The following is a 57,671-nucleotide window of genomic DNA, read 5'->3' on the forward strand; positions in this document are numbered from 1 at the left end:
TCGGTATCAATGCAGCAGCGCATACCTATTTCAATACCACGCCCGATCAGCTAACACCCGACCAGGCAGCTTTACTGGTCGGTATGCTGAACGCGCCGGGAGCCAACTCGCCTATTAACCATCCCGAAAATGCAATTAACCGCCGTAACCTGGTTTTACACCGCATGGCACAGGCCGGCTTTCTGAGCGACGGGCAGGCAGCCGATTTCCAGAAAAAACCGCTGGGGCTCAATTTCAATATCACTGCTCACAACGAGGGTTTGGCAACTTACTTCCGCCAGGTGCTTAAAAGCGATGTGCAAAAGATACTGGAAGAATCGAACACCACCAAAAACGGCGTTCCGTATGATCTGGACCGCGATGGCTTAAAAGTTTATACCACCGTCAACGCCAGCATGCAGCAATATGCCGAAGAAGCGCAGCGCGAGTATATGCAGCAACTACAGGTACAGTTTAACAATCACTGGAAAGGTTTTAACCTGGCTAAAAGCATCAAAAACTATAAGCTGCTGATGAGCGAGGGCGTGCACCGGTCGGACAGGTACAACGATATGAAAGCCGACGGCAAATCTGACGAGGAGATCAACGAAGCATTTAATACCCCGGTTAAGATGAACATCTTTAGCTGGCACGGCAATATCGATACGGTAATGAAACCTATCGACTCGGTACTATACAGCAAAATGCTTTTACAGAACGCTGTAATGAGCATGGACCCTACAACCGGCTATGTTAAAGCCTGGGTTGGCGGTATCAACTACGAACACTTTCAGTACGATCATGTTAAGATAGGTACCCGCCAGGTTGGCTCGACGGCCAAATCGTTTACATTTGCCGTAGCAATAGAGGATGGCTACTCGCCTTGTATGGAGGTGCCAAACGTACCGATTACGATTAAATACGATGGGCAGGAATGGTCGCCGGCATCGCAGGATACCAAAGACCCGGTAATGACTTTGCGTGGTGCGCTGGCCTGGTCGCAAAACTGGATCACTGCTTACGTAATGAACGAAGTTAAACCCGAACCGGTGGTGGAGCTTATCAAAAAAATGGGGGTTACCAATACCGATATTACTCCTGTACCTTCAATTTGCCTGGGCTCGTTCAATGCGTCGTTGTTCGAAATGACCGGGGCCTACAGCGTATTTGCAAACCACGGTATCTGGAAAGAGCCTACCTATATTTTGCGCATCGAAGATAAAAACGGCAACGTGTTGTACAACCACACGCCAAAAACCGTACAGGCCATGAACGAGCAAACCGCTTACGTGATGACTTACATGTTAAAAGGCGTTATTGAAGACGGTACCGGCAGCCGGTTACGTGGCCGTTATGGGCTCACCAACCCGATTGCCGGTAAAACAGGCACCCCGCAGGATAACTCCGACGGCTGGTTTATCGGCATGACACCACAACTGGTTACCGGCGTTTGGACAGGCTGCGAGGACCGCGATTTTCACTTCCGGTCAACATCGCTGGGCGAAGGCGCCAACACAGCACTGCCGATATTTGCTTTATACATGAAAAAGGTTTATGCCGATACCAAACTGGGCATTAAAAAGAATGTGGACTTTGACCCGCCAAAGGCGCCTTTAACTATTACTATTGATTGCAACGCTTATAAGCAACAAAACCAGCAAACCCCGGCAAAAGAAGAGGATAAAAAGTTGAGTTTTTAATATTCTTGTACTAAGACATCTGTTGGGATACTCAATGCAGTGTGCAGTTTCCGGATCATGGTGATGCTAAGCTTGCGCTTTTTATTGAGTATCTCACTAACCCGGCTTTTTAAACCGATTATTTGCTCCAGATCGTGGTTACTGTAATTAAGTTGTTCCATCCGAAACTTGATAGCTTCGATAGGGTCTGGCATATCTATGGGGAAATATGCTTTTTCATAATTATCAATCAAAACTCCCAGTATTTCTAACTCATCTCCTTCAGTAGTACCTGGCAAAGCATCAAAAATTACTTCGAGTCTTTGCAACGCTTGTTGGTAATCAAGGTCTGTTTTTATGGGTTTAATATTCATAATCTCTTAAATTGTTGTTGCATCAATTTTATCGTATTCGGCATGTGTACCAACAAACCGAATCCAACACATTTGATACGCATAATTTATTTTAACGATCAATCTGTATGAATTGCCTTTTATATTAAATACAACCCGGTTATCTGGCAGAATGCTTGCACTTGGATATTCAACTTTAATATCATTCGGATGTTTCCAATTGCTTTTGTCTGTTTCTAAATACCATGCTTTTAAAGCCTGCTCACAATCGGCATGTTTTAGCCAAAATTCGCGTAATGTACTCTTAGCAATAACTCGCATTAAAAACAAAGATAGCGAAAAGTTCCCAAAATGGGAATATTGATTTTACTTAACTGTTGCTCACAGTTCCTGCTTAATATCTTCCAGCCCCTTAACGCTTACTTTGGCGCTGATTCCGGCTGCAATAACTGAAATCAACATCACTGTAAAGAACACCAGGATAAAGTCGGTTAGTTTTAATGCGATAGGATACGCATCGGTAGCCGTATAACCACCGCCCATTTTAATAAAGCCCAGGTGTTCCTGTAACAAGCAAAATATCAGTGCAAGCACCATGCCGCCTATGCAGCCGATCAGCGTGATCAGCATACCCTCGCAAAAAAATATGCCTTGTATCAATTTAGGTCCGGCGCCCAGGCTTGACAGTATGGCAATATCCTTACGCTTATCCATCACCAGCATGGTTAACGAGCCTACGATGTTAAACGTGGCGATAATAACCACAAAAGTAAGAATGAGGTAAACCGCCCATTTCTCGGAATGAAGAATTTTATACAATAGAGCATTTTGCTCGGCACGGTTACGTACATTAAAATCTGTGCCGATCTTATCTTTAACAGCTTGCTGCAGGTCGTCGGCACTGGCGCCATTTACCATATTGATCTCGATAGCAGATACTTCCACCGGCTGATCGAGCAACTCGCGGGTAAAAGTTAAGGGAGCAACGATGATGTTGTCAAAATCCTGCTGTATGCTGAACACGCCAGACGAGTAAATGTATTTCACCACGAAATCGCTGGTCGGGTCGATAGCGTTGACAGCCGCCGTACGCCGCGGCGAAAATATCTCGAGCGGAACAAATTTATCTTCGATATTAACACCCAGGCTGCCTTGCACCATCGAACCAATAACAACCGTCGGTTTGCCATTGGCATCCTGTAAAACAAACCTCCCCATCTGGATAGTACTGTCGAGGTTTTTGTTTTTTAAAAAGTCGTCGCTTACACCTTTAATGGTGGTAGGCACCTGTTTATCGCCATAGCGCACCAAAGCTTTCTCCTCCAGCACTTCGCTAAATGAAAATATCGCCGGATTTTTGCGCAGTTGATTAAAGTAAACTGTATTAGGGTTAAAAGTTTTACCTTTTTTGGCTTCGATCTTCAGTTCGGGCGTGAAGTTGTTGTATAACGACAGGATTACTTTTTCCAGTCCGTTAAATACCGATAATATAATGATCAGCGCTGCACTGCCCACAAATACACCCAACATCGAGATGCCCGAGATGATGTTGATAGCATGCGTTGTTTTCCTTGAGAAAAGGTAACGCTTAGCGATATATACCGAAGTGTTCAAACCGCCTTAAGTTAAAAAAGGATTAGTCTGCTTTTCAAAACCGATAGTGGTTTCAGGACCGTGACCGGGATAAACCACGCAATCATCGGGCAGGGTAAACAGCTTGGTTTCGATATTGGTGATGAGCTGTCTGAAATTACCGCCAGGTAAGTCAGTTCTGCCTATACTGCCCAGGAATAACACATCGCCGCCGATCAAAAAATTCCCTTTGGGCGCATAAAAGCACAGGTGCGCTGGTGAATGGCCGGGGGCGAATATCAACTCGAGTTTGCTGCTGCCCAGGGCTAACTCTCCCGTTTCGGGCAGATAGTTATCCGGTATCGGCGATACCTCGTACCTGAAACCCATTTGCGGGGCATAGCCTGGCACGGCCATCAATATCTCCAGCTCGCCTTTGTGGAACTGTGGTTTTAAACCATACTGATCAAAGATAAACTTGTTACCCAGCACATGGTCGATATGGCAATGTGTGTTAAGCAGCATTACCGGCGTGAGTTTACGATCGCGGATGAAGTTGACCACTGCATTTTGTTCGCTCGCGGTATACATTCCCGGGTCGATGATGGCGCACTGGCCGCCTTCTTCATAAACGAGGTAAGTATTTTCCTGGTAAGGGTTGTTATCGAATGCTTTTACTTGCAACATGGAGCAAAAGTAAGGTTTTTATGGTGAGTTGTCAGTAATGAATGATGACTGGTGAGTAGCGAATAAGTAATGTCAAAAACCACTTACTACTGACAACTCACCACTCACTATCCTATTTCTTCCACCTGAAACTGCCGATCATCACATTCATATCCTTTTTAATAAAGTTAAGGACAGGCTGTATCGAGTCGATGCGCGGTTCGTTATAAAAGTATAATGCGGCACGCAGGTAGTTCTTGGTGCTGTCGGTAAAGTAAAACTGGGCCGATGACGCTGCGTTGCCATCGATAGTGTAATAAATCCCGTACAATTTACGGTCGGGGTAATAAATAGCGCCTTCATCGATCGATGTAGCCTTGATGGTATTTTTAAAGGCGTATTTATGTGCATGCTCCGTAAGGGTATCCAGTCTTACTGCTGGCGACAGATGCTCGTAAGTTAAATGTAATGTGCCGTTAAACTGCGGGAATTTTACATTCAGCCAGCAGGGTTTCGCGCCTTTATGGTGATCTGGTTCGATATGCGCGTATTTGGGGTACAAAAAAGTAAACGGGCAGCCGGCAGTATCAAAAGTTTGATAAGCCTTGGGCGGAAATGGTATCCGGAAATACCCCCTCGGTTTAGGCGAATAGTCGTGATTACCACCGCACGCTGATAACAGAAATATCCATGAAACGATAAAAACCAAGTTCCTCATGGGTGTTTGGTTTTTGAGTTCCATATCTCCCAGGAGCGGTCGGCCTGCAGTTCGAGCATCTGGTAACCGTTTTTGATAGCCGCTCCCCTTTCCGAGCCTTTTCGTAAAAATAAGGTTTGATCGGGGTTATAGATCAGGTCGTACAGTAAATGATCATCGGTAATGCCTTCGTAAGGTATGGGCGGACATTCGTCTACGTTGGGGTAAGTTCCCAAAGGCGTTGTATTGACGATCAGTTTATGATCTTCGACTATCCCGGCTGTCAGATCACTAAACAAAATGCTTGTTTCGGATGAGCGACGGGTTACAACCCGGTATTCGATGCCGTATTCGCCCAGTACGTATTTAACCGCGCAGGCCGCGCCGCCGTCGCCTAAAACCAGCGCTTTTTTATGGTGATGGTTGAGCAATGGTTTTAACGAGGTTTCGAAACCATAGATATCGGTATTATAACCTTCCAGTCTGAAATTATGCCCTTCGATACCCACCTCGCCGGTAAAGGCTGCCATTACCGGGCTTTCGGCATGGATATGGATGCAGTTTACCGCACCTACTTCGCGGGCGTCATGGCTGATCCAGTCGAGATAATGCATTACATTTTTTTTGTGCGGAACGGTCACGTTCAGGCCGCACAGGTTTGGGTTTGCTTGTAACAGGGCCGGAAGATCTTTAATATGCTCCAGCGGAAAAAGTTCGTACTTATGACCTTCGATATGCTCGCGCTCAAACATATCACTGAAGTATTTTTTTGAAAAAGAGTGCGAAAGCGGATAGCCGATTAGTCCGTATAGCTTCATTATTGTTTTTAGTGATTACACCGATTAAAGTTGATTGCACCGATTATTGCCGGATTACGCCGATTTGATTTTGATTGCACCGATATCCAGGCAATAAACGAAATCAAAGCTACATTAGTTTAGATGATATTAAAATCAGAAAGCCGTAATAAAGCAAATCGGTGTAATCAGCCTTAAAAATCGGTGTAATCACAAACTTAAGAAATGATCGAACGTATCGCTCCGTAAACCAAGTCGCAAAGTCTCCAGCGGGATGATGTCCGCAGGTGCGATGTTGCCCAGGTTAACGTTGGGTCCAAGCAATTTAATGAACCAGGTTTGCTGCGCTTTTTGCGGGGCCTCCCAAATGATCGTCTCCTGCGGTATCTGGGTTAATATCTCATCCACCAAACCCTGCCTTACCTCGCCCGAATCGCGGTAGATGCCCACATTCCCGCTTTCGCGGGCTTCGGCAATTACCTTCCATGCGCCGGCCTCAATCTCGGCATTCATGAGTTTGATCCATTTATACGGCGCGAATATTTTCTGTACATCTTTCGATCCTACTTCGGATATCACGGTGATCTGCTTGCTCAGTTTGCGGATATATTCGCATTTTACATCGTGCTCGATGGTAATCGAACCATCGGAGACCTCGGCATACTCCATTTTGTACCTATCGAGTATACGGCGGTAATCGTCAAACTGGTTACGAACTATAAAAGCCTCAAAGAGCGTTCCGCCAAAATAGGTTGGCAAACCGGCATCTTTATATATTTTAAGTTTTTCATCGAGCTTTGGCGTAACAAACGAAGTTGCCCAGCCAAGTTTTATGATATCAGAATGCGGTAGTGCAACCTCGATGAAGTCCTCTGCCTGCCGGCAGCTCAAGCCTTTATCCATTACCATCGTCAGTCCGTTGGTACGTGGTTTTGAGGTACGGTCGGGCAGGTTATTCAGTTCGTAATTCATTTATTATATCAATTTGTTATAGTCTATAACCAGAAGTTTTAACCGATGCAAATTTCATAAAAAATCCGAAGCTTTAAAAGCTCCGGATGTAATTAATTTGTTAAATATGGTTACTTGGTATAGCGGTTGATGATCTCGATAATCACTTTGTTTTCCTGCAATTGGGGCAGGTAGTCAAACAGAATAAAATGTTTATCCGGGTCGGTGATCAGTGCTTTCTCTAAAAAAGCAATCGCTTCGTTATAATCGCCTTTGGCAAACAGGTAAGCCACCATGCGATAGTAAAGCTCAGCCGAATCGGGATTATTCTTTATCGCCTGCGAAATGATCTCGATAGCGCCTTCCAGGTTTTTTTGCTCGTATAAAATGGACGAGTAATCCAGCCAGGCATCGGCATCTAATGGGTTCAGTTCAACAACTTTTTCGTAAGCGTGTTCGGCTTCTACCAAATGGCCAAGCTTATAATGCGCATCGGCAATGGCAAACCAGTAATCGGCATTGGCTATGTCCAGGTCGAGCGCTTTTTTATAGAAATGCAGCGCTTCGAAATAACGTTCTTCAAAATCGAGCGTTACGCCTACCCCGAACCAGGCATCAGCCAGCTTAGGGTCCATTTTTACCGACTTTTTATAAAAGGCGCGGGCATCGTCCATCTGCTCGAGCTTTTCGTAGCACTCGCCTATCGCACAATAGGTATCGGCATTAGGCTGTTCGTACTCGAATGTCTGGCGGTAAACCTCTATCGCTTCGGCAAATTTATCGAGGTTGACCAGGGCATTGCCTTTATTAAAGTAAGCCGAGGCAAAACTGTCCTTGATCAGGATGGCGTAATCGTAAGCGTCGATCGCTTTCTCAAATAAACCCAGCTTGGTATAGGCATTGCCCAGGTTATACCAGGCTGCATAGCTGTAAGGTTCGTTATCGATGTATTGCTGGTAAAACTGTACGCTTTCGGCCTGATTATCCATCACATCATAACAAAAAGCCAGTTCGTATAAAGCGTCCTGGTTTTCCATGTTTTGTTCGAGGCAAAGTTTCAGGTAAGTGATGGCTTCTTCATAGTCGCCCATGTTTTGGTTAACGTAGGCAATGTGCAGTAAGATCTCATCGGTCTCCTCGGCCATGTTGAGGGCCTTATGATAATTTTCGAGTGCCTCGGGATAGCGTTCGATACTTTCGTACAGGTTGCCGCGTATGATATAGATATCTGCCTCTGACGCTTCCAGGGTTTCGGCCAGTTCGAGCGACGCAAAAGCATCGCCTATTCGGTTGGTCACGACAAACAGCTGCGCTTGCTTGATGAGGAAAACAGAAGCAAAAGGGTGTTGGGCGCGGGCATATTCAACTACTTGCAGGGCCTTAACCGGATCGTTCTTTTCGATGTAGTAATCGATGATGTTCTCAAACGCCTGTGCATCAAAAAAGTACTGATCGTGGTTACGGATCATCTCTTCGTATCGCTCTACCGAAAATTGGGGGTCTTCGGTAAAACCAAATTCAAATTCTTCTTCCATTCAGTTTTTGTTGCAGAACTTCTGCTTAGCTTGTTAATTCAATAGTTGTGCCAAGACTTTTTGTTACAGTTAAATTACCGATAAAAACCCCGCGTATTAAATTTACTTTTCCACATTTCCCCATTTTAAACAAAACCAGCTGTAACTGATTGATTGTAAAGATGAATTTTTTCGGGAGAAATGCAAAGGCTTAAAGCGCGGACAATAAATTTTTTACCTTTGACAAACCACTGTTTACTATGAATAACGATAAGCATCAAATTCTACTTAATTTAAATATAAACGCTGTAAACCATGCTTTTAGTACCGGGCAAATTTGGGGCAGCAGCGATGGGGCCGAGGTGCGAACCATTTATTCGCCGGTTGATGGCTTAGCTATAGCCGATGCAACGATGGCTACCAACGATAACTATAACCAAACCGTGGCCAAAGCTGCCGATGCATTTAAAACCTGGCGTAACGCACCCGCACCAAAACGCGGAGAGATTGTACGACAGATTGGCGAGGCATTGCGCAGGCATAAGGATGACCTGGGCTGGCTGGTATCGTACGAAATGGGTAAAAGCCTGCAGGAAGGTAAAGGCGAGGTACAGGAGATGATCGATATTTGCGATTTTGCCGTTGGTTTAAGCCGGCAGCTTTACGGGCTGACCATGAACAGCGAGCGCCCGCGCCACCGCATGTACGAGCAATATCACCCGCTGGGCATTGTAGGGATCATATCTGCATTTAACTTCCCGGTAGCGGTTTGGAGCTGGAATGCCGCACTGGCCTGGGTTTGTGGCGACGTGTGTGTATGGAAGCCTTCCGAAAAAACACCATTGACGGCTATCGCCTGCCAGCATATCGCGCAAAGCGTATTTAAACAAAATAATGTTCCCGAAGGTGTATCGTGCCTGGTTATCGGCGATCGCGAGATAGGCGAGCTGATGGCTAACGACCACCGCATACCTTTAGTCTCGGCTACGGGCAGCACCCGCATGGGTAAAGCGGTAAGCGTGGCTGTAGCCGCACGTTTGGGCCGCAGTTTGCTGGAACTTGGCGGCAACAACGCCATCATCATCAGCGAAAATGCTGACCTGAACATTGCGCTCACCGGCGCAGTTTTTGGCGCAGTGGGCACAGCCGGGCAGCGCTGTACCACAACCCGCAGGTTAATCATCCACGAAAGTATATACGATGCCTTTAAACAAAAGCTGGTTAGCGCCTACAAACAGTTACGCATTGGTAACCCGCTGGATGAACACAACCACGTAGGCCCGCTTATCGATAAAGCTGCGGTGAGCCTTTATTTAAAATCGATTGAAGACTGCAAAGCACAAGGCGGCAGCTTTATTGTTGAAGGCGGTGTTTTAGAAGGCGCCGGTTACGAATCGGGCTGCTACGTTAAGCCATGCATCGCCGAGGTTGAGAACCACTACCCTGTTGTGCAGCACGAAACATTTGCCCCCATCTTATATCTAATTAAATATAAAACTATCGAACAGGCCATTGAGCTGCAAAATGGCGTGCCGCAGGGCCTGTCATCTGCCATAATGACAAACAATTTACGCGAGGCCGAAGCGTTCTTATCAGGCGCCGGGTCTGACTGCGGTATTGCGAATGTGAACATCGGCACTTCGGGCGCCGAGATCGGCGGCGCATTTGGCGGCGAAAAAGAAACGGGCGGCGGGCGCGAGTCGGGCTCGGATGCCTGGAAGGTTTACATGCGGAGGCAAACCAATACCATAAACTACTCGAGCGAGCTGCCATTGGCACAAGGAATTAAATTTGATCTATAATATATCTTAATGTCTGAATTTTCTAAAAAACTATTGGGCTTTACATTGTGTGGAGCCTTGTTATTCAATATCGAAGTTAAGGCTCAGGTAAGCGTTACCGTAGGCGAGCCCGCACCACCAAAAAACTGGCACCAGCTCGATTTAAAAACCGATGGCTACTATGGCATCAGTCTCATCAAAGCTTATCAGTTGCTCAAAGGGAAAAAAAGTAAAACCGTGCTGGTTGCAACGATAGACAGCGGCGTAGACACGCTTCAAAAAGACCTGCAGGGTATTTTATGGACCAACCCCAAAGAAATACCCGGAAACGGCATCGACGATGATCACGACGGTTATGTTGACGATGTGCACGGCTGGAACTTTTTGGGCGGGCCGAACGGTAAGTGCGATTTTAACGAAACTACCGAAGAGGTGCGCGAGTATGCCCGCCTGAAAGGCAAATACGAGAACGTGACCTATGCTACGGCTACCGATAAAAAAGAGTACGAGTACTGGAAAAAGGTAAAAGCAACCCGCGACTCGACCGTGGCGGCATCGCAAAATGATTACAGGCAGCTTGTGCCATTGGTGAATGCCCTGATGGCTACCAGCGGTTTGATCAAAAAAGGCCTGCACCTGCCGGCCGATGGCGCGTTTACTTTAGCCGACCTGGATAAACTGCCTGTCGCTAATGATACGCTGAAGCAAAGTGTGGAGTTCTGGAAGATCGTGATGCAGCAGGACCCGGCGAGTAACAGCAGCAAGATCATCAGGGACTGTACCGAGGAAATGACCAAGGCCAATAATGATATTAACCCCGACCTGGATACCCGTAAAAATATTATCGGGGATGACCCGAACGATAACAGCAACCCGCATTACGGTAATAACATCGTAAAATATGAAGACGCTTCGCATGGCACCGGGGTTGCGGGTTTAATAGGCGCTAAACGCGGTAACGGTTACGGTATCGACGGTGTTGCCGATAACGTACGGATAATGGCCATCAAAGCCGTGCCCAACGGCGATGAATACGATAAGGACATTGCAAACGCGATTATGTTCGCGGTTAATCATGGCGCGCAGGTCATCAACATGAGCTTTGGCAAACGCATATCGCCGCATAAGGATTGGGTTGACGCGGCTTTTAAATATGCCGCATCGAAAAACGTTTTGCTGGTACAGGCCGCAGGCAACGAAAACCAGGATATGGATACCAACCCCGAATACCCTAACGATATTTTTGCCGATGGCTCGGGAACGGATGCAGCCAATGTAATTTCGGTAGGGGCTTCGGCTGCTAAAAACACCGACGAAAAACTGGCCGGTACTTTTAGCAACTATGGCAAAAAAAATGTGGATGTATTCGCGCCGGGTGTAAAAGTAACCTCGATTGATATGGACGCGGAGTTCAATACTGCCGATGGTACGAGCTTTGCCTCGCCGATAACCGCAGGGCTGGCCGCTCTGATACTCGAATATTATCCGCACCTGAGCGCACGCCAGGTTAAACAGATCATCCTGGCATCGGCTAAGCCGCTCACCGGCACCATGGTGTATAAACCGGGGAGCACCAGCGAAAAGGTTGATTTTTCGACGCTTTCGAAAACCGGCGGGATTATCAATGCGTACCAGGCGTTGTTGATCGCGGCGAAGACCAAGGGAGAGTTGAAGTAGGGTGATTAGCCCGGAAGATAGGGAATAGCAGATTTGACAACTTTTAAAAAGTTGTCAAATCTTAGCTGCACGTTAATTCAGTCCGTTGCAATTCTGGCAAAAAATGCGTATATTGAACGAAGTCGCGAGGTTTATGTGAATGCAAATTTGTTGACGGAAACTGTAGCGGTCGTAAAAATTTCTTACTATTTCCCCCCTGTTTTAGTGTGGTGATTGCGAGATTAGCAATCAAAGCGCCTTTGTTCGTGAGCGGGGACGCTTGAATGGACATAGAGTTGAAATAGTTCCTAACATCAACAGGCTGTAATGAATAAAGTTAAAAGAATATTTTCTAAAATAGGCTTGGTGGTCTTTTTGGCAGTAGTGCACTATGTAGTAATTAGTGCATTGTTAAAAAATGAAAGTAGCCTTACTAAGATAAGTGGCATAGTAAGCGGCCAGGATTCATATCATCGCGGAGGCAGAATTCCATTTTATGCTATTATTATAGCTATAGATCACAGCAACATGAGATTTGGGGTGAAGGATAACAAAGTGGCGGCGTTTGACTATTTATCTCATCACACAGTTGTTGGCAAACGCATTACCATATTGTATGATAAAGATGGGGATTACGAGTTGGACGACTTAACCTACAATGTTTACAGCGTTACAGTTGACGGGAATGAAATAATGACTATTTCGCAAGGCAAACTTTTTTATAAATGGCTTTTACTATGGGCAATAGTAGCCGACATTGCCACGATATTCGTATTTTCCAAGTCAAGGAAAAGCAAGCGTTAAAAAATAGCAGCCTCTTTTAATTCACCAACAGTTTATACCCCTTGCCGTGCACGTTGATGATCTCGACTTTCGAATCGTCCTTGAGGTATTTGCGTATCTTGCTTAAAAACACATCCATACTGCGGCCGTTAAAATAGTTATCATCGTGCCAGATGTTGAGCAGGGCTTCTTCGCGGGTGAGCACTTCGTTTTGCTTCAGGCAAAGCAAGCGCAGCAATTCGGCTTCCTTGGTCGACAGCTTTTGTTTCTGGTCGCCGTCGAAGATCATCTGGGTGGTATAATCAAACTCGTATTTGCCGATCTTAAAATGTGTTTGTTTCTCGGCATTATCCTTCCCGCTATCGTTTACGCGTTTTAGCAGGGCGTTGATGCGCAATAAGAGTTCCTCAATACGGAAAGGCTTGGTAATATAGTCATCGCCGCCAAGGTTGAAGGCCTGGGTTTTATCCTCAATCATACTTTTGGCCGTAGCAAAAATGATAGGCACGGTTGGGTTGATCTTCCTGATCTCCTTACCCAGGGTAAAACCGTCCTTTTTTGGCATCATCACATCCAGTATCAGCAGATCGAACTGTTGTTTGGTGAAAGCTTTAAGGCCCTCATCGCCGTCTTTACAAAGTACAACTTCAAACTTGCCCTTCAGCTGCAGGTAGTCCTGCAAAAGCAGGCCCAGGTTCGGATCATCTTCAACGAGTAATATTTTCATCATCTATTATTTTCAGGGGTCGACCAGATCGAACTTTAATTCGAACTCCGAGCCTTTTTCTTTTTCAGATCGTACACCAATTGTGCCATTCAGCCTTTTTACGATGGTGTTCACATAACTTAGCCCCAGTCCAAAGCCTTTAACATCGTGCAGGTTACCGGTAGGTATACGATAAAACTGCTCAAATATTTTACTTTGCTGATCGCTGCTCATGCCAATGCCTTTGTCGGCCACTTTTATTACCGCCTGGTTATGGCGGTTAACGGTCGTAGTAATCGTGATCTCAGGCGCTTCGCGGCTGTATTTGATCGCATTATCAATCAGGTTGTAAATCACGTTCGAAAAATGCAGTTCATCGGCTTTAATAAACAACTCTTCATCGCTCAGGTTAAGATCGAGCTTAGCGCTATGCTTCTGCAGTTTTAAAGCCATACTATCCAAAACGGCGGCTATCAGTTCGTTAATCTCTATCTTTTTGATATCGAGCTTAAAGTCGTTTTTTTCGATACGGGCGATGTTCAATACCCGTTCGATATGGCTGCCCAAACGTACATTTTCTTCGTAAATAATATTGGCAAGTTTAGATACCCGGTTTTTATCTTCGGCTATCTCGGCATCGCGCAGGGCCTCGCTGGCTATCATAATGGTCGACACCGGGGTTTTAAACTCGTGGGTCATGTTATTGATGAAATCGGTTTTCATCTCCGATATCTTTTTCTGCCGCAATATCGAGTAAATAATAAAACCGAAGCAAAAGATAAAGAAAAGCAACAAGCCGCCTGTAGTGGCCATGGCACCGCCCATCTGGCTTAATATCAACGAATTTTTTTGCGGGAAATACACCTTCAGCTCGCCGGGATCATTGATCACATCCTTACCGAATATGGAAGTATGATACGTATTGGCGGGGATAAAGGTCGGTTTCTGGCCGTCGATATCAAGCGCTTTCGAAAAGATCACCGAATCGTTGTGCGCCTCGGTTACTTCGTAGCTAAAAGGTAAAGATATACCATGGTCGTTCAGCTCGGACCGCAGCAAGGTATCTATCCATAATTGGTTAATGCGATCTTTCAAAGGTTCATCTTTACGCGAATATTCCAGCGCCAGTTTTTCAATCACATTCTGCTGGCTCTTTTGCATTTTGGGCATATCAACGGCACTTTCCTGCTGTAATAATCTGCGGAGCTGTTTAATATGCTGCTCGTTTTCTTTTCGGCGCTGCTCCTGTACCCATAACGGATTCAGCCTGGGTACCGATACCACCTGGGGGCCGAACTGAGGATCGATATAAGTATAGCGCGTGGTATCGAGATATTTGATCTCTTTGGCCTTTTGCAGCATTTTGGCGCGTTTGGCCATCATACTGTAATTACTTTGCGGAGTAATAGTAAGGTATTGCTCCACCTGGCCATACTCATTTTCTTCGATATGGCTTTGTATACTGATGGCTTTGCTTACATCTTCAACTTCCTGCTCCAGTTTGCTTCGTGCCAGCATATGGCTAACGCTATCGCGTAGTTTGGCTATACGTGCGCTATGTGCAGGATCGGTTTTAGGCGTAGGCATGTGCACCAAACCATCATCTGTCAATTCGTTAGAACCGATTTTATTTATTGTGACGGCTCTGAGATAGACATCCTTTTTCCTATGCACAGAACCGGCGGTATCCTTTTTGCTTGTAAGCCTGGCTTTCTGAATCAGAAAGTTATTGGCATCCTGTTTGGTTACAGTGGTCACTACATCGTTAAGCGCAGCCTTAACGTCGCGGTCGAAAAGATCGGATTGTAAACGGTACGATTGCCGCAGGAAATAAAACTGCATAGCTATCACCCCAAGCAGGGCCAAGGCCATCAACCCGGTTATGATAATTATGCTTTTACGTTTCATACAGCTACAAAAATATTGAACAATAGGCTAATACAAATTTGCTTTAACATTATTTAACATATCGTTTAACAAAAACCAATGAGTAAATCTATTAACTTAGTTTTTAGTTTTCAACTCCATCAAACCCAATATGTCATGAAAAAAAACAATATTCCGCCAATTTTAGAACTAACATTCGCCGCTGGCGTAATGATAATTCTGTCGTTGCCATTATTCGTAAAAGCACAGGATCATAAAGAATTCAGTGTCAGCATCAATAACAAAGACACTATTGTAAACGGTAAAAACATTAAAGACCTTTCGGCAGCAGACAGAACAGATGCCCTTAAGAAACTAAACGAACTTAACGACCGCATCAGCTTTACCACAAAAGATAGCGGCGATAATATGATTACACTAAAACAAAAAGACGGCACCAGTAAGGTTTATGTATATGGTAATGGCATAACCGTTGGCGATATCCCCCCAATGCCACCTATGACAGCATACAACCTTTCTATTGACACAGCCGACAGGGGAATGATCATAGCCGATAATGTTATAAAAAGCGACTTTAAAACCCTCGCCGGATCAAAGTTACGCACTTCGGTACTGGCCAACGGGCGCGGCTTAAGCTCTGTTTTTCTATCCGGCGGCCGCAAAAATTCGCAATCGTTCAGCTACTCAAATACTGATAACGATGGCATCAATACACATATCAACTTTAATGTAAGCGATGCAAGCGCCGAGAAAATTAAAAAGATAAGCGGAGCAGAAAAAGCCGATCTGAATATCCAGGATCTGAGCATTGTGCCATCGTTTTCGACAGGTAAAACCACACTGATCTTTAACCTGCCTGCCAAAGGTGCCGAAGTACAATTTAAAGATAGCGAAGGTAATGTATTATGGACAGAAAAGATAACCGGAAACGAGTTTAGCAAAAGCTTTGCCTTACCCAAAAATGGCGTTTACTATCTGCAGGTTAAACAAGCCGGAAAAGTAGCCCTGCGCAGGATAGCCAAAGAAGAGTAAGTATATCCAATCTCCTTGATTATAAAAAAGGCTCGCGGAAAATCGTGAGCCTTTTTTGTTTTTATTTCAGGTTCATCAAATAGTTGTGCATATTATCACTCAACTTTTCAACGTCCCATTCATCGTTCAGCTTTTTGGTATAGAAGGTTTTAACATCTTCCCATTTATAATACGGGAAGTTATTTGTTTTTAACCCTTCTATAGCCACTTCTTTCTCGTTCAACAAAAACTTTATCAGATAGTCGCGCTGGTTATCGGGGGTCTGGCCTTTATATAAGATAAATTGAATGTTGGCGCTCAACGGTATAACTTCTTCTGACTTCCAAATCTTCTCGAATTTGAAGATATCTGCGCTTTCTTTACTCGCTCCTTTTATACCTAACAAGGCCGCAAATGAGGTAAGCGTTTCGGCATTGGTTATCCTGATATCGGCAGCAACGTTAGGGCTTATCAGGTATGCATCGGTAGTATTGATAAAATTAACCAGCAGGGGTACAGTGGCACGTACCTGGATGCCCGAATGATCGCCACCGGGGCCGGCCTTGTAATATTCTTCGGCCGAGTTAAGGGTATTGAACAGGGCGAGTTCGGAGCAGGTAAAAAACGAGCGGATATCCAGCTGCTCGAGCGTAAAACCCGCATTAATAATTTCGCGGTGGATAGAGTTGATCACCGTACTCGCTTTATACAAATCGGTAATAAAGCGGTTTTGATCAGCTTCCTCTATCTTATCAAAAAAACTTTGTTCAAAAAACCTGGTTAAAAACCTGATGTTAAAGTTTTCGGGCTTTTTCTGATCGCGGATGTTATCCACGTTGTCTTTCCAATCGCCTGTTTTCATCATTTCGACCAATGATGGTGCCGTGGCAAAAGGGTTCAGGTTATCATCATCGTTATAACTTGGCTTATCGCAGTTCGGCTCGTCAAGGGTATGCCTTAAGCCACCTAATAAAGCTTCAGCGCTTTGCTTCATCCGGTCCTCATTGATTGCCGCGACTTCAACACATTTTTTTTGTGCAAATACGTTTCCGTAAAGCGCCAGCATGCGGGTACCTATACCTTTCTCTTCGATAGCACCCGAAAGGGAGATCCTGTCGAGCTTATCTTTTTCGATCGTTTGCAAAGTAAGCAGCATTTTACGCAGCTTGCGGCCATCAACTTTTAATGCATGTGCGCTATCGGCTTTTTGCAGTAACGCAAATACAAATGTTGTTGAAATGTCTTTTACCAGGTGTTCTGCACCATTGCGACCGATAAAATTGATAAATACCGGTTTGTAATCGGGGGGTGTCGAAGTGACAGTAAAGTTTTGAGGTAAATACTGTGTATGGCTGCCCCAGTATTCGAGTGAGCAGTCGGTTTCCTGGGCCATGGTAACATTGGCGAAGATCAGTAAAGAAAACAAGGAAAGATAAAGCTGTTTCTTATTCATTTAATGTGGTGTGGTTGTTGACTGATAACGGTTTTAATATACATATTGGTATATACTTTATTACCCGTGTAAAGGTTTGCTCACCAAAAATAAATAATTAGTCTTTATCTCCTTATAAGCTGCGATTAAATAAGTGTTATCCCGATTACCATCTTTTGCTGCTTATATCGGGCAATTAGCCGATGGATGCAGCCCTTCCTTATCTTTTATCAGTTGCGGCAGGCCATTTTTAAAAGTAACAATCCAGATACTATCGTAATCATCATCGGGCCAGTTAAGTGTTTCGGCAATTCCCAATGCTTTCACAATACCTGGTATGGCTTTATGCTCCCAGGTAATGATAATGGTACCCTTGTGTGCTTTCAGGTCAGCAGCTATCTGGTCAAAGTCTTTTTCCTTGTGTGTTGTCGCTATCGCCAAGTTATATTGTATAGCCAGGGGCGCAATGGTTTGAAACATGCGCGAATGTTTGGTGGTATCGCCCAGGCCCAGTTGCGGAACCATCAGGTAATCGGGTACACCAAATTTTTTGACCAGTACAGCCGGTAGCTGCAGCGAGCGGTTTAAACCCTGGCAGGTTAAATTGCTGCCTTTCAGCGGTTTTTCGGCATGGCGGATAAAAACAAGTTTTAAATTTTCGGATTGGGCAAAAGTTGTATGTGCTGTTATAAAACAAACAACTAAGCAAAGTACATACAAGAGCGCTTTTTTCATTTTTATAGGATTAAAGATACATCTTTCGGAAGCATATATAATCATCAATACTGGATTGATTTGGGTTTATTGGGATCGCCTGTACAGCAAACTAAAAAATGCACCGCCTTAAAAGCGATGCATTTGAAAACATTAGTATTAAGATTGGTAATTAGTGCTGGTTACCTATGCCACTTAACTGGTAACAACCCAGGTCGGCGCCCGGAGGCGTTGCATCCGACAAACCGTAGATAGGATCTTTAGGCACAACGATCAGCGGCTGGAAATCAGTTTTGCCTTTGCCAATCAGCGGCGAAGAAGCTTTCAGCCTGAAGTTAAATGTACCTACCGCACTGTATGCCGACATGGAAATGCCTGCAGGCACCGGCAACGTGAAGTTTAAGAACTGCGGGTTGTTTTTTCCTACCACATCGGTACCGTCGTATATCTGGCCTAAAACATAACCCGAAGGCAGGTATTTTGATGTTGATGTGATCGACGGTATATCGGTAGTTTGCGGCTGAGTGATATAACCTACGGGATAAAACTGGTTGGTTACCGCAACCGAATCGCCATACTGAAAGTTATTGCCATAAAACATATTGGCCACATCCGCAACCGGGTTGCCCACCACACGGTAACCAAATTTGCAGTTAACAGCTACGTTGTTGTAGTACATACCTTTGGCGCCTTCTTCGTAATTGATACAGCCGCCGCGGCCACTTTGTGTTTGGCGGTAACCACCCGAAATAAAGGTGTTGTTGTACATCACGATATTGGTTTGCGGCGCGCCGGTTGCCTGGCCCTTGTTCGAAGCTTTTTGACCATTGGTGGCCGTACCGATAAACAGGTTATAAGCCATAGTGCCTACAGTACCACCTTTAACATTGATACAATCGCCGCCTACGGCGCCATTTTTTTCGAAAGTGTTACGGAAGAAAGCCACCTTACCTGCCGAGATACGGATAGGATCATCGACACCGCCATATAACCACGAATCTTCCATAATATAGCTACCGTTATAGTTGGCAAACAAAATGCTGTACTGATTACCCGCACCCGAACCGGCAATTTTTGAGGTAGCGGCACCTTCGGTACCGCCGGCAAATTCAACGTGTGTCCAGCGCAACACCATCAGGTTACAGGTCGGGCCGCCGATAATGCCTTTCCATTTACCTGAGTAAGCAGGATCGGCCGACGGCGAAACCGAGCCGGGGGCATCGCTCTTGGTAACAGTTGTTGCAGGGCCGATGTAATTCGGAAAATCTTTCGAACCGTTACTTACCAGGGTACCTAAAGCTATCAAACTTGTATTAGCGCCCATTTTAAGGGTAACACCAGGCTGCATCAACAAGGTGTCTGTTGCGTTGATCACCAGGTCGCAGCCATCTTCAACAGTATAGGTTTTGCCCGAAAGCATGGTACCCTTTACCGAAACCACCGTGCTGCCCGAACCACTGCACGACAGTGGTGCTTTATCGCTAACCGGGCTTGCGGCAGGCGGCGTATAAGTATAAACATCCGTATGCTCGGTGCTCCATTTTTTACAGCCTGTAACCGCTGCTATCGCTAAGGCAATAATGCTGAAATATATCTTTTTCATGTGTTTTTGATTTGATGTTTTTTTAGAATTTATACCTTAGACCGCCCAGGAAAGATGTTTTATAATAATCGGTTTGCACCAGCGTTTGCGCAGCAATATCCTGCTTGCCGATAAACTCGAGCAGTTGTGTACTCAGCTGGGCGTTAGGATATTTAAGGTATAATTTGGCTGCAGCATTGGTGATGTTGTTAACCTTGCCAAAGAATGATAATTTCTTACCGATCATCTTCTCGAACGAGAAATCTAACTGGCTGTACGCATGCTGGTAAAAATCGAGGTTGTAGTATGGCGATACCTGCGCCAAACGCTCACCTGTGTACACAAAGGCCAGTTGCATATCCAAACCTAATTTACCGCTCTTAAACAGTACCGAAGCATTGCCTACGTTATCAGCCTGACCTTGTAACGGACGGGTTTGGCTTACATAAGTTTGCTGCAAGCCTTTCACCGGATCGCTGAAATAAAGCAGCTTATCGGTAGTGATGCTCGAGTGGGTGTAGGTGTAGTTTACCGAGAAACCGATCACGCCAAAAAATTTGGTAGCCTGTGCCTCAAAACCGTAGTTGGTTGCATCGCCGTCGTCGTTCTGCGGTTTGATCACCTGGTTACTCGGGCCGCCATCGCGCACCACGAAGTACTCGATCGGGTTGTGGATCTTTTTCAGGAAAGCGCCAAGCAACAACTGATCGGCACCGCCCGGGAACAATTCATATCGTAAATCGAAGTTATCGGCAGTGATGTGGTGCAGGTATGGATTACCTTCTTCATCGTAGTATTCGCCCGACACTTTGTAAGGTACAATCTCGCCATAACCCGGGCGGCTTAACGATGCAAAGTAGGATGCGCGGATACTTTGTGCGCCACTGATCTCATACTTTAAATGCAGGCTTGGCAGCACATCTGTATAAGCCGAAGTACCGGCCCGCTGTGAAACGGTAACAGGCGATTGTGTTGTGTATTTTTGTAAGGTATTTTCAACCCTTACGCCACCTAACACCTGTAGTTTGGCAACAGGGTTAAATTTCAATTGCAGGTATTCAGCATTATCATCTTCTTTAACGGTGTAGTTGTCCTGCAGATCGGGGTTATTGGCGCCCACGCCATCCGAAGCCAGGTTGAACACAAATGGTATCGAATTGAAATTATTGGTATATACTGTCGATTTGTTGCCGCCGATCAGCGAGTAAGTGATATAATCGGCATCACGGTCTTTATGGCGTAATAAACCGCCGAGCGATATCTCTACATCGTGATTCAGGATTTTTGGAGCGAAGATAAAGTTGGCGTAGCCGGTCACATCCTGGTCCTTATTGTTTTCCCAGTGGTGGCTCAGCTTGGTATTGTTATCCAACTCCGATACAATAGCACCCGAGCTATTCAGTGTTTGGTTGGCATCGTAAGCAAAATCGGTACGATCGGGCTGGTGCCTGTTGGCATACGAGTATACCGCGCTCCAGTTAAATTTGATCTTGTCGGCCAACTGGTGATCGCCCTGCAGCGTGCTGTTATAGATATTTTGTTGTGTAAGCGTACTGCGGTTGCTGATGGTTACCTGCTTGTTATACAGGGTTGAGTTTAATCCTAAACCCAAAGTATCGGCAGTTTGCCTTGCCTGGTACTCGTTGGTGTGGATGTACAGGTTGTATAACGAAATCTTGTTGTTCTTGTTAAAACTATAATCGATTTTATTATGGATACCTAAACGCTGGGTTTGGGTCGAGTAGCTCCGGGTATAGGCATCAGAAAATTGCGGAACATTGGATGCGGCGGCTGTGGCCGTTGGCTGTGCGTTGGGCGTTAACTGGGTTGAGTTCGAACCGCGGTAAACATTTTGATAGCTGGCAGATACGATCACACCTAATTTACGATCCAAAAACCTGTCGCCGATGGTTAAACCTGCGGTTGAGCTCAACGGGTTATTCAGGCTCTGATCGCTGGTGAGGGCTTTGTTGTTAAAATCGGCATAAGTGGCTGCATAGCTGTTGCCGTGAACCATGGCGGGCGACTGCGTATTGGGCGAACCCTGGAAAGCGGTAAACAACCTGCCTTTCGAAAACAGGCTTGAAAAACCGGACGAGGCATTGGCGCTTACCACAAAGTGATCGGGAGCCGATTTCATCACCAGGTTCATGGTACCGCCGATGGCATCGCCTTCCATACTTGGCGTAAGAGCTTTAATTACCTCTAAGTGCTCCAGCATCTCCGAAGGGAAAACATCCATCGGCACAAAGCGGAACTTGTCGTCGGGGCTTGGTATTTTAATACCGTTAACCAGCGTATTGTTATACCGTTGGTCCATCCCCCGGATGATGGCGTAACGGCCCTCGCCGTTTGATGAACGCTGGATGGTTACACCGCTTACGCGCTGCAAGGCATTACCCACGGTAACATCGGGCAATAACTGGATGGTGTTAGCAGAAAGTATATTTTCGACCATCAAGGCATTTTTTTCGAGCGAACGAACGGCCCTGTCGCTTTCCTTGCCGGCTTGCTCGGTAATGGTCACTTCGTTCAGGCCGGTAGAGTTCTCAACCAAGGCAATGTTGAACACTTCAGTTTTACCGGTAACCGCTTCAACAGCGTACTCCTTGCTGGCTTTGTAGCCGATAAATTTCACGGTAAGTTTATAGGTACCGGCAGGCAGATTTTTAAAAGTGTACGAGCCGTTCAGGTTAACCGGCGCGTTAACTGTTGTTTTACCGTCGATATGCACGGTGGCGCCTGTTAACGGTTCGCCGGTACCGGCATCGGTTACCTTGCCCTTAATAATGCTTTGGGCGCCGGCAACTAAACCGAGGCAAACAAAAGCGAGCAAAAAAGCCCCGGTTTTAATTAGGTTTAATGTAGATGATTCCATCAATAGCGGTTGTTTTAAATGTGATCTGATGTTGTTTGAACTGTTTGCTTTTTTAAAAACGGCCATACTCACTGAACGGCCTGCCGATAATTATTGTGCTCACGGTTTATTATTGTTGTGTGCCGGCCGGGTTCGGTTCGACAACAGCAGAGAGAAGAGTTACACCCTGATAAATAGCACAATAACACAGACAGAGATCAGGCTAATGCCGTTTAACTGCGCGCAAAGTAGACGGCGAAATTTGGAGGAATTCTGAATTTTTTGGCCTCGAAAAATCAGATAACGCAATGGTAATACTGAGTTAATATACAGCCCGGTTCAGCGCCATATAGCAACCAATAATTAACATTATAGCCACATTTTAGTAACAACACAATAAAGATGAGAGACAGAGATTGCCAAAAGTTCGGCGCCGATTAAACAGATATGGATGCATATCATCGTTAAGGCCAAACATGCAGTTTGTTTACTTTTGCATATAGAAGGCATGCACGCTTAGCCAATAATAATACCGGAAGGTTTTAGTGGATAGTCCGGGCCCACATCTTTTTTCGTGAGATAAGCCGGATCCTGAAATTAATCGACAGAAACCGTGAGACCTTCCTGTTGTAATATCTTACGGTAAATCTCCATTTCGGTAAAAGAGCCTTCCAATACCGCGCATTTACCTTCGTTGTGTACCTTCCAGGCAATTTTTTCGGCTTGCGATTCGGTATAATCGAGGTATTTCATCATGCAATGGATCACATGATCAAAGGTATTGTAATCGTCGTTCCATAAGATTAACCGGTGCATTTCTTTCAGTCCGGCTAAAACTTCTTCGAGCGTGAGGGTCTGTTCTTCTACTTCGGTAGGCATGGTGCGAATTTACGCAATGATGCGCAGATGTGCGAATATGCAGATGTGCAAATTATATTATTTGACGGCCAAACAATTACCGCATGGTTAAGCACTTTCGCTTAACTATTGCTTTCGTATAAGTGTCCACATATTCGTTAGTGTGGACGCTTGGACAGGCGAAGAAGTAAACCACTCACCACTCTCTGTTCACCACTCACTGATCACTTTGCCGATCTCGTCATCTTTTCAATAGCGTCCCACATTTCGCCGGGGATCATTTCCAGGGCGCTAAACTGGCCTGCACCCTGCAGCCATTCGCCGCCGTCGATGGTGATCACTTCGCCATTGATATATCCCGAAAAATCGGAAACCAAAAATGCCGCCAGGTTGGCCAGTTCCTGGTGCTCGCCTACGCGTTTAAGGGGTACACGGTTCTTAAAATCAAACTTTGCCGCCATATCGCCGGGCAGTAAACGCTCCCAGGCTCCTTTAGTCGGGAACGGCCCCGGGGCGATAGCGTTGGTACGGATGCCGTGCCTGCCCCACTCTACCGCCAGCGAACGCGTCATGGCCAAAACACCGCCCTTGGCACAGGCCGAAGGCACTACATAGGCCGATCCTGTAAAGGCATATGTGGTCACAATATTCAGGATAGTGCCTTTTATTTGCTGATCGATCCAGTATTTGCCTAAAGCCAGTGAGCAATTTACCGAGCCTTTTAATACAATATCAATAATGGTTGAAAACGCGTTGGCCGAAAGGCGCTCGGTTGGCGATATAAAATTACCGGCGGCGTTGTTCAGCAAAGCATCAACCTGCCCAAACTTTTCAAGGGATTGTTTCAGCATGGCTTCAACTTCATCGTAGTTGCGAACATCGCATTGTACCGCCAGCACTTTGCCGCCGGTAGCAGTCTCCATTTCGGATGCTGTTTTTTGCAATACATCCAGTTTGCGGCTCGTGATTACCAGGTTGGCCCCCAACTGTAAAAAGTAAGTACCCATGGCTTTACCCAGGCCGGTACCGCCGCCCGTGATTATAATGGTTCTGCCTTTCAGGGCATCATCGCGTAACATTCCTTGTGTCATAAGCCCCTCCTAAATCCTCCCCGGCAGGGAGGACTTTTGATCATTATAATTCATAAGTTCCGTACTCAGCATAATATAATCCTTTATATTTAAAGTCCACACCCTTCAGGGGGAGATTTAGAGGGGGCTTGCTTTTTGTTTTAAGCTTTGAATGATCATTTGTAACGATTTCCGGGTTTCGGGCGCCCACCATTGTGCGTTCAACTGGTCCAGTGTTCCGGTTTGGTCGGCATTCGCATGTTCGATCAACTTTTTACGCATGTTAAGTTTGCTCTGCATCCAGGCTGCCTGGTTAAGCTGCATATATTTCCTGATCTGGCGCTCGGCCGTGCTGATCACGCTTTCCGGGTTACATATCTCATCTATCAAACCAATCTGTAAAGCTTCATCCACCGAAAACAACTTGCCCTCTGACAAACTCTGGTACGCCCGCCGCTGGCCGATCCAAAAAGCATATTGCTTAAAAATACCCTCGGGAACAACGATGCCAACCGGTATCTCGTTCAGCCCGATGATGAATTTCCCCTGGGCCATCACGCGGTAATCGCAGCAGGTAGCCAGTACACAACCTCCTGCCGGGCTATGCCCGCTTATCGCTGCAACCATTGGTTTTTTAAACGATACCATTATGGCCTGCAGGTTAATAAAGTCTGCCCAAAAAGCTTTCATCTGCTCCTGGTTATAATCGTAAAGTTCGATGAGATCGAGCCCGGCCGAGAAGAAGTTTTCTTTACCGGTAATGATCAGGCCGCCGATATTGTCATCGGTATCAACGCTCTTTATCAGCAAAGTCAGCTCCTTCACCATTTCGGCATTCATCGGGTTTGATTTGCCCCGATTGAGCTGGATAACAGCAAGCCGGTCTTTTACGGTAACCTGTAGTGTATTCATTAGCCCCTCCTGTCCCCTAAAGGGGATGCTTTAGTTTTTAATTGTATAAAGCCAAGGTCGGTTTAATTTTTTACAAATACAATGCATGCATAGTAATTATATTAGTGGGTTTTAGCTGGGTAAGATTTGACAACTTTTAAAAAGTTGTCAAATCTATGGGATTAATACAGTTTCTGATAAAAAGCCTTTAACATCGCTGCAGGGTCGTCGGCATTATTGATGGCGCCGGATACAGCGATACCCGCTATGCCGGTTTCCATCAAGGCGTCAACATCTTTTAGTTGAATACCACCAACCGCAATTACCGGCAGCGTTACCGGATGATCCTGCAGTTCGCGGAAGCCGGCAAGCCCCAAAAAAGGATAGTTATTGAATTTAGGATCGGTATGCGCAAAAGGGCCGAACCCGCAGTAGTCAACCATGCCCGCTTCCTGCAATTTTAACAGACGCCCGGTGGTGATCGCCGAGGCTCCGAGGGTCTTATCCGCACCAATAATCTGGCGCACATGGGCCAGATCGGTATTCACATTTTCGATGTGAACACCCTGCGCATCTACCCTATCCAGCAAATGGTAATGTTGGGTCAATATCAAGGTTGTTCCCCAATCATCGCAAATAGCCGCAATCTGGTTGATCTCGGAGATCAATTCATCATCAGTTTTAGTGTAACAGCGGTATTGTATCCAATTGGCGCCAGCCTGGCAGGCTATGTTAACCTGCTCAGTATGACTTCGCCCGGGCATATCCTGGGTGAGATAATGAAAACGGGAAACATACTTTTTCATTGTACGGGGAAAAAACAGCTGCCAATAGGTATGCAAGTTACCTAATTGCTGTAATACTTCCCAATACTCTCCCGCGGCTTACCGGTTAAACTATTTTAACACCTGTACCAACGGTACGCCGATATTCCCGTTGGGCGTTTGTATGTGTAATAAAGCAGCTACTGTAGGTGCAATATCCGTCATGTGCGTCGGCAGGTTAGTATGGCCATGTTGTACGCCCCAACCCATAAATACCAACGGAATATGGGTATCGTAAGGGTTCCAGGTACCGTGGGTAGTGCCTGTACCGCCATGCCCGTCGAACCAGCCCGGTTTCAGGATGATCTGGATCGCGCCGCTGCGCTCAATATTATAACCGTTAACAATGCGGGTACGTAAAGCTTCGGGCAGGTTTGCGCTTTGGGCATTCTGCATATCTACAGCAAAAGCAACACCGGCCTGTTTTTGCAAAAACGCAATACAATCCTGCTTAATGGCATACTCGCTTGCCTTTTTATCCGCAATAGCTGGATTATTCAGATTTACCTGATAGTTATCCAGGCTTATAACCATTTTTTTTATGCCGTATTTGCTCTCCAAAACGCTGTTCAGGTTGTTCATCACATCCCTTGCCTGCCATACCGAAGCGGGCACACCGTGATCGGCCAGGAAGGTTGGGTTGTGGGCCGCGCCGTGGTCGGCTGTTAAGAACACAGTATAGTTGCTTTTACCGATGTTTGTGTCGAGGTAAGCGAAGAACGCTGCCAGGTCGCGGTCAAGGCGCAGGTAAGTATCTTCGATCTCGACAGCATTGATACCGAACTGGTGGCCAACGTAGTCGGTAGATGATAAACTCACAGCCAGGAAATCGGTTACGGAATTTTTACCCAGTTTTTCGGCATAGATAGCTGCCTTGGCCAAATCCAGCGTAAGCGAGTTGCCATAAGGCGTACTGCGAATCAAACCCATGCCCCTGCTCATCATTTGTGATGTTTTTACCGGCATGGTCGGTGCATCGGCGCCCGGAAATTTGCCTTCGTATTTCGGGCTGTTGTCATCCGTGCTTTGCAGGTAGGTGCCGATCGGGTACAGGGTGTTCCAATCCTGCTTTAGATACTGCGCAGGTAACTTCTGATCGTTGAATTTTTTAACCCAGGCGGGCAGGTCGTTCATGTAATAGGTACTGGTGATCCAGTTGCCGCTGGCATCATCGAACCAGTAAGCCGCATTGGCAGTGTGGCCTGCAGGTAAGATGCCGCCCCTGTCTTTCAACGCAATGCCGATAACTTTTGAGCGAAAATTGGTAGCCAGGCGCAACTCATCGGTAACCGTAGTAACCAGCAAATTACGCGGCGACATTTCGCCGGCCCGCGAAGCGCTGCCTACCGTATGAACAGTAGTATCTTCGGTGCAATACATGGGTTTACCGGTTGCCTGAATGATAAAATCATTACCGGCAATGCCGTGTATGGCCGGAACCGAACCGGTATAGATACAAGAGTGGCCCGCTGCGGTAACCGTCGGGATATAATCGAGGTTGGTGTTATCGCAGCTAAAGCCTTCGTTCAGTAAACGCTTAAAGCCACCAGTTTGATAGCGGTCGTAATAGCGGTACAGGTAATCCCATCGCATCTGGTCGACTACGATGCCGACAACCAGTTTTGGACGAGGTACGGAAGATGTAGCAGTGGCAGTTTTCTTCTTTGTCTGGGCAAATGTGCTTATCGCGATAACAGATAACAGGACAACGGATAGGTATTTGAATTTCATAAAGCGTGTTGCTGAAAGTTCCAAATATCTTAAATGTCCGCTAAATCCAATGTGACATTATTGTTAAGAATTCAGCTTTCGAAAGTTAAGAGCGAGTGCTGGCTGGCGGTATGCAGATCGCGCCATACACGGCTGATCTCGGAGGAGGTGCTCGCCGCGATCAATCCGCAATAAGGGTATAAGTCGTCGACAGCCTGCCGCGCTACCCGGGCCAGCCTGCGGCTGGTTTGGCTCACGGCTTTCAGGCTATCATCCAAAATGTCGGTATCGTTATTGATAAAACAGGCCCAGGAGCGATCAGCCGCGCGATAAAATTCGTCGCGGGCATCATTCAGGCGAAATACCGAGCGGCTGTACACTTCATCAAGCTTATCCTGCTGGCTTTTGATGAACCCCTTAGCTTCACCCCTTTTGATAAAAATCGGCTTGCACAGATCAATAAAATGGATAGCCAGGCCTGACAGATTGATTGCCAAAGTACCTTCGGCCAACTGCCGGAAAGGATAGGTATATAAAGGTTTCTTGAGCACCGCAAAATTGGCATCGATAATAAATGCCCGGTTAGCCGGTACCTGCACATTTTTAACTTCAAAACTATGGCTGCCGGTAGCTACCATGCCGACATAGTTCCAGGCTGGCAATACGTTTACTTCATCCTTTTTAAATAAAAATGCCTTGATAGTCTTTTCGCCTTCGGCATTCAGTACCGGCCCGTTATCATCGCAGATAATGCAATTGGCCGTAAAATGCGTGGCATGCAAGGCGCCGCTGGCGTATTTCCAGCTGCCATCGACCAGGTAACCACCGGGAACGATCGTCGCCTCACCGCCCGGAGCGCCGCTGCCTGCCAGGCAAACCTGCGGATCGGCAAAAACATCCCGGCTAAGATCAGGATCTAAAAAACCACCAAACCAGCCTGCGCCGGTGCAAAGCGTTATAGCCCAGCCCATGCTGCCATCGGCCCAGGCAATTGCCTCGATCAAACGTAGTTCATCGGGCAGGCTAAGCTCTAAACCACCATACGCTGCCGGCACCAGCATTTTAAACCATTGCTGATCGTAAACTACGGCCAATTGTTCGGGTTGCAGCTTACCGTCTTTTTCGGCAGCGGGGGCATGTTCACGGATAGCGCTTATCCATTCAGACTGTAATTGTTGCCGTGGATGCGATGTGATCTTCATATCAGCTTTCGGGGATGAGTTCGGGCGGGGCAGCTTTTGCCTTGCGCGAACGGTTATAGATTTTTATCCAGTCGGAAAAGCCCCAGCACCCTATAACAAACAGGAAGATAGTTAATGCTCCAAAGAGAGGCAGTTTTTTATAAAACAGCAGAGGAACGGCAAAGACATTCGAGAGATTAAGCAAAACCCAGTTCTCGATTTTACGGCGTGTCAATAACCACATGCCTGCCCAGGCGGTTGCCGATATCCAGGCGTCCCAAAAAGGCACATTTGATGGCTTGTAATTGGGGAACACAAACAAAAACCTGGTCAGACAATAATACAGAAAAACAGTACCGCCGATAGAAATGACAGCCGTTATCAGCCATTCGTTGCGGTTGCTCCAGGTAATCTCGACCGGCGGTTTATCTGCTTTTTTTATCCAGTAATACCAGCCGTAAAAGCTCATTACAATATAATATACATTAAGGGCACAATCGGCATAAAGTTTAGCATCAAACAGCAGGTAGATACCTAAGATCGTTCCGATAATGCCTGTGGGATACAACCAAACGTTGTTAACCCGCGCAAAAAGCACTTCGGCTACTCCAAAGGCAAATGCTACCCACTGCAGCGGAGTAGTTTCTTTTACCTGCTCGGCAAATAAAGTATACCAGTAGTGCCAGTGCATTGGTTAAAACCCTAAATTAACGCTCACAAAATAATTGCGGGGCGCCTGCGGGAAATAGTAGTTATAGTTTACAACTTTACCGTTTTCAATATCCGGATAGGTTGCGCCGTTAGTCTCATATTTCGTGCTGAAAATATTATAAACCAGGAAACTTACCCCGATGTTTTTGATGGCCCTGGTTTTGAAATTATAGCTCAGGCGAAGGTTATTGATAAAATACGAGTTAACGCTACGGTTTGACTGTGCCGGATCGGCAGCGGGGAAACCCGCAGGGTTGGTGTTGGATGTGTTATCCAGGTACTGCATGCCCACATACTTGCTGATCAAAGCAATTTCGCCGCCTTTAACCGGCTGCCAGCCCAATTCGCTCGAGCCAACAAACGATGGCGAATAAGCAATATCGGTATTTGATAGCGTGCCGCTTACAGTTTTATTATTATCGTAATTAATGTACGATGCGGTAAAGTTTTTAATCTTGTTACGGCTCAAAGCTGCTGTTGCCATCCAGTTTAATTGGTTGGTTATTTTAAATTTACCATCGAACTCGATACCTGCACGGTAGCTGTCGGGCACGTTAACCCGGATGGCCTCGCCAACGTAATTCAATGCACCGGTAAGCACCAGTTGGTTTTTATACAACATGTAAAAGCCGTTGATACCGCCTGTAAAAAACGAGTTGTGCAGGCGATAGCCTAACTCCAGATCTTTCAAATTCTCGGAGCTTGGACGGGTGTTTGGTGTTGAGTTAACAAAATCGGAACGATTGGGCTCGTGATTAGCTTCGGATGCCGAAAAATAAATGTTGCTTGCCTCGTTAAGTTGATAGGTTACGCCCAGTTTAGGGTTAAAAAAATCGAGGCTTATCTTTTGTTGCGTATCATTAAGGTTTTGATCCAGGCCTAAAAACGAGTAGCCCAAATGGCGGTATTGCATATCGGCAAAAAAGGTAAAGTTGTTGACGTTATAGTCTATTTTACCAAAAATATTGAAGTCGGTTTTCTTGGCGTTATTGCGATAGTACTCGTAGTTAGGCGGAACGCTTGCGCCTTGTTCAACCCACTCTACATTACCGTAATGCGCGCCCAGATACTCGTTGTAAGCGCCGCCCAAAGTAATATTGAGCGCCTGCTGCGGCTTATAGTTAAAGGCATAGGTAGCCCCGTAAAAATCCGTATTCAGCCAAAGGTCGCGCACCAGCGGTGAGTTGGTTACGCTTGGGTTGGTGGACGAGATACCGTAATCGGCCAAAGCCTCATCGGGTTTATACTCTTCGTAATAGCCAAAGCCTTTGGTATAAAACAGCGCTCCACTGAACGACAGGTCGCTCGTTATTTTCTGATCAACCAGTAACTGCGCATAATTTTGAGTGTAGTTGTCGGTTTGGTTAGGATAGAATGTTTTACCGTCGGCTTCTAAACCCAACTCGTTATAGGTACGGTTGCCGCCATATAAAGTGTACTCGGGTACGCCATCCCAGGCCTGGTAGGTTTGCTCATAACCCGAGAATACATTGGCGCGGATGAGCGTGTTCTTACCATAATAAGCCCCGCTTAAAAAGTACGATTTAAGGTGTGATGCCGCACGGTCGATATAACCATCGGACTGTATACGGGATATGCGCCCATCGAAAGTAAACTTGCCATTGATGAGGCCGGTACCCACACTAACGGTATTTTTTAAAGTACTGAACGAGCCGAAAGAATTATCCAGTTGCGCATAAGCCGAATCGCGGCGGGTTGTGCTTTGCATATTGATGCTCGCACCAAAAGCGCCCGCACCATTGGTGGATGTACCTACGCCGCGTTGTATCTGGATGTTATCTACCGATGATACCAGGTCGGGCAGATCGACGAAGTATGCGCCCTGGTCTTCGGCATCATTCAACGGGATACCATTAAGCGTAACGTTGGTACGCGTACCGTCGGAGCCGCGGATACGGATACCGGTATAACCAATGCCTGTACCGCCATCGGATGTAACGACTACCGAAGGTGTTTGGTTAAGCAGGTAAGGCAGATCCTGGCCGAAGTTATTCTTTGCCAGGTCGGCTTTGTTGAGGTTGGTAAAGGTCGTCGCTGCGTTTTTGGATGCTCGGGTGGCGCTTACGGTAACCTCGTCGGCAATGAAAGTGCTTTTGCCAAGCTTAAAGTTCAGCACTGTGGCGCCGGTAAGTTTGATGGTTTTATCGATGGCGGTATAACCGACATAGCTCACGTGCACCGTATACGTGCCGGCTTTAATATAATCGAGTTTGTACTCGCCGGTCTTATCTACCAAAATGGCCGATGTAAAATCAGTTGTCGAAACAACAATGGTAGTACCGGGTAAGGCTTCGCCGGTTGAAGCATCGGTAACTTTTCCCGAAAGGGAAACTTGCGCTGAAACCAAAAACGGCAACAGCAATGCGCATAGCGCTGCGAATAAGTTTTTCAAAATGTGCTTAAAATTAAATTGAGTTAAACCATCTGCCCGTCAGGGCGAACAGGCAGTACACTTAACTATTTTACCTCTCCCTACGCCGGCATTATCCGGATCAGGTGTCGCTCTTAGTCTTGAGTCGGGAGTCGTTAGTCTGGAGTCGTTTTTTGACTCTGGGCTTTGGACTCGGTACTCCGCACTATAGAGCATGGGTTTGATCTCAGCCTGTCTTTCAGTTTGGATAGAATAATTTGCAACTTATTCCATTCGTTCCAAAGCAAGGCACCCCTTGAGAATTATGGTGCAAATATAGCTTTTTATTTCGGATTTGGGATTTGGGATTTCAAATTTGCTTTGCATCTGTTGACGCAACCTGGATTTTCCTGATTTCGGACGTCAGATTTGGAATTTCGGATTTGTTTGTTTTTAGGTATGATAAGATCTATCCGGAGAGAATATTTTGACCAGAACAGTATACAATTAATCATCGTATACTATGCATTAACGCCTTTCGCAAACTATTTTGGCAGCAATACCGTATGTATTTCTGTTTGGCCTATTATATTTGTACTGTAAATATACATGCCTGTCCTGAGCAAAAAATTAAGGCATTTTATATTTGACGGTTAAACATTTATGGCCCGAATGCCGTTATGTTTAATTATGACAGGGATGATCAGTTCCCGATCATTCATCTACCAGGTATTGACTGTGATAAAAAGATATGGTGTTGTTGTATGAGGGCTCACAGCGGACTTGACAATGTTCATAACCGCATGAAAAACTTTAAAAGATACTATGGTTAAAAATTACCTGTTCAAAGTATTCCTGTTATGTTTTTTACTTTGCCGGTTCGCCGGTGCCACGATGGCGCAGTATGCCATTGGCGGTTCGGCAGGCACAACGCTGGTTAACTCGGTATACTGGCTTACCTGGGACCCTACCGCTACCGGCACGACGATGATCTCGTCTCCGGCAGGCGCTGATGCTTCACATATCATTAACGGAACCTATGTCTGGCAATTTTCGCCTACGGTAAGGATAACCGGCATCATCAGCAATGAGGTAACCACCAGCGGCACGCCGATGATAGCCTATACGCCGGGCCAGTATTCGGGCGATGGTTTGGATCTGATCTATTCGGGCAATAACCAGCCCAAACCCACTTCGAGGGGCGTTGGTAATTCTGCCATAGCCACCCCTTATGGTGCAACTGTAACTTTTGATATCGACCTTAAAGTTGCTATCCTGATCAACGGTATATGGACAGATGTGGTTTACCCCGGCATGGTGGTAGGCGATGCCGAATCTATCGACTCGGGCGGCGAATTTATATCGGGCGATACGCCCAACCCCATCGCCTGGCAATTGCTGAATAAGCGTACTCAGAATGATCCATCCGACAGCCATTATAAAATGGACCTGTCGAACGGGGGTAAATCGTTTAAACTTTACGCCGACCTGCCTCCGGGCAATTTTGGCGTACAGGCGGTAATGTTTGCGCATGGCGCGCGCAATATCAAAAACCTGTCGATGAAAGGCTCTGGCATACAGGCAATTGCGATAGGTTTTGTATTACCTTTCGATCTGACGGACGCACCGCAATCTTACGGGAATGCCGGGCATTACATGGAGAACTTCCAGATTACCGACTATTATGCCGGCGACGGCACCTACTCGGTAGTTAATTATAATACTACGCCGCTTGTTCCTTTTGCAAGCGTGTATATAGGCGCTAACAATGTCGACCCCGACGGGCAGCCGGCTTACACTACCAATGCCAATAATGACGATAATGTGGGCGCCGACGATGAGAGCACGCTTACTCCATCGGCACTGCCCGATATTAAGGTAAACATGGCAGGCAATATTGTGATCAGCCTGCCGGTTACGAATACCAAAAGCGTGCCTGCCACTTTGTATGGCTGGATAGATTTTAACGGCGACGGCGTTTTTGCACCGAACGAGGTGATCAGTGTTACAGTGCCGGCAAATACCAATAACCAAACATTTACGCTTACCTATCCCAACTCCATGTTTGCAGGAAAGCTCAAAGTTGGTTTGCTATACGCCCGGTTCAGGATAACGACGACAAACCTGCTGGATGATAACGCCACAACCTTTGATGAGCGCAGTACATCTTTCGCAGCCGATGGCGAGGTTGAGGATTATCGTTTTAAAGATATCCTGGGTATTACGATCTCGGGTACACTGGTAGATGACCCTAACGGCAAAGCGGATGGCGCAATATCGGGCAACCCGGTACAGACCATCGGCGGCAACCCGCTATATGCTTACCTGGTTGATAACAGCACGGGGCTGATTGTTAATAAAGTTACCGTTGGTGCAGGCGGCGCCTATTCGTTCGCCAATAGCAATAACGGCAATTATACGGTGGCTATCTCTACAAATAATGTGGCCATTGGCGGCAGCCTGCTGGCGGTGGGTGCAAACCTGCCTGCAGGATGGGTGGCCTCGGGCGGGTTCTACGGCGTTAATAACGTCGGCAATACTGGCCTGCAAACCGGCACGCCTAATTTACAAATCCAGGTTTCGACGCCGGGCACCAGCCTGGATGTAAGCAATGTGAACCTGAGCGTGAACCAGATACCTGTTGCAGCGGCCGATGCCGGTACTACAAACATCGGGCAGGCGGTAACCCTAAACATACCGGCAAACGATGCAGATGCCGACGGCACCCTCGACCTGACATCGGTTTTGCTGACAGACCCTGCAGATAACGTTAAAAAAACATCAGTAACTATAGCCGGGCAGGGCACTTATACCGTAAACACAACAACTGGCGCCGTAACCTTTACGCCCGTTGCAGCATTTGTTGGTAAGGCCACGCCGATAAATTACACCATTAAGGATAATTTCGGCTCCGAAAGCGTACCGGCATTAATATCGGTAAGCATAAAGCCTGCCGGCACCGCCGATACTGATAACACGACTGTAAATACACCGGTAACCACTACCGTAAAAGCAAACGACGGCATAAGCGGCACCAATACCACCGTAACTGCTACGGCAGGCGCGCACGGTATTACCTCGGTAGATGCTACCGGCAAAGTGACCTATACCCCGGTTTCGGGATACTTCGGGACGGATACTTACACCTATACGTTGACCACTCCGGATGGCGTAGTGTCAGACCCGATAACCGTAACCATTAATATTAAACCGGCAGGGGTTAACGATGCAACGACCACGCCAATCAATACCCCGGTAACAACAAATGTAAAGGCTAATGACGGGCCAAGCGGTGCAGGTGCCACAGTGACCCCTACCAACGGCACACATGGGATCACTTCTGTCGATGCGTCGGGCAATGTAACTTATACGCCCGCCGCAGGTTTTATAGGCAAGGATACTTATACCTACACCCTTACTAACGGAGGTATTACATCGGCGCCCATAACGGTTACCGTTAGCGTTAAACCTGTAGGTGTTAACGATGCCGACGCCACACCGGTAAATACCCCGGTAACAACTACGGTAAAAAACAACGATGGGCCAAGCGGCATCGGAACGACCGTAACCGCCACAAACGGCGCGCACGGCACTACTGCCGTTGATGCCAACGGGCGTGTCACCTACACCCCAACGGCGGGTTATACCGGGACCGATGTATACACTTATACACTAACTACGCCCGATGGCGTAGTGTCCGACCCGATAACGGTGATCATTAACATTTATGCCTCATCGATGACGCTCACCAAGGTAGCCAATAACGGCGGCACCAAAATAGGCGATATCATTAACTACACCCTCGTAGTAACCAATACCGGTAGCTTTAACATCAACAACATTGTGATGTCCGATCCGGGTGCCGACGCCGGTTCCATTTCGCCTGCAGTGATTACCACACTGGCGCCGGGCGCATCAACAACAGTAACCGCAAAGCATACTTTAACCCAGGCCGATTTTATAGCCGGCAGTTACAGCAACCAGGCAACCGCAAGTGGTACCGATCAGAACGGGATACCGATAACCAAAAAATCAGATAACCCGGCAACTCCCGCAGTCGACGACCCGACCGTGGTTAGCCTGCCGCTTTTACCTGGGGCGGTAACCCTGAACAAATCGGGCGTATTTGCCAGTAACTATATCACTTATACATTCACCGTTCAAAACACCGGGTTTACGGTAATCAACTCCCTGTCGTTAACAGATGCCAAATTAGGTTTGACTAATTATGCGATAGCGGTTCCGGTCGGCGGATTGTATCCGGGCAATTCGGTCTTCTTCAGCACGCAATATACCGTAACACAGGCTGATAAAGATGCAGGGGTAGTGAACAATACCGCAGGCATAAGCGCTGTTGATGCAGGCGGCAAAACGCTGACCGGCAGTGCGAGCGTGGCGGTACAGATTGCCAAATCGCCAGCTGCGGTTGACGATGCCGCGCAAACCACCATCAATCAGCCGGTGATCATCCCTGTATTGACGAATGATATACCGGGCAATTCAACCTTCGATCTGAATACGCTGGAGATCGTGACCCAACCAAAAAACGGAACGGTAAAGATCAACTCCGACGGTACGATCACTTATACACCTAATCCCGGTTATAACGGCCCCGATCAGTTTACCTATCGCGTAAAAGATAAATTCGGGTTTATAAGCAATGTGGCTACGGTAATTATCACACAACCACTCGCACCGGGCGCCTTGAAGATACCGAACCTCTTCACGCCAAACGGTGATGGCATCAACGATGTTTTTGAGATCAGGGGATTGGACAAGTTCGCACAAAAAGACCTGAGCATTGTGAACCGCTGGGGTAACGAGGTTTATCACAGCACAAATTATCAGAACACCTGGACCGGCGATGGTCTGAACGAGGGTACGTATTATTATACTTTGAAAGTGAGGAGAACGGCAGCGAGCGATACCGAAGTATACAAAGGTTATGTTACCCTGATGCGGTCATTCAAATAAAGGCTGAACGGCAATTACGATATGATGAAACGGATACTGATATTGTTGATATGGATACTTGGCCCGGCCATGCTGTTTGCGCAGCAGGATGCCCAGCAGAGCCAGTACATGTTTAACGGCATATATATTAACCCGGCTTACGCCGGATATAAGGAGAATATTAACCTGCACAGCTATTACCGCACGCAGTGGACGGGTATTACCGGCTCGCCTGTGAGCATGTCGCTGGCTTTGGATGCAAGCGCTAACGACGGTAACGTGGGCCTGGCTTTTCAGTTAGCCTCGGATAAACTGGGCGCGCAGAGCAACCTTTCGGGATACCTGAACTATGCGTACCGTATCAGGATGAATGCCGACGGAACCTCACGGCTGGCCTTTGGCCTCGGCGGCGGGATCATGCAACTGGGCCTGAACGGCGCTTTACTCAACCCTAACGACCCGGAGCCCAGCCAGCCTACCGGCATGCAAAGCAAACTCGTGCCCGATGCCCGTTTGGGCGTATTTTTCGCTAACGAAAAACTTTACGCGGGCCTTTCGGCCGATAACCTGGTGGCACAATACATCAATATTAAAAGCAACTCGTACCTGGCGCAACCCAAGCCGCATTTTTATTTGACCGCCGGTGTACTGATCCCTTTATCGGAAGACCTGATGTTTAAGCCCAGCTTTTTGCTGAAGGACGACCGCGCCGGGCCGACTAGCCTGGATATTAACGGCTTTTTGCTGTTAGGTGAAAAGATATGGGTAGGCGGATCGTACCGTACCGGAGTGAAGATATATAATAAAGCCTTTTTACAAAGCGATCTCACCCCGCTTAACTCGGGTGTGTTGGCTGTGCAGATATTCCCGATGGAAAACCTGCGTGTGGGCTATGCATTCGATTTTTCGGTCGGCCCTTTGCAGGGTTATAGCGGTGGTACGCACGAAATATCAATTGGTTATTATTTTAAGAGCTCGAAAAGCCGGATGCTGACGCCCCGGTATTTTTAACAGGTTATGAAAAGATATCTGAAACTATTTACCTTACTGTTTGCCCTCGTGCTGTGCCATAACGCCAGGGCGCAGTATGTGTTAAAGCAAGCTAATGAGCAATATAACCTGTTTAATTACACCAAAGCAGTTGAGCTGTATTTGCAGGCCTACAAAAAAGATCCTGCTAATTTTATAATAGCCGAGCATTTGGCCAACAGTTACCGCCTGATGCAGGATTATAATAATGCCGAGCTGTGGTACAGCACAGCCACCGTTATGCCGGAAGTTAAACCCGAAGATTTTTTGCATTACGCGCAGGTGCTGCAAAGCAACTCCAAATATGCCGAGGCAAAAGCGCAGTATACCAAGTACTATGCCGTTAGCCCGGAGATTGACCAAAAGCAACTGAAAGTGTGGCTGGCGGCATGCGATTCGTCGATTGCCTGGCGGAGAGACCCGCGGCCTTTTGTATTGGTAAACGAGAGAGAACTGAACAGCGCGACATCAGACTGGGGCGCAGTAAAATACAACAACTATGTCGTCTTTACTTCCGACAGGATAAACAAGGCCGCCGATGCAACAGCAAAAGGCCATCCTTTTTTGCGTTTTGATGTAGACAGGCCGGTTGATAAGGACCGGTACCTGTGGACGGGTAACGATTACCTGCGTTTATACCAGGCACCGATAGGCGGCAGTAAAAGCGATGTGAAACCTTTCCGGTTCAATACCGATGGCACAGACTACCACATGGGGGCTGCATCGTTCACAGCTGATGGCAACGAGATGTATTTTACACTGACCCGCATCCCCAAAAATCAACCGAAAGATACTGCAAAAATCAAAACGGTGAGGCTGGAGATCTGGTGGAGCCGCCGGGTAGCCGAGACCGGTCAATGGTCGAAACCATTGCCTTTTCAGTACAATAACGAGCAATGGTCGACCGGCGACCCATATATCAGTGCTGACGGGCATACGCTTTATTTTGTATCGGATATGCCGGGCGGCAAGGGCGGAACGGATATTTACTACTCGATAAAAAGCCCAACCAATAACTGGCAGGAACCGGTAAACCTAACAGCCCTGAACACACGCGGCAACGAGCGAACACCGTTTTTATACAATGGCACGTTGTATTTTTCGAGCGATGGCGGCGTGGGCATGGGCGGTTTGGATGTTTATAAGGCAGCATCTAAAGGTAACAGCTTCGCTCCTCCGAAAAACATGGGTTTCCCGGTAAATTCGCCGCAGGATGATTTTGCTTATACGTTGGTTACCGATAGCACCGGGTACCTGTCGTCAAACCGGGCGGGCGGCCTGGGCAGCGACGATATTTACAGCTTTACCCAGAAACCGCCACCAACTTTTCTGTTCGAAGGCGTAGTATATGACAAGAAGACCAAAGAAGTTATACCCGGCAGTACAGTAAGGCTGACCAACACCAACGGCAGCGTGCTAGAAGGCCTGTCGGACGCGGGAGGTAAATTCGGTTTCAGGCTGGAAGAAAAAAGCAATTATAAAATTCGCGGCGAGAGAAAAAGCTACCTGAGCGATAACCAGACCGTAACCACTCTGCGCGCCGATCCGAACGTCACCATCCATAAAGACCTGTACCTGGATAAAATAGAACTGAATAAGGCCATCAGGCTCGAAAATATTTATTATGACTTTGATGAATCGTACATCCGTGAAGATGCCGCGGTTGAACTGGATAAATTGATCAGGATCATGAAAGATAACCCGAATATCGAGATCGAACTGGCCTCGCATACCGACAGCCGTGGCAATGATGCCTACAACATGCAGTTGTCGCAGGAGCGCGCCGATGCCGCGGTGAAATACATTGTGGATATCGGTGATATCAACCCCAGGCGTATCAAAGCCAAAGGCTATGGCGAAACGCGGTTACTAAACCGCTGCAAAAACGGTGTGAACTGCTCCGAAGCAGAGCATCAGTTAAACCGACGGACAGAATTTACAATTACAAAGATGTAAGTTGAAAGCGGAAGTATTTTTTTTAATCGCCGGTTAGCAGCACCGTCAATGTACAGAAATACTTATCATTCTCAATGATCATTTAATACACCCGGTATTAAATTTATCACACCTGGCTTGGTTAATTTTTTTTCCTTTGGTGATTTTCACACATCAAACAGGTTAATTCCTTCTTAAATTTATAGATCGGCCAAGGTGCATCGCCTGTTAATTTCTGACCTTGTAACAGCACTCTCCCCAGTTTTGTGATCATATCTTCAGCCGGTCCCCCCGTAAAGGCTTTACCAGTTTCGGGCTTACGTGCCCGCGGTTAATTCCGGTTAATTGTTTTAATCAATACATTAATATTAAAACAACACATACGTATTCGTCCTATTTTTATCCTTAAAAGAAATATTAAATACATTATGGGAAATTACCATTTACTTTTACAACAATAATTTACAAACTAAACTACCTGCATCAACATGAAAAAACTTGTACTCGTAAGTTTGTGTCTCCTATGGCTTGGTATAGCCCAGGTTTTCGCACAAACCCGTACCGTAACCGGTACGGTTACCGCAAAAGAAGACGGCAGCCCCATACCAGGGGTTAGCGTAATGATCAAAGGCTCCAAAAACGGAGTAGTAACCGGGGCAGATGGTAAGTATACCATTAATGCGCCATCGGGCTCAACACTTATTTTTTCGTATATCTCTTATGAAACTCAGCAAGTGGTGGTGGGCGAAAAAAGCACAATAGATGTTGTACTTACACTAAACACAAAGCAATTAACCGAAGTTGTTGTTACGGCCAACGATATCAAAAGAGAGAAAAGAACTTTAGGTTATTCTGCTCCGATAGTAAGTAACAAAGAGTTAACAGAAGGCGGCAACCCGAGCGTGCTCAGCTCATTAACAGGCAGAGTTGCCGGGGTTAACATCACTTCAACATCAAATACACCGGGTAGTTCAACACGTATCGTACTTCGCGGCGGCTCATCCATCACCGGTAACAACCAGGCCCTGATGGTTGTTGATGGTATCCCGATCGATAATTCGAGTATTATAGCCGGCCCCAGTAGTTTAGCCGCTGTCGATTTTGGGAACAGGGGTAATGACATCGACCCGAATGATGTAGAATCTGTCACAGTATTGAAAGGACCTGCAGCAGCGGCTCTTTATGGTTCAAGAGCATCAAACGGTGCCATTATGATTACTACCAAATCAGGCTCAAACCGTGCTAAAAAAACGGAGATAACGCTTAACTCTACAAACACTTTTTCCTCCATCCTCAAAATGCCCGACTTTCAAAATGAGTATGGCCAGGGATATATGTCGGGTTCGGCTACAAGCGCCGGCTATGTTACCGGGATAAATGACGCCAGCGACAACTTTAGCTGGGGAGCACCCTTTGACGGCAAACCGGCACTCTGGGGGCAGGAAATTGACGGTGTTACCCAGAGCAAGCCATATGAGGCTTTGCCAAATAACGTTAAAAACTTTTTTAAAACCGGCTTTGCCACTGATAATAGCTTAGGTATTTCATCCGGAAACGATAAAAGCAGCTTTTATTTAGGATTAAACACTTTAAACTCCAACAGTATATACCCAGGCGACAAGGACACTTATAATAAATATGGTGTAAGATTTAATGGCAAAACTACGCTTGCCAATAATTTTACGGCAACAATCAATTTCAATTACAACAAAATACAGAGCAACCAGCCTGCCGGCGGGCAAAACGCAAACGGGGTTTGGATACAATTAATGCAAACACCAAGAGATATCCCTATTAATACAATGGGAGATCTGACCAATAAGTATAATGGATATAACCCTATTACCAATTTGTATGGTTTTTATGGAGCTTTTGCATTAAACCCATATTGGATACTTCAAAACTTCACCAATCTCGACGATGTTAACCGTGTTACCGGTGCTGTTAATCTGAGTTACAAACCAGTTAGCTGGTTAAATATCGTCGAACGGGTAGGTATTGATTCATATTCAGACCGGAGGAAACTTATTTCGCCTAAATATAATTTCGACCCGGCCGACGAATCGGGAAGCGGGCTCTGGGGACCGGTTACGAACAACGGATCGTATGAAGTAGACCAGTTTAATGTGAATGAAGTGGTTCACGATCTGATGATCACTGCAACCCACAAGTTTACCAGCGATTTATCAGCTTCGCTAATGATAGGCAATCATATCAGGGAACGCAATACCAATACCAATCAAACAAGCACCAATACCAGTGGCGGTTTGGTAGTTCCCGGTTGGTACAACCTTCAAAACAGCAACGGGCCGGTAAACGTAATTGTAGATAATATTTCCATCAGGAGGCTGGTAGGTTTTTATGCTGATCTGAATCTTTCGTATAAAGACATTCTGTTTTTAGAAGGAACATTACGGAACGACCGGTCTTCAACTCTGCCAACAAGTAACTACTCTTATTTTTATCCAAGTGTAAGCGGTTCATTTGTATTCAGCGAATTGCTTAAAAATTCAGGTATCTCGAATATTTTAGATTACGGTAAAATACGCTCGAGCTTTGCACAGGTAGGTAGCGATACCAATCCATACCAATTGTTAACCACTTACGGAAGTACTCAGGTAAACGGCGCTTTTGGCAATACCAAATTTCCATTTGGAAACGTTTCTGCATTACAGGTTCAAAGCACCCTTGGCAATAGTCAGCTTGTACCCGAGCAGACCTCCGCATTTGAGATCGGGACAGAATTATCATTTTTACAAAACAGGCTTTCTGTCGATTTCAGTTACTACACCAACGATTCGAAAAATCAGATCATACCTATTCCAATTCCCAACTCAACCGGGTATGGTTTTAATGTAGTAAATGCAGGAGAAATTCAGAATAAAGGTATCGAGTTAGTTATTAGCGGAACTCCGGTTAAAACCAGTTACGATTTAACCTGGGAATTACATGGCACATTTACCAAGAATAACAACAACGTAGTTAGCCTGCCCGATGGTGTATCGCAGGTAGTGATAGGTGGCTTCAGCGGTATGTCGATAGTCGCCGCAAAAGGCATGCCTTATGGTGAGTTTTACTCGGTAACAAACAAAACAGATGCACAGGGAAGAACTATTGTAAGTAAAACTACCGGCTTACCCATACCGACAACAACAGCCCAATACCTCGGCTCATATAATCCTAAATTTGAGGCATCGTTCGGTACAAATATAACTTACAAAAATTTTAGTTTGGGCGTATTGTTTGATGTTAAACACGGCGGCGTATTGTATTCAAATACAAAATCGATTATAGATTTCGTAGGAACTTCGGCTGAAACCGGAGGCCCACGATTTGGCCAGCCGTTCCCTAATTCGGTTTATTTGGATGCTACAGGTGCAAGTGTTGTCAACACAACCGTACCCTACTCCGTGTATGATTATTACACGAACGTTATACCCGACGGCATGAACGTGGTTGACGCATCGTATATTAAAATGCGCAGTGCTAATGTATCTTATACTTTGAGTAAAAAACAATTGAAGAGCCTGCCCTTTGGTGCATTAACCGTTGGATTGTTTGGCAATAACCTGTTTTTATGGACGCCAAAATCTAACGCATATGTAGACCCGGAAATAAACTCAAGTGGCGCCGGAAATGAACAGGGTTTAGATTTTGCAGCAAATCCATCAGTGCGCAACTATGGTATTAACGTGAAAGTTTCATTCTAATAATCATCATCATGATCAGAAAATATAAGTTTAGTTTAAAACAGGCCTTGTTTGCAGGGCTTGTTGTTGCAGCCGGATTTTCGGGTTGTAAAAAATATCTGGATGTAAATCAAAACCCCAATAACCCGGATAGCGCCGACCCTGTATTGTTGCTGCCGACCACCCAGGCAGCTCTTAGCCAGGTTGTGGGTAATTCCTTTCAGATATTTGGAAACATATGGGCTCAGTATTGGACCCAAAGCCCATTGTCATCGCAATATAAATCTATTGATCAATACAACCCCACAACCACGGCGTTTGACAACCCCTGGCTTAACCTGTACCGTGTCGCGTTAGTTAACGCCGATCTGATCACAAAAAGTACCGAGCCGCAATTGGAAAATGTTAAAGGCATTGCCTACCTGATGAAGGCTTACGGATTCCAGTTGGCAACTGATGCCTTTGGCGATGTACCTGTTACACAGGCATTGCAGGGAAGTGCCTTTACGAGCCCTAAATACGATGCTCAGCAGACGGTTTACGACAGCATATTTGTTTATATCAATAAAGCAATGCCTTTGCTCAATACATCAGGCGCCGTTTCGCCGGGAGCACAGGATATGATATTCCAGGGCGATATGAGCAAGTGGATAGCTTTTGCCAATACGCTTAAATTGAGGGCTTACTTGCGCCTGTCAAAAGCCAATCCCACTAAAGCTTCAGCGGGCATACAGACTTTATATGCGACTAACCCTACCTTCTTAACAGTAGATGCATCCATCAAATATACCTCTACCGGGGGCAACGAAAACCCGCTTTATAACGAAATGGCAAGCCCTACATTAGGTAAAATTCAAAATATAGTGGCCAGTTCGACCGTTGTAAACGCTATGATAGCGAATAACGATCCGCGTTTAGCTAAGTTTTTTACCCTGTATATTGATAAGGTAGCGCCAACAGATTCGCTTGAATCTATCCCGCAGGGAAGCTATGTGGCAAACGCTACCAAAAAGGTTTCGCCGCCCTCGCCATTAGTTGGCGGAAAGGCAGATGATCCGACTTCGGCTACAGCTCCGGTTAAATTGATCTCGGCCGCCGAAAGTTATTTTTTACAAGCCGAAGCGGTTGCCAGGGGCTGGGCCCCAGGCAATGCGGCAACTTTATACACAGCGGGCATAACAGCAAGCTTTGCTGCCACAGGCGCAGGCGACCCTACAACTTACATTGCCACGGCACCAGCCGGTTTACAGGCTTTAACTACCGCGGTTACGGTTAACGACAAGGTTAAAGCCATTATCACACAAAAGTATTTTGCGATGTGCGGTTTTCAGGGTTTTGAAGCCTGGACCGAGTGGAGAAGAACAGGCTATCCCACCTTCTTTGTTACTTCTGCCGCATCGATACTACCCGCCGGGCAGATGCCGTTGCGTATGAGGTATCCGAACACCGAACTAACTTCAAATTTAAGCTACCCGGGAACAGTAGCGCTTAATATCCCTGTTTGGTGGGGCATGTAAAAATTAACCAGCCAGTAAATATAGAGGCCGTCTCAGGTATATTCTGAGGCGGCCTTTTTTGTCGGCATCATAGCGCATGCATCGCTTGTAAATACTGAATAATTTGTGTATATTGAACTATACGGAAAGAGATCATTGCGATAATGATAATCCGGACCTCGAAAGTAATTGAAGAATACCCATAAATACCCATGTGTCCGGTAAAACCGTTGCAGATTTGATAATGAGATCGCCGGTGAGGACACCGACAGTGGCGGAACTTTTAAACCTTACAACATTCAAACATTCCAACAAAAAATCTCAATACATACACACCTGCCCCTGGCCGATGGGCAGTACGGACGCAATGACATCCTGCCGGGTCTTCCCATTATACATTTTTTCGATGGCCCAGCCTATCAGGTCGACCGCGGCCAAACAACCGGCCGCTGTGCCGATATTACCATGCGTAACCAGGTGGGTATCTTCGATCACATCAACACCGTAAGACTTGAGTGCTTCAAAAGCGGTTGGGTAGGTGGTTGCCGAAAGCCCTTTCAAATGGCCGAGCGCGGCGATGATCAGCGCCCCGGAACACATGGAGCAGATGATCTGTTTTGACGGATCGAGGTTGAAACGCTCGAGGAAAGCTTCGTCTTTGCTGACTACCCGGGCGCCGTAGCCGCTGCCAAAAAATACCATATCGGCATCGTTGGCTTCTTCGATCAGGCCATGCATATCCAGTTTCAGTCCTGCGCTTGATGTATGCGAAGCGGCAGTGCCAACAAACTTCACCTCGAAATCGGGATGGCGCAATTTAACCCGGTTGAGCAGGTCCCAGGGTAAAAACATATCGATGTCGGTAAACTTATCGAAGGTTACAATAACGGCTTTTTTCATTATGATCGGGTTTAAGACTTAGTACACAAGCAAATATCTAAACTAACAGCATTTTAAATATCAATGGCAATGTCATAATTTGTATTCACTATCTCAATACTCATATCTCAATACTCACATCTATTTTATACTTTTGCAGACTTTATTTTGACGACTATGCTTAGAACTCACACCTGCGGCGAATTGAACATAAGCCACTTAAACCAAACTGTTACTTTATGCGGATGGGTACAAAAATCGCGCGACCTGGGCGGTACAACCTTTGTCGACGTACGCGACCGCTATGGTTTAACCCAGCTTGTTTTCAATACCGACAGTGATGCCGCTTTGCGCGAAAAAAGCCGCGGGCTTGGCCGGGAGTTTGTTGTGAAAGTTACCGGCAAGGTAATTGAGCGCACCAATAAAAACACCAAAATACCTACCGGCGAGATCGAGATTATCGTGGCCGAAATTGAAGTGCTGAACCAGGCCAAGATACCGCCGTTTTTGATCGAGGACGAAACCGATGGCGGCGAGGAACTGCGCGCCAAATACCGTTACCTGGATCTGCGCCGCAACCCGATACGCAACAACCTGGTGATGCGCCATAAGCTGAGCCAGGAGATCCGCAAATATCTCGATGGCCTGAACTTTATCGAGGTGGAAACCCCGGTGCTGATCAAATCGACGCCTGAAGGCGCACGCGACTTTGTGGTGCCAAGCCGCATGAACCCGGGCGAGTTTTATGCCTTGCCGCAATCGCCGCAAACATTTAAGCAATTGCTGATGGTGAGCGGGTTCGACCGTTACTTCCAGATCGTGAAATGCTTTCGCGATGAGGACCTGCGTGCCGACCGCCAGCCGGAGTTTACACAGATCGACTGTGAGATGTCGTTCATCACGCAGGAAGATATATTGAACACTTTTGAAGGTTTGGCCCGTCACCTGTTCAAAACAGTAAAAGGTATTGAGCTGGGCGATTTCCCGCGTATGCAGTATGCCGACGCGATGCGTTTATACGGATCGGATAAACCGGATGTGCGCCTTGGGATGGAGTTTGTTGAACTGAATGATATTGTAAAGGGCAAAGGTTTCGGTGTATTTGATAATGCCGAACTGGTGGTGGCTATCAATGCCAAAGGTTGCGCCGAATATACCCGCAAGCAACTGGACGAACTGACCGACTGGCTGAAACGCCCTCAGATCGGCGCTACAGGCTTGATCTACATGCGCCACAATACCGACGAAACCCTGAAATCGTCGGTTGATAAGTTTTACAGCGAGGATGAACTGAAAAAATGGGCTGACGCTTTAAGCACGCAGCCAGGCGACTTAGTTTTAGTGTTGGCCGGGCAAACCGACAAAGTACGCAAGCAAATGAACGAGCTGCGCCTGGAGATTGGCGGCCGTTTGGGCTTACGCGATAAAAATACTTTCGCGCCGCTTTGGGTGCTCGATTTCCCGCTGTTGGAATGGGATGAAGAAACCGAGCGTTACCACGCGATGCACCATCCGTTCACTTCGCCAAAACCGGAAGATATCGCATTGCTGGAAACCAACCCGGGAGCGGTACGTGCCAACGCTTACGATATGGTGATCAACGGTATAGAGGTGGGCGGTGGCTCTATCCGTATCCACGACCGTGAGCTGCAATCGCTGATGTTTAAACACCTGGGCTTCTCGCCCGAAGAGGCACAAAAACAATTCGGCTTTTTGATGGATGCTTTTGAATACGGCGCGCCACCGCACGGCGGTCTGGCCTTAGGCTTCGACCGCTTATGCTCGATATTTGCCGGCCTGGATTCGATCCGCGATGTGATCGCTTTCCCGAAAAACAATTCGGGCCGCGATGTGATGATCGATTCGCCATCGACAATTGCCGAGGCACAATTGAATGAGTTGAAGATCAAAACAACCGTTTAAGCATTGTGCAGAAAGCTATCTGGATCGTATTGGTTGCCGTATTAGGTTTAGCATCCTGCACCGGGAACCGGGCCGCTGTTGACCCTGTTAAACAGGCGGCAACGGACGATTCGATCATACAGGCGTATATCAAACAGCATCATATTGCCGCTACGAAAGATTCATCGGGTTTGTATTACCAGGTGCTTAAGCAAGGTACAGGCGCAAATGCAACAGGAGGTTCGACTGTAAAGGTTACTTATGAAGGCACACTGACTGATGACAAGCAATTTGATAAAAGCGAAAAACCGATCGAGTTTCCGTTAACCAACGTTATCGCCGGCTGGACAAAAGGCCTTACCCTGGTTAAACCGGGCGGCAAAATATTGTTGATCATACCTTCGGCCTTAGGATACGGACCGCAATCGGCTGGCGAAATACCAGAAAACTCGGTATTGGTGTTTAAGGTTGATTTGCTGGAGGTGAAGTAGTAAAATAGTGAATTGTGAGTGGTTTGGGCGTTACCCTCCGGGTCGCGCTTTCCGCTCATACTACACAGGCCTTAGCCACAGCCCGGTATCCGCTTCTATCGCTAACGCAAAGCTTCTTCATAGCGATGGGTTTAAAACCCATCGCTATGGCAAAATCCTGCTTCAATTTTTCTCTATCAAACAAACCGCATAGGCCACTACACCTTCTTCGCGGCCGATAAAGCCCATTTGCTCGTTGGTTGTTGCTTTGATGGAAATATCATCTTCGCTTATCGCGATAGCTGAGGCGATATGGTTTTTCATGGCGGGGATGTGCGGGTTGATCTTTGGTGCCTCAAGGCATACCATGGCATCGATATTGCCGATAGCCCAGCCTTTTTCGGCAAGCAGTTCAACTACCTTTTGTAATAATACCAGGCTGCTTATTCCGCGCCAGCGTTCGTCGCGGTTTGAAAAGTGGAAACCGATATCGCGCAGGTTGGCGGCTCCCAGCAGGGCATCGCAAATGGCATGCAGCAGGACATCGGCATCCGAGTGCCCGTAAGCGCCCGAGTGATGCTCAAGCTTTACACCGCCTAAAACAAATGGATGGTTTTCCTGCAACTGGTGCACATCGAAGCCGAAGCCTACCCTGATCTTCATAAGGCAAAGGTATTATTTGCTGCCGAAATTATAGCTTAGCGAAAAGCGTAATGTATTGGCCAGCGGGCTTTGGTCCTGGCTGGCAATAAGGTACGAAAAATCGAGTTTGAAATCGCTGTATTTAAACCCGGCGCCGGTAGTAAAGTACTGCCTGTTGCCTTTGTCGGGGCTCTCGTAAAAATACCCGGCACGAAGCGCAAACTGCTTGTTGTACCAATACTCAAAAGCAGGCGAAAAAGCAATCTCTTTAAACTCTTCGCTCATACCTCCGGGCGCATCGCTGAAGGACCCGAATATGCCCGAAACTACAGAGCGGTTATCGTCCTTGCCGCTGATGATATTGCCATTGGCATCACGTATCGGCGGCGTAGGCACCAGTAATTTATTGATATCGAGCGCCAGTGTAATCTCGTTGGTTTCGTCGAGGAACCAGGTGTTGGCTACGCCAATTTTTAAGTTAGTAGGTAAAAAGAATTGTTGCCCGTTGGCTGTATAGCTTAATTTAGGGCCGATATTCGAAATATCAACACCGAAAGCGAACAATGCATCCTTGCCAAATTGTTGCGACGGGTTTTTGAGATATAACGATACGTCTGCAGCAATATCGTTGGCAGCTTTGGTTTGCTGCCCGCTTACAACCGATCCGTTGGTCAGGTCGGAATGGATATACCGCCCGGTAAGGCCAAGCGAAAAGTTATCGCCAAATTTACGGGCGTAACTTACGTCCAGCGAAAACTCATTTGGTTTATAGGTACCCTGTGCATTCTGATGATCGTCGAACAGCTCAATAGTGCCTAGGTTAAAGTACCGCAATGATGCCCCTATCGTACCCCGCTCATCGAGCTTGCCTGCAAAGCTTAAATATGCCAGGTTAACGTCGGGTACAATATTGCGCAGCCAGGGGCTGTAAGAGAGCGAGAGATTGGTACTGTTTTCGAGATAAACCAGTTTGGCGGGGTTCCAGTAGGTTGCGTTCACGTCGGGCGAAAGCGCCACGCCGGCTTCGCCCATCGCTCCCGATCGCGCATCGGGCGAAATGGTCAGGAAAGGTACCGCGGTAGTGATGGCATTCACGTTACTGCCATTGGTATTGGTAGTACCGTTGCCAACAGTTTGCGCCATAGTATTTACGCAAAAGCCGCACGAAAGACCGTACACAAACGTTTGCGCAAAAAGTTTGAATATCTTCATCGCCGTAAGATAGTTTTATTTTTATAATCTGATAACAATGGTAAAAGTATTTGTTTAAATATTTCTATCCGATTATTGGCATAAACGTTTTTTATTTAAAAAAAATGCGTCGGCATATAACTAAGTGCAATTTTTTTCGTTAGAAGGGTACACGTTGTTAAAAAAACAATTTAAATTGGGTTAATTGCCGTATATTAGTGCAACCAATTAATATTACCTTTTGGTTAATTCGAATGTTTGTTGTAATGAAAAGAATTTTTACAAGATCTGTGTTGCCTTTGATGATGTTGGTGCTGGCGTTGGCGAGTTGCAAAAATGCACCAAAGTCGCAAAAAACAGGCATGAAATATAATGACAAAACCAACGGCGGTTTCCAGGTGTTCAAAAAAACACACCCTGCTCCCGGCCCTGGTTTAGTGCCTATCGAAGGCGGTACTTTCGTAATGGGTGGATCTTTGGATCAGGACGTGCAGTTCGACTACACTTTTGCACGGGCACGCGTACCCATCTCATCATTTTATATGGACGAAACCGAAGTTTCGAACAACGACTGGCTCGAATACCTGCACTGGTTGAGCATCAACTTTCCTACCGACAGGGAATTGTATTATAATGCGCTACCCGATACCCTGGTATGGCGCAGTGCTTTATCAGCCAATGAACCTTATGTAAACAACTACCTGCGTCACCCTTCGTTTCAGGACTACCCGGTAGTTGGCGTAAGCTGGGAGCAGGCCAACGATTACTGCGTTTGGCGTACCGACCGCATGAACGAAAATATTTTGCGCGAAACAGGCCGCTTAGCCGACTGGAAAACCGCATCTAATGATGGTAAAAAGGTTCCGCAATTGAAAAAAGGTGAACCATTTAACACAGAGATATACCTGAACGGACAAAATAAGGGTAATGGTATTGATGGTAAAAACATGATGCCCAATCTAAGCCCTACGGCTAAAGTCGGCGCTAATGGAAAAGCCACGCGCCCGGTGCGTTTGGAAGATGGTATCATTACCCAGGAAGGTTACCGTTTGCCTACCGAAGCCGAATGGGAATATGCAGCCCTTGGTTTAGTAGGTAATACCGAAAATGAGAACATCAGCGAAGGTAAAATGTACCCGTGGAACGGCATGGGTGTGCGCTCGCCGAAAAGCGGCACACGCGGCCTGATCCTGGCTAACTTTAAACGCGGCAAAGGCGATTATATGGGTGTTGCCGGTTCGCTGAATGATAAAGCCGACATTACCGCCCCTGTACGCTCGTACCTGCCAAACGATTTTGGCCTGTATAACATGGCTGGCAACGTTAACGAGTGGACATCGGATACTTACCGCCAGTTATCGTACGAAGATTTTGAGGGATTAAACCCTTACCGCGGCAACCAGTTTACCGAAAAACGCATGGCCGATGCTTCAAAAGGCGTGCTGGCAAAAGATAAATATGGCAAGGCCATCCACGATCCGGCGAAAACCGACAAAAAGATGAGTTATGCCGATTACCTGGCATCACAAGCTGCCGGAGCCAATAGCGGCGCTACCAATACCAACAAAGCCCCTGCTAACGGCGCTGCACCTACAGGTGCTCCGGCTCCTGGGAATAAATATGCACCAAACACTTCGCTGGAAGGCAAGCCTTATACACCCGACGAACGCGGTTACAATGATACTGTGAACACTGTATTGTATGGCCGTACCACATTAATCAACGACCGTTCGAAAGTTTACAAAGGCGGTTCATGGAATGATATGGCCTACTGGTTAAACCCATCAACCCGCCGTTTTATGGATCAGGCTGATGCAAGCGCCGATATAGGTTTCCGTTGTGCGATGACCAATATCGGCCCGGCCGAGATCTTCCCAAGCGGAAAATCGCACTTCCCGGTTAAAAAACCTAAAGACTTTAAGCCGCACTAATTTTTGAGGATACGATACTGAAAACGGCCCTCGCAAATTTGCGAGGGCCGTTTTATTTAATTACCTTCTAAAAATCCTATTTCAAAAAGTTGCGCCGTTCGGTTTGCCCGTAAAAACCACCTGATACATTTTTCTTTACGGCATCTTCTTCAAAAAATGCGGCCGGGAAACCCAATTCAAAAGCGCTGATATCATTCAGGCGTTGCATATGCTCCACACTTAAGGTCACATCTACACATTTCAGGTTTTGCTGCACCTGGTCGGGCCTGGTTGCGCCAACAATCGGTATGCAGCTTACGTTTTGCTGCATCAGCCATTTCAATGCCACGCTGGATGCATCTGCACCTATTTCATCGGCTATAGCCATTACCTCTTTGGTTATTTTAACGCTGCGCTCGTTCAGGCGGTTGCTGTTTTCTTTGATACGCCCTTTTTCGCCACGCAGGTATTTGCCCGACAATGCCCCGCCGGCTAAGGGCGCCCATGGCAAAACCGTCATATGATAATGTTCGGCCATCGGTATCAGTTCGCGCTCAACAGTGCGTTGTATCAGGCTGTATTCGATCTGCAGGCCGATGAACTGGCTCCAGCCCATCAGTTCGGCCAGGGTATTGGCTTTGGATACCACCCAGGCCGGTGTATCGCTTATGCCAAGGTACTGCACCTTACCCTGGCGCACCAGGTCGTCCATAGCCCGTAAAACTTCATCTACGGGCGTCAGGTTGTCCCAAATGTGCAGGTAAAGCAGGTCGATATAATCCGTGTTAAGCCGCTTTAAACTGGCTTCAACGGTAGCCATCATATTTTTTCGGCTATTGCCGCTTGCGTTTGGATGGACCAGGTTTTCGAACAGGCTGTATTTGGTAGCTACCACATACCTTTCACGGTCTGAAGCGATGAATTCGCCCAAGAAGCGTTCGCTGGTGCCACGGGTATAAATATTAGCAGTATCTAAAAAATTCCCGCCCGCGTTAACATAGGTGTCAAAAACCTGTTTGCTGATCTCCTTGTCCGATCCCCAGCCGTTTTCGGTGCCGAAGCCCATCGTACCCAGGCACAGTTCGGACACTTTCAAACCCGAACGGCCTAATAGCTTGTATTTCATTTTTTAATCTTTATCGGTTAACAAGTCGTCTTTCGCCTTTTTCGCTGCCTCTTTGGGCGTATCGCTTTTTTTGGCTACGCGTTCTACCAAAGCCTCCTGGTATTCGGTTGTATCGCCAAGCAGCAGCCCCCACGGTTTAAGGTCTGTTACCCGATCAAACACGATCTTCACAATGGCCAATACAGGTATCGCTAAAAACATGCCGCTTAAGCCCCAAAGCATTTCGCCTACAACCACACCTAAAACAACCACCAGGGCATTGAGTTTTACTTTTGAGCCTACTATCCGCGGCATAATAATATTGCTATCGATCAAATGTACCGCGATGATGCTGACTGCTACTTCGAGCGCCTTTCCGGGAGTTAAAGTACCTAAAGTTAATAAAGCGCTTATGGCTGTTGCCGAAAATATGCCTACGTAAGGTATCAGGTTGAATATAGCGGTTACCAATCCCAGCAACAGGGCGTATTTAACGCCGATGAGGCTTAACAGGCCGAATACAATGGCAAATACACAAAGCATCTCCAGAAACAAACCCGAGATATACTTTTTCATGATGAACTGTATCTGCTCGGCAACGTCAAAAACCAACACTTCGCGGTCGTCGCTAAACACCTTCAGCAAAAAACTGATCAATACCTTGCGGTAAAACAGGATGAAAAAGGTATCGATAAAAATAAAGACCAGGAAAAGCACCATCGAGGTAACACCCACCAAAGTTGTACCGATAACCGGTGCAGCCTGGGCATTCAATTGCTTGGTCAGCGCCAGCATTTGAGCGTTCCACTGGAAATGGAATTTGTTCACCGTCCATCGGTGCAACTCGTCTATCGAATGCGATATCTGTGTGCGTATCTGCGGCCAGTCGTCGCTTAAAGCGCCTGCCTGTATGGCCAGTATAAAAATAATCAATGCAACAAAGGCCGTAAACAAAATTACCGATAACATAGCTGCTACAGCACGTGGCAACCGGCATTTATGCTCCAGAAAACGCGAAAGCGGCAGCAGCAACATCGCAAACAAAAACGAGAATACCAGCGGCGCCAGTACATCCTTGCCCAAAACGGCAACATATCCCAGGCTGATCAGGATGATCAGTACCGACGCAACCTTGGCATAATGTGGTAAAGCGTTTGCTTTCATTGATAAGTGATGATATCAGGCATGAATATAAGTAATTTTTGTGATGCAGTGCGTTTGCCGGCAAATGTTAAAGCAGCCCCGCTATTTTAAATCGCAAAATAAGGCTAATTTTATACTTCGATAATATGGATACTTTTGATTACAGGGCCGCGTTAAAAAACATACCGCATAAACCGGGTGTATACCAGTATTGGAATGCGGAAAACGAGCTTATTTACATCGGAAAGGCTAAAGACCTGCGCAACCGGGTTACATCGTATTTTAATAAGGACCTGAATGTTAATGCCAAAACCAAGGTATTGGTTTCTAAGATCCGTAAGATCACCTTTACTATTGTAGATACCGAGGTGGATGCCTGGTTACTGGAAAACAGCCTGATCAAAAAACATCAGCCGCGTTATAACGTGATGCTGAAGGATGATAAGACCTATCCCTGGATCATTATCAAAAACGAGAATTTTCCGCGTATATTCTGGACTCGGAAGATCATCCGCGACGGCTCGAAATACCTTGGCCCCTACGCTTCGGTAAGTATGATGCATGCCATACTGGATGTGATCCGCGAAACTTATCCCCTGCGCACCTGCAACCTGCAGCTTACGAGGCAGAACATTGATGCAGGCAAGTTTAAAGTTTGCCTGGAATATCAGCTTGGTAATTGCAAAGGTCCCTGCCAGAATTACCAGACCGAAGACGATTACTCGAACAGCATAGAAGAGATCAAAGACATTTTGAACGGCAAGATCGGGGCAGTTATCCGTTCGCTGAAGGCGGAGATGGAAGATGCTGCCATGAACATGAATTTTGAGCTCGCCCATCGGTTAAAACATAAATACGATTTGCTCGAAAGGTATCAGAGTAAATCAACCGTAGTGAATTCATCTATTACCGATGTGGATGTTTTCAGCATCGCATCCGAAGAAAAATACGCCTTTGTTAACTTTTTAAAAGTGATGAACGGCACCATCATCCAGACACAAACTATCGAGCTGAAGAAACGGCTGGATGAATCGGACGAGGAGCTATTGACCATTGCGATAACCGAATTCAGGAGCCGGTATAACAGCCACGCTAAAGAGATCATCGTTCCGTTCGAGATCGACCTGGACGACAGCAATATTAAATTTACCGTACCTAAACTGGGCGAAAAGAAAAAGCTGCTCGACCTGTCGCACAAGAATGTGACCTTTTTTAAGCGGGATAAAATAGAGCAATATGAAAAACTGAACCCCGAGATACGATCGGAGCGTTTGCTTACACAGATGATGAAGGACCTGCGGATGACGCAGCTACCGCGGCATATTGAATGTTTTGATAACTCGAACTTTCAGGGCAAGTACCCGGTATCGGCAATCGTGGTGTTTAAGGATGCCAAGCCATCGAAAAAGGACTACCGGCATTTTAATGTAAAAACGGTTGAAGGGCCCAACGATTTTGCTACGATGGAAGAAGCTGTGCACAGGCGCTATAAACGTATGCTTGACGAAGGTACCGAACTGCCTCAGCTTATCATCATCGATGGTGGCAAGGGTCAGCTATCGTCGGCAATTAAAAGCTTAAAATTGCTTGGGATAGATAAACAGGTAACCGTTATCGGCATAGCCAAAAGATTGGAAGAACTGTATTATCCCGGCGATCAGTACCCTTTATATCTCGATAAAAAATCGGAAACGCTGAAAATGATCCAGCAGCTGCGCGATGAAGCACACCGTTTTGGTATTACTTTCCACCGTAAAAAACGCGATAAGGGCACGCTGGCTACCGAACTGGAGTTAATAGAAGGTGTAGGTAAAACCTCGGCCGAAAAGCTGCTGAAGTATTTTAAATCGGTTAAAAAGATCAGGCAGGCTACCACCGAAGAGCTGCAGGAAGTTGTGAATTTAAAACAAGCCAAAGCAATTACCCAATACTTTGGCCAACAAAAAACCCCGGACGAATAATCATCCGGGGCTTTATAATTTTTAATGCGTTATCAGTATTGCCACAAGTTAAGCTCCCAATCCATAATGGTTTTTTTGATACGTTCGGCTTCATGCAGCTGGTCGATACCCTGCATATAATCCTTAATACGCTCATCCTTTTCGTTGGATTGTTTTACGATATAGCTGGAGAAAATGCGCTTTAAGAAAGCCTGGTCGTAGCTAATGCTCGCTGCATCGTTATGGCGCATGATGATCTCTTTAGTAGCCAGTACCTTTCTTGCTTCGGGGAAGTATATCCAGAAAGCAGGCTGATAATCCAGGTAAACACCTGCAGCTTTAGGGCGCACCAGCGGCGCAATGCCGATGATCCGCGGCTCGAGTACCGAACGTTGCTTATCAAACAGCCAGTCTTCCTTTATTCTGAACCTCAGGATACTATCCGGATTAAAATCATTTGCTACCCGTTTTGTACCTATATCATTGCCGTCCTTATCAAATTTATGTACAACTGTACTATCGGTTAATTTAGATTTGGCCTGCGAGGCTGTCAGCGGTGTATAAAACTCGTCGCCATTAGGGTCGCCTTTGGCCGGGTTTGGCGATGCGTCATACGCGGTTAGCTCACCGGCGTTGATCGCATCCATCAGCACATCGATCAGCCTGCCTTTAGGCGATACCATATACTGGTTCATCCTTTCGCGCAGGTCGATTTCGCGCCAGATACGTTTCGAAAAAACCACATCGGCTTCGCGTAAAGCAGCATAAGGCGTAGGCTTAGCCGTACGGATGGCATTTTTTACGTAGTAGCCATCGAGCGGCCTTTCAAAATTGGTTGGTGTTGCCACTACTTTTTTAGTCGTATCGGCAAGCTGCAAACCGGTAACCGACGGATAGTTTGTAGCGTTCTTTGAAGAATCGGGTTTAACTTTTACTTGTTGCTTTACAACAGGTTTTTTTGTTTTCGACGATGATGCCGTTGTTTTTTTCTTAGTAACCGGTTTCTTTTGGGCATAGGTTAGCATGCCTAAAAAGCTCAATAAAACAACAAGTAAAAGTCCCCTCTTCATAAATCTGTACTTTATTAATTAGTTTGCTGTCAACAATATCGGTGCGATCGGCCTTGAAGAGCCATCCGGACCAACAGCGGTAAT

The 57,671-nt window shown here is 46.5% G+C and carries 43 protein-coding genes (2 of these 43 cut by a window edge); 14 read left to right on the forward strand and 29 right to left on the reverse strand.

Translation table 11 applies throughout. From position 1 onward, the window contains the following. Nucleotides 1-1,679, forward strand: partial view of a transglycosylase domain-containing protein gene (locus BEL04_RS19895; RefSeq protein ID WP_066006774.1) — the 3' portion only. It extends 580 nt beyond the left edge of the window; 1,679 of the gene's 2,259 nt are visible here — the last part of the coding sequence; its start codon lies beyond the left edge, outside the window; it ends in the stop codon at nucleotides 1,677-1,679. On the opposite strand, the gene BEL04_RS19900 is transcribed toward BEL04_RS19895, so the two are convergent. The 8 genes from BEL04_RS19900 to BEL04_RS19935 all read right to left on the reverse strand — a co-directional run bounded on the left by BEL04_RS19900 (nucleotide 1,676) and on the right by BEL04_RS19935 (nucleotide 8,229). Next, complete coding sequence (locus tag BEL04_RS19900; protein ID WP_066006776.1) at nucleotides 1,676-2,032, reverse strand: type II toxin-antitoxin system HigA family antitoxin; 357 nt, start codon at nucleotides 2,030-2,032, stop codon at nucleotides 1,676-1,678. The two genes, BEL04_RS19895 and BEL04_RS19900, sit on opposite strands and share 4 nt — an antisense overlap. Before the next feature lie 6 nt (nucleotides 2,033-2,038). Then, nucleotides 2,039-2,332 carry a type II toxin-antitoxin system HigB family toxin gene (locus BEL04_RS19905; protein ID WP_066006778.1) on the reverse strand — a complete coding sequence of 98 codons (294 nt, stop codon included), beginning with the start codon at nucleotides 2,330-2,332 and terminating at the stop codon, nucleotides 2,039-2,041. Between the two features lie 60 nt (nucleotides 2,333-2,392). After that, complete coding sequence (locus tag BEL04_RS19910) at nucleotides 2,393-3,625, reverse strand: ABC transporter permease (protein WP_066006780.1); 1,233 nt, start codon at nucleotides 3,623-3,625, stop codon at nucleotides 2,393-2,395. Between the two features lie 6 nt (nucleotides 3,626-3,631). Continuing rightward, nucleotides 3,632-4,270 (reverse strand): MBL fold metallo-hydrolase, encoded by a 639-nt coding sequence (locus BEL04_RS19915; protein WP_066006782.1) that lies wholly within the window; start codon nucleotides 4,268-4,270, stop codon nucleotides 3,632-3,634. Nucleotides 4,271-4,382: 112 nt separating this feature from the next. Continuing rightward, a complete protein-coding gene (locus BEL04_RS19920; protein WP_066006783.1) occupies nucleotides 4,383-4,967 on the reverse strand; it encodes a gliding motility lipoprotein GldD in 585 nt (194 codons plus the stop codon). After that, nucleotides 4,964-5,764, reverse strand: a complete 801-nt coding sequence (locus BEL04_RS19925; protein WP_066006784.1) for a shikimate dehydrogenase — start codon at nucleotides 5,762-5,764, stop codon at nucleotides 4,964-4,966. Before BEL04_RS19925 ends, BEL04_RS19920 begins: the two co-directional genes overlap by 4 nt. A 189-nt stretch (nucleotides 5,765-5,953) precedes the next feature. Then, the gene (locus BEL04_RS19930) at nucleotides 5,954-6,715 is read right to left on the reverse strand and encodes a phosphosulfolactate synthase (RefSeq protein ID WP_066006785.1); all 762 of its coding nucleotides are present in this window, start codon (nucleotides 6,713-6,715) and stop codon (nucleotides 5,954-5,956) included. A 110-nt stretch (nucleotides 6,716-6,825) separates the two neighbouring features. Further along, the gene (locus BEL04_RS19935; protein ID WP_066006786.1) at nucleotides 6,826-8,229 is read right to left on the reverse strand and encodes a lipopolysaccharide assembly protein LapB; all 1,404 of its coding nucleotides are present in this window, start codon (nucleotides 8,227-8,229) and stop codon (nucleotides 6,826-6,828) included. A gap of 239 nt (nucleotides 8,230-8,468) precedes the next feature. Between BEL04_RS19935 and BEL04_RS19940 the strand changes: the two genes are divergently transcribed. The 3 genes from BEL04_RS19940 to BEL04_RS19950 all read left to right on the forward strand — a co-directional run bounded on the left by BEL04_RS19940 (nucleotide 8,469) and on the right by BEL04_RS19950 (nucleotide 12,449). Then, nucleotides 8,469-10,010: an aldehyde dehydrogenase family protein gene (locus BEL04_RS19940; RefSeq protein WP_066006788.1), complete on the forward strand. Its 1,542-nt coding sequence runs from the start codon at nucleotides 8,469-8,471 to the stop codon at nucleotides 10,008-10,010. A gap of 9 nt (nucleotides 10,011-10,019) precedes the next feature. Further along, entirely contained in the window at nucleotides 10,020-11,666 is a 1,647-nt protein-coding gene (locus BEL04_RS19945) for a S8 family serine peptidase (protein ID WP_066006790.1), read from the forward strand. A 306-nt stretch (nucleotides 11,667-11,972) separates the two neighbouring features. Then, on the forward strand, nucleotides 11,973-12,449 hold the full coding sequence (locus BEL04_RS19950; RefSeq protein ID WP_066006791.1) for a hypothetical protein: 477 nt from the start codon (nucleotides 11,973-11,975) through the stop codon (nucleotides 12,447-12,449). A gap of 16 nt (nucleotides 12,450-12,465) precedes the next feature. Here BEL04_RS19950 and BEL04_RS19955 read toward each other — a convergent pair whose 3' ends face one another. Together BEL04_RS19955 and BEL04_RS19960 are read right to left on the reverse strand one after the other, a co-directional pair. After that, complete coding sequence (locus BEL04_RS19955) at nucleotides 12,466-13,158, reverse strand: response regulator transcription factor (RefSeq protein WP_066006794.1); 693 nt, start codon at nucleotides 13,156-13,158, stop codon at nucleotides 12,466-12,468. 9 nt (nucleotides 13,159-13,167) lie between these two features. Next, the gene (locus tag BEL04_RS19960) at nucleotides 13,168-15,042 is read right to left on the reverse strand and encodes a sensor histidine kinase KdpD (protein ID WP_066006796.1); all 1,875 of its coding nucleotides are present in this window, start codon (nucleotides 15,040-15,042) and stop codon (nucleotides 13,168-13,170) included. Between the two features lie 135 nt (nucleotides 15,043-15,177). On the opposite strand from BEL04_RS19960, the gene BEL04_RS19965 reads away from it, so the two are divergent. Then, the gene (locus BEL04_RS19965; protein WP_066006802.1) at nucleotides 15,178-16,053 is read left to right on the forward strand and encodes a T9SS type A sorting domain-containing protein; all 876 of its coding nucleotides are present in this window, start codon (nucleotides 15,178-15,180) and stop codon (nucleotides 16,051-16,053) included. Nucleotides 16,054-16,114: 61 nt separating this feature from the next. On the opposite strand, the gene BEL04_RS19970 is transcribed toward BEL04_RS19965, so the two are convergent. From BEL04_RS19970 to BEL04_RS20025, 12 genes are all read right to left on the reverse strand, one after another. Continuing rightward, nucleotides 16,115-17,485, reverse strand: a complete 1,371-nt coding sequence (locus tag BEL04_RS19970; RefSeq protein ID WP_066006804.1) for a histidine-type phosphatase — start codon at nucleotides 17,483-17,485, stop codon at nucleotides 16,115-16,117. Nucleotides 17,486-17,647: 162 nt separating this feature from the next. Further along, entirely contained in the window at nucleotides 17,648-18,199 is a 552-nt protein-coding gene (locus tag BEL04_RS19975) for a histidine phosphatase family protein (RefSeq protein WP_066006806.1), read from the reverse strand. 151 nt (nucleotides 18,200-18,350) lie between these two features. Beyond that, complete coding sequence (locus BEL04_RS19980; RefSeq protein ID WP_066006808.1) at nucleotides 18,351-19,781, reverse strand: hypothetical protein; 1,431 nt, start codon at nucleotides 19,779-19,781, stop codon at nucleotides 18,351-18,353. A gap of 22 nt (nucleotides 19,782-19,803) precedes the next feature. Continuing rightward, a complete protein-coding gene (locus BEL04_RS19985) occupies nucleotides 19,804-22,638 on the reverse strand; it encodes a TonB-dependent receptor (RefSeq protein WP_066007308.1) in 2,835 nt (944 codons plus the stop codon). Nucleotides 22,639-23,214: 576 nt separating this feature from the next. Beyond that, nucleotides 23,215-23,496 carry an ATP-dependent Clp protease adaptor ClpS gene (locus tag BEL04_RS19990; RefSeq protein WP_066006813.1) on the reverse strand — a complete coding sequence of 94 codons (282 nt, stop codon included), beginning with the start codon at nucleotides 23,494-23,496 and terminating at the stop codon, nucleotides 23,215-23,217. 203 nt (nucleotides 23,497-23,699) lie between these two features. Further along, on the reverse strand, nucleotides 23,700-24,566 hold the full coding sequence (locus tag BEL04_RS19995) for an SDR family oxidoreductase (protein WP_066006814.1): 867 nt from the start codon (nucleotides 24,564-24,566) through the stop codon (nucleotides 23,700-23,702). A 117-nt stretch (nucleotides 24,567-24,683) separates the two neighbouring features. Further along, entirely contained in the window at nucleotides 24,684-25,457 is a 774-nt protein-coding gene (locus tag BEL04_RS20000; protein ID WP_066006815.1) for an enoyl-CoA hydratase/isomerase family protein, read from the reverse strand. Between the two features lie 161 nt (nucleotides 25,458-25,618). Further along, on the reverse strand, nucleotides 25,619-26,242 hold the full coding sequence (locus BEL04_RS20005; RefSeq protein ID WP_066006816.1) for a thiamine phosphate synthase: 624 nt from the start codon (nucleotides 26,240-26,242) through the stop codon (nucleotides 25,619-25,621). Nucleotides 26,243-26,332: 90 nt separating this feature from the next. Then, on the reverse strand, nucleotides 26,333-27,991 hold the full coding sequence (gene pafA / locus BEL04_RS20010) for an alkaline phosphatase PafA (protein WP_066006818.1): 1,659 nt from the start codon (nucleotides 27,989-27,991) through the stop codon (nucleotides 26,333-26,335). A gap of 71 nt (nucleotides 27,992-28,062) precedes the next feature. Then, entirely contained in the window at nucleotides 28,063-29,172 is a 1,110-nt protein-coding gene (locus BEL04_RS20015; protein WP_066006820.1) for an acyl-CoA dehydrogenase family protein, read from the reverse strand. Between the two features lies 1 nt (nucleotide 29,173). Next, on the reverse strand, nucleotides 29,174-29,842 hold the full coding sequence (gene pnuC, locus BEL04_RS20020) for a nicotinamide riboside transporter PnuC (RefSeq protein WP_066006822.1): 669 nt from the start codon (nucleotides 29,840-29,842) through the stop codon (nucleotides 29,174-29,176). A 3-nt stretch (nucleotides 29,843-29,845) separates the two neighbouring features. Continuing rightward, nucleotides 29,846-32,275: a TonB-dependent receptor gene (locus BEL04_RS20025; RefSeq protein ID WP_083228011.1), complete on the reverse strand. Its 2,430-nt coding sequence runs from the start codon at nucleotides 32,273-32,275 to the stop codon at nucleotides 29,846-29,848. Between the two features lie 783 nt (nucleotides 32,276-33,058). On the opposite strand from BEL04_RS20025, the gene BEL04_RS20030 reads away from it, so the two are divergent. The 5 genes from BEL04_RS20030 (at nucleotide 33,059) to BEL04_RS20050 (ending at nucleotide 45,356) form a co-directional block, all read left to right on the forward strand. Next, nucleotides 33,059-37,207 carry a CshA/CshB family fibrillar adhesin-related protein gene (locus BEL04_RS20030; RefSeq protein ID WP_066006828.1) on the forward strand — a complete coding sequence of 1,383 codons (4,149 nt, stop codon included), beginning with the start codon at nucleotides 33,059-33,061 and terminating at the stop codon, nucleotides 37,205-37,207. Between the two features lie 21 nt (nucleotides 37,208-37,228). Further along, entirely contained in the window at nucleotides 37,229-38,197 is a 969-nt protein-coding gene (locus tag BEL04_RS20035; RefSeq protein ID WP_066006829.1) for a type IX secretion system membrane protein PorP/SprF, read from the forward strand. A 6-nt stretch (nucleotides 38,198-38,203) separates the two neighbouring features. Beyond that, entirely contained in the window at nucleotides 38,204-40,171 is a 1,968-nt protein-coding gene (locus BEL04_RS20040) for an OmpA family protein (RefSeq protein WP_066006831.1), read from the forward strand. A 467-nt stretch (nucleotides 40,172-40,638) separates the two neighbouring features. After that, entirely contained in the window at nucleotides 40,639-43,860 is a 3,222-nt protein-coding gene (locus tag BEL04_RS20045; RefSeq protein ID WP_066006833.1) for a SusC/RagA family TonB-linked outer membrane protein, read from the forward strand. Nucleotides 43,861-43,871: 11 nt separating this feature from the next. Next, complete coding sequence (locus BEL04_RS20050) at nucleotides 43,872-45,356, forward strand: SusD/RagB family nutrient-binding outer membrane lipoprotein (RefSeq protein ID WP_066006835.1); 1,485 nt, start codon at nucleotides 43,872-43,874, stop codon at nucleotides 45,354-45,356. Between the two features lie 300 nt (nucleotides 45,357-45,656). On the opposite strand, the gene BEL04_RS20055 is transcribed toward BEL04_RS20050, so the two are convergent. Further along, nucleotides 45,657-46,235 (reverse strand): DJ-1/PfpI family protein, encoded by a 579-nt coding sequence (locus BEL04_RS20055; RefSeq protein WP_066006837.1) that lies wholly within the window; start codon nucleotides 46,233-46,235, stop codon nucleotides 45,657-45,659. Between the two features lie 156 nt (nucleotides 46,236-46,391). Here BEL04_RS20055 and aspS point away from each other — a divergent pair, with 156 nt between their 5' ends. Both aspS and BEL04_RS20065 read left to right on the forward strand, forming a co-directional pair. Then, nucleotides 46,392-48,137 (forward strand): aspartate--tRNA ligase, encoded by a 1,746-nt coding sequence (aspS, locus tag BEL04_RS20060; protein WP_066006841.1) that lies wholly within the window; start codon nucleotides 46,392-46,394, stop codon nucleotides 48,135-48,137. Nucleotides 48,138-48,142: 5 nt separating this feature from the next. Continuing rightward, nucleotides 48,143-48,607: an FKBP-type peptidyl-prolyl cis-trans isomerase gene (locus BEL04_RS20065; RefSeq protein WP_217493659.1), complete on the forward strand. Its 465-nt coding sequence runs from the start codon at nucleotides 48,143-48,145 to the stop codon at nucleotides 48,605-48,607. A gap of 162 nt (nucleotides 48,608-48,769) precedes the next feature. Here BEL04_RS20065 and ispF read toward each other — a convergent pair whose 3' ends face one another. Next, complete coding sequence (gene ispF / locus BEL04_RS20070; RefSeq protein ID WP_066006843.1) at nucleotides 48,770-49,249, reverse strand: 2-C-methyl-D-erythritol 2,4-cyclodiphosphate synthase; 480 nt, start codon at nucleotides 49,247-49,249, stop codon at nucleotides 48,770-48,772. 12 nt (nucleotides 49,250-49,261) lie between these two features. Then, the gene (gene porV / locus BEL04_RS20075; protein WP_066006844.1) at nucleotides 49,262-50,440 is read right to left on the reverse strand and encodes a type IX secretion system outer membrane channel protein PorV; all 1,179 of its coding nucleotides are present in this window, start codon (nucleotides 50,438-50,440) and stop codon (nucleotides 49,262-49,264) included. Nucleotides 50,441-50,781: 341 nt separating this feature from the next. On the opposite strand from porV, the gene BEL04_RS20080 reads away from it, so the two are divergent. Next, nucleotides 50,782-52,350 carry an SUMF1/EgtB/PvdO family nonheme iron enzyme gene (locus BEL04_RS20080; protein ID WP_371327593.1) on the forward strand — a complete coding sequence of 523 codons (1,569 nt, stop codon included), beginning with the start codon at nucleotides 50,782-50,784 and terminating at the stop codon, nucleotides 52,348-52,350. A 76-nt stretch (nucleotides 52,351-52,426) separates the two neighbouring features. On the opposite strand, the gene BEL04_RS20085 is transcribed toward BEL04_RS20080, so the two are convergent. Both BEL04_RS20085 and BEL04_RS20090 read right to left on the reverse strand, forming a co-directional pair. Then, complete coding sequence (locus tag BEL04_RS20085; RefSeq protein ID WP_066006845.1) at nucleotides 52,427-53,455, reverse strand: aldo/keto reductase; 1,029 nt, start codon at nucleotides 53,453-53,455, stop codon at nucleotides 52,427-52,429. A 3-nt stretch (nucleotides 53,456-53,458) separates the two neighbouring features. Continuing rightward, nucleotides 53,459-54,598: an AI-2E family transporter gene (locus tag BEL04_RS20090; protein WP_066006846.1), complete on the reverse strand. Its 1,140-nt coding sequence runs from the start codon at nucleotides 54,596-54,598 to the stop codon at nucleotides 53,459-53,461. A gap of 125 nt (nucleotides 54,599-54,723) precedes the next feature. Here BEL04_RS20090 and uvrC point away from each other — a divergent pair, with 125 nt between their 5' ends. Beyond that, nucleotides 54,724-56,538 (forward strand): excinuclease ABC subunit UvrC, encoded by a 1,815-nt coding sequence (uvrC, locus tag BEL04_RS20095; protein WP_066006847.1) that lies wholly within the window; start codon nucleotides 54,724-54,726, stop codon nucleotides 56,536-56,538. A gap of 32 nt (nucleotides 56,539-56,570) precedes the next feature. On the opposite strand, the gene gldN is transcribed toward uvrC, so the two are convergent. Beyond that, nucleotides 56,571-57,587 (reverse strand): gliding motility protein GldN, encoded by a 1,017-nt coding sequence (gldN, locus tag BEL04_RS20100; RefSeq protein WP_083228012.1) that lies wholly within the window; start codon nucleotides 57,585-57,587, stop codon nucleotides 56,571-56,573. A gap of 18 nt (nucleotides 57,588-57,605) precedes the next feature. Continuing rightward, nucleotides 57,606-57,671: the 3' end of a gliding motility protein GldM gene (gldM, locus tag BEL04_RS20105; protein WP_066006851.1), read on the reverse strand. 1,455 nt of this gene lie beyond the right edge of the window; only the last 66 of its 1,521 coding nucleotides appear in the window; the start codon falls outside the window, past its right edge — the gene reads right to left on this strand; its stop codon occupies nucleotides 57,606-57,608.

The sequence above is a fragment of the Mucilaginibacter sp. PPCGB 2223 genome (genome assembly GCF_001705515.1).
Classification (GTDB): Bacteria; Bacteroidota; Bacteroidia; order Sphingobacteriales; family Sphingobacteriaceae; genus Mucilaginibacter.

What these genes read in the sequence shown, in the direction of transcription:
- BEL04_RS19900 (WP_066006776.1), bottom strand. Translation starts at nt 2,032, where the DNA reads ATGAATATTAAACCCATAAAAACAGACCTTGATTACCAACAAGCGTTG.
- BEL04_RS19905 (WP_066006778.1), bottom strand. Translation starts at nt 2,332, where the DNA reads ATGCGAGTTATTGCTAAGAGTACATTACGCGAATTTTGGCTAAAACAT.
- BEL04_RS19915 (WP_066006782.1), bottom strand. Translation starts at nt 4,270, where the DNA reads ATGTTGCAAGTAAAAGCATTCGATAACAACCCTTACCAGGAAAATACT.
- BEL04_RS19920 (WP_066006783.1), bottom strand. Translation starts at nt 4,967, where the DNA reads ATGAGGAACTTGGTTTTTATCGTTTCATGGATATTTCTGTTATCAGCG.
- BEL04_RS19925 (WP_066006784.1), bottom strand. Translation starts at nt 5,764, where the DNA reads ATGAAGCTATACGGACTAATCGGCTATCCGCTTTCGCACTCTTTTTCA.
- BEL04_RS19930 (WP_066006785.1), bottom strand. Translation starts at nt 6,715, where the DNA reads ATGAATTACGAACTGAATAACCTGCCCGACCGTACCTCAAAACCACGT.
- BEL04_RS19935 (WP_066006786.1), bottom strand. Translation starts at nt 8,229, where the DNA reads ATGGAAGAAGAATTTGAATTTGGTTTTACCGAAGACCCCCAATTTTCG.
- BEL04_RS19940 (WP_066006788.1), top strand. Translation starts at nt 8,469, where the DNA reads ATGAATAACGATAAGCATCAAATTCTACTTAATTTAAATATAAACGCT.
- BEL04_RS19945 (WP_066006790.1), top strand. Translation starts at nt 10,020, where the DNA reads ATGTCTGAATTTTCTAAAAAACTATTGGGCTTTACATTGTGTGGAGCC.
- BEL04_RS19950 (WP_066006791.1), top strand. Translation starts at nt 11,973, where the DNA reads ATGAATAAAGTTAAAAGAATATTTTCTAAAATAGGCTTGGTGGTCTTT.
- BEL04_RS19955 (WP_066006794.1), bottom strand. Translation starts at nt 13,158, where the DNA reads ATGATGAAAATATTACTCGTTGAAGATGATCCGAACCTGGGCCTGCTT.
- BEL04_RS19960 (WP_066006796.1), bottom strand. Translation starts at nt 15,042, where the DNA reads ATGAAACGTAAAAGCATAATTATCATAACCGGGTTGATGGCCTTGGCC.
- BEL04_RS19965 (WP_066006802.1), top strand. Translation starts at nt 15,178, where the DNA reads ATGAAAAAAAACAATATTCCGCCAATTTTAGAACTAACATTCGCCGCT.
- BEL04_RS19970 (WP_066006804.1), bottom strand. Translation starts at nt 17,485, where the DNA reads ATGAATAAGAAACAGCTTTATCTTTCCTTGTTTTCTTTACTGATCTTC.
- BEL04_RS19975 (WP_066006806.1), bottom strand. Translation starts at nt 18,199, where the DNA reads ATGAAAAAAGCGCTCTTGTATGTACTTTGCTTAGTTGTTTGTTTTATA.
- BEL04_RS19980 (WP_066006808.1), bottom strand. Translation starts at nt 19,781, where the DNA reads ATGAAAAAGATATATTTCAGCATTATTGCCTTAGCGATAGCAGCGGTT.
- BEL04_RS19985 (WP_066007308.1), bottom strand. Translation starts at nt 22,638, where the DNA reads ATGGAATCATCTACATTAAACCTAATTAAAACCGGGGCTTTTTTGCTC.
- BEL04_RS19990 (WP_066006813.1), bottom strand. Translation starts at nt 23,496, where the DNA reads ATGCCTACCGAAGTAGAAGAACAGACCCTCACGCTCGAAGAAGTTTTA.
- BEL04_RS19995 (WP_066006814.1), bottom strand. Translation starts at nt 24,566, where the DNA reads ATGACACAAGGAATGTTACGCGATGATGCCCTGAAAGGCAGAACCATT.
- BEL04_RS20000 (WP_066006815.1), bottom strand. Translation starts at nt 25,457, where the DNA reads ATGAATACACTACAGGTTACCGTAAAAGACCGGCTTGCTGTTATCCAG.
- BEL04_RS20005 (WP_066006816.1), bottom strand. Translation starts at nt 26,242, where the DNA reads ATGAAAAAGTATGTTTCCCGTTTTCATTATCTCACCCAGGATATGCCC.
- pafA (WP_066006818.1), bottom strand. Translation starts at nt 27,991, where the DNA reads ATGAAATTCAAATACCTATCCGTTGTCCTGTTATCTGTTATCGCGATA.
- BEL04_RS20015 (WP_066006820.1), bottom strand. Translation starts at nt 29,172, where the DNA reads ATGAAGATCACATCGCATCCACGGCAACAATTACAGTCTGAATGGATA.
- pnuC (WP_066006822.1), bottom strand. Translation starts at nt 29,842, where the DNA reads ATGCACTGGCACTACTGGTATACTTTATTTGCCGAGCAGGTAAAAGAA.
- BEL04_RS20030 (WP_066006828.1), top strand. Translation starts at nt 33,059, where the DNA reads ATGGTTAAAAATTACCTGTTCAAAGTATTCCTGTTATGTTTTTTACTT.
- BEL04_RS20035 (WP_066006829.1), top strand. Translation starts at nt 37,229, where the DNA reads ATGATGAAACGGATACTGATATTGTTGATATGGATACTTGGCCCGGCC.
- BEL04_RS20040 (WP_066006831.1), top strand. Translation starts at nt 38,204, where the DNA reads ATGAAAAGATATCTGAAACTATTTACCTTACTGTTTGCCCTCGTGCTG.
- BEL04_RS20045 (WP_066006833.1), top strand. Translation starts at nt 40,639, where the DNA reads ATGAAAAAACTTGTACTCGTAAGTTTGTGTCTCCTATGGCTTGGTATA.
- BEL04_RS20050 (WP_066006835.1), top strand. Translation starts at nt 43,872, where the DNA reads ATGATCAGAAAATATAAGTTTAGTTTAAAACAGGCCTTGTTTGCAGGG.
- BEL04_RS20055 (WP_066006837.1), bottom strand. Translation starts at nt 46,235, where the DNA reads ATGAAAAAAGCCGTTATTGTAACCTTCGATAAGTTTACCGACATCGAT.
- aspS (WP_066006841.1), top strand. Translation starts at nt 46,392, where the DNA reads ATGCTTAGAACTCACACCTGCGGCGAATTGAACATAAGCCACTTAAAC.
- ispF (WP_066006843.1), bottom strand. Translation starts at nt 49,249, where the DNA reads ATGAAGATCAGGGTAGGCTTCGGCTTCGATGTGCACCAGTTGCAGGAA.
- porV (WP_066006844.1), bottom strand. Translation starts at nt 50,440, where the DNA reads ATGAAGATATTCAAACTTTTTGCGCAAACGTTTGTGTACGGTCTTTCG.
- BEL04_RS20080 (WP_371327593.1), top strand. Translation starts at nt 50,782, where the DNA reads ATGAAATATAATGACAAAACCAACGGCGGTTTCCAGGTGTTCAAAAAA.
- BEL04_RS20085 (WP_066006845.1), bottom strand. Translation starts at nt 53,455, where the DNA reads ATGAAATACAAGCTATTAGGCCGTTCGGGTTTGAAAGTGTCCGAACTG.
- BEL04_RS20090 (WP_066006846.1), bottom strand. Translation starts at nt 54,598, where the DNA reads ATGAAAGCAAACGCTTTACCACATTATGCCAAGGTTGCGTCGGTACTG.
- uvrC (WP_066006847.1), top strand. Translation starts at nt 54,724, where the DNA reads ATGGATACTTTTGATTACAGGGCCGCGTTAAAAAACATACCGCATAAA.
- gldN (WP_083228012.1), bottom strand. Translation starts at nt 57,587, where the DNA reads ATGAAGAGGGGACTTTTACTTGTTGTTTTATTGAGCTTTTTAGGCATG.